We start from the raw sequence: 57,218 nt of genomic DNA on the forward strand, positions 1-57,218 counted from the left end.
ATTGACTGTCAGGCGTCGCAATGAACCTTCAAATGCTCGGGAAGAACGTATGAGACACGGCGAACAACATCGAACACATCGAACCGGCTGGCTTCGTGCCGCCGTTTTAGGGGCAAACGATGGAATTGTTTCTACTGCGAGCCTAGTGTTGGGAGTCGCGGCCTCCGGCGCAAGTACAAGAGCCATTCTCGTTGCGGGTGTTGCCGGCCTTGTAGCGGGTGCTATGTCAATGGCCGCTGGTGAGTATGTCTCCGTCAGCTCGCAATCTGATACTGAGCGCGCGGATCTGACTCGTGAGGTTAAAGAGTTGGCCGCAAATCCCGAACAGGAGCACGAAGAATTGGTATCGATCTACGTGCGGCGTGGACTGGATAGTACATTAGCATCAAGAGTTGCCACCCAACTAATGTCTCATGATGCGCTTGGCGCACACGGCAGAGACGAGCTCGGCATATCCGATACGTTGGCCGCGAAACCAGTCCAAGCTGCGTTCGCCTCCGCTGGAACTTTCGCCGTGGGAGCGACGCTTCCACTGCTGATGGTTCTAATGCTTCCGAATGCTGCACTCATGTGGGGCATCGCAGTAAGCTCGCTCTTCTTTCTTGCGCTGTTGGGCCTGCTAGCTGCGAGCGCAGGCGGCGCCCCGGCGCTCGTGTCGGTATTACGTGTTTCCTTCTGGGGTGCGTTGGCAATGGGCTTGACCGCGGCAGTCGGGGCGCTCTTCGGAGTGTCTGCATGAGACGTGCCAAGTGGATTCGCGCGACGCCTAACAATTCATCTGACATCAATAACACTCAAGATAGCACTCACAAAGGCTATCTAGCCTCGGCACCCGCCATTTGATCGAGATTTGCGATCAGCCGTGTAAGCAGGTCAATAAGTTGTGCCTCTTCCGCTTGTGTAAATCCGGCGAGCGCCTCCCGATTTCCCTGGAACAGGGTCGCGATTGCCACGGGCATGCGTTCTTGCGCGGCCCTCGTAAGCACAATGCGACTGCTGCGACCGTCCACGGGGTCGGGGGTTCGCTCGATCAAACCGTCCCTTTCCATGCGAGCAAGCATTTGCGCCATCGGAGGTTGCTCAACCTTGGCAAACCGGGCGAGGTCGCGCTGCGTGCTTGCGTTTCCGTCCTTCAGCGCAACCAGCACAGGCAATTGACCCACGCCGAAACCGAGCGGTTTAAGACGCGACTCGCTAAGGCGAGCGAAGCCCCGCGCCGCCAGACTTACGAGATGCCCCGGCGTAGAAAGCACATTTTCAGCCATACCGCTCCTTTTCTTCATCAGCGCTTTACACAAATACATATGCACGTATATATTATATATCCGACGGGCGCCAGGCAATGTCGGCTCGATGCCATCGGCAATCCCTTCAACCCTTCCTGAGGAAATGAGTATGCCGAAAAGCGATTTTCAAGTTATCAAGGAAATGTACGAACGCTTCAACGCGAGAGACATCGACGGCGTACTTGCCGCGGTTGCCGATGATGTCGCCTGGGCCAACGGCATGGATGGCGGCCACATTCATGGGCATGAGGCTATGCGCGGCTACTGGACACGCCAATGGGCTGTCGTCAGCCCACACGTTGAGCCAATAGCATTTCAACAAACTTCGGATGGTGCCGTAGCTGTTGAGGTGATCCAGTCAGTATTCGACCTCAATGGTCAGCCGTTAAATGGCCAGACTCATGGGCTGAGGGACAAGACAGTGATGCACATTTTCCGGATGGATAGCAACAAAGTCACGCGCTTCGATATCCAGGATGTCTATTAAGCATTACGTCGACCAACCTAGGCCCAACACGACCCGATGCACAAGCGGGCCGGCTGGCGGGCGGCGCCGTCACCCTCCAGCAGAAACCCCTTCCCTACGCGGGTCCGACCCACCTTCCAATCCCTCCGGCGTCACCACTATCCCCTGCAGTCCACTGGGAAAGTCTATCTCCCTCACCTCGTGCCCCATGGCCCGCAAGCCTCCTGCCAGTCCATGCAAAGACGTCCCCTTCTCCAGTTCCGTGAACGAATTCCGGCTTCCACGATTCGGCAGGGCTATCGCCTGCTGAATATCAAGCTCCCAGTCCAGCACGCCGAGGATCGTCTTCGCCACGTAATTGATGATCGCGCTACCACCCGGCGAGCCGATGGCCATGACAGGCTTGCCCTCCTTCAGCACCAGCATCGGCGCCATTGAGCTGCGCGGCCGCTTCAGCGGTTCAAGCCGGTTGGCCACTGGCTTGCCCTGCGCGTCCACGTCGGAAAGCGAGAAATCGGTCAGTTGGTTATTCAGCAGAAAACCACGTACAAAAATCTTGCTGCCGAACGCCGATTCAATCGTGCTGGTCATCGACACCACGTTGCCTTGCGCGTCCACGGCCGAGATATGCGTGGTGGAAGCCTGCTGCAGCGACGTGTCCTTTCCGCGTATGGCAAGCATGCCTGCCGGATCGCCCGGCGGGGCGCGGCCTATTGTCCGGTCCGGCTTGATGAGACCTGCGCGCAACGCCAGATACTCGGGATCCAGCATGGCCTTTACCGGCACGTCGATGAACGCGGGATCCGCTACGTACACATCCCGGTCGGCATAGGCAAGCTTTCCGGCCTCGGAGAAGTAATGCACCGCCTGCAGTGAATCGGGCGGCAAGGATTCGATATCCGTGTGCGACAGGATGTTGAGCATTTGCATTACCGTCAACGGCCCTGAGCTTGGTGGCGGCATTCCGCAAAGCGTGTAGACCTTGTAGGGCGCACATAAGGCCGCCCGTTCGAGGGCGCGGTATCCTGACAAATCCTGCAGCGTCAGATCGCCCGGAACAGCGTGCCCTGCAATGGCGTTGACGATGTCTTGCGCCAATATGCCTTCGTAGAACGCCTCCGCGCCCTGCTTCGCAACCTGCCGAAATACCTCGGCCAACGGTTTGTTCACCAGCTTGTAGCCCACCGGCCAGGGCTCGCCGTGCGCGTCGTAGAAATAAGCCGCCGCGGCAGGCTGGTCTCGCAGGCCGTTATTATCTTTCAGCAAGGCGTGCAAGCGTTCGGATACGGGGAACCCCTCTTCCGCCAATGCGATGGCCGGCGCAAAAAGGCGAGCCCAGCTCAGGCGTCCATCTTCTTCATGCATAAGGGCCAGGACCCGAAGAAGTCCCGGCGCACCCACCGACCGTCCGCTATTGACGGCCTCCCAGAACGGGATTGCCTTGCCCTCGGCCATAAACTGGTTGCTGCGGGCGGCGGCGGGCGCGGTTTCACGGCCGTCATAGGCGTGAACGGACCGGCTCTTGGCATCATAAGAAACGATGAAGGCGCCGCCTCCAATGCCCGATGACTGTGGTTCGACCAGGTTCAGCACCATCTGGCTGGCTATGGCGGCGTCTACGGCGCTCCCGCCTTCGGCCAGGACGTCCGCGCCGGCCTTCGTCGCAAACGGATTCGCGGTGCTCACCATGTAGTGGGACGCGCGCACCCCTTCCCGTCCTTGGCGAACAGACGTGCTCGCCGCCTCCGGATTGATGTCCTGAACGTTGACCGGAGGCTGCGCATCCAGGACATCGTTGTATGTGCCGGCATCGAAGGCCGATACACCTGCCGCGGCCAGCAGACTTGCGCCGGCCAGCATGCACGCAGCGGTCCGCCGCAAAACTCGGCGCATGGCACGGGTGGTTCGATTGGGTGTCATCAGCACGCTATCCTCGATTTGCTTCAGTAATACCAGCCAACCAGGCCTCCAGCGCCAGCAAGGCCTCGCTGGGTTCGCTCGAGACAGGATAGCTGAAGAAATAAGCCTCGCGCACGCTGAGCACTCCCTGGACCGGAGTTAGAAGTTGTCCCGCATCCAGTTCCGCTTGAACCAGAAAACGTGGCACAAGCGCCACGCCCATTCCTGCTTTGACAGCGGCCAGGGTCATGGTGAAAAGCTCATACCGCGGGCCGGCGCTGATGGACGGTACATACTCCTTCTGCTGCGCCTGATACCAGTGGCGCCAGGCGTCGGGACGCGAAGACATGTGCAGATGGGTCAGGTCCGCCATGGATCCGCCGGCCGCGTCGATCGCCTTCAGCATCCCGGGTGTGCAGACTGGCAGTAGTTCGCCTTCGTCGAACAATTTGATGCCGACAGTCTGCGGCCATATTTGCTCGGCATGATAGATGGCGGCGTCGAAAGGATGATCATTGAATTGGAAAGGCAGGGTACGCACAGACAGGCTTACCGAGATGTCGCCATGCCTGCGTTGAAATTCCGGCAGTCGAGGTACGAGCCAGGTCGTGGCCAAGGTCGGCAGCACCGCCACGTGCAAACTGCGTCCCATGCCGGTACGCGACATCAGCCCCAGCGTATCCTTTTCCAGTTGTTCCAGGTGATGTCGTACGCGTGCGGCGTATTCCGCACCTGCCGCAGTGACCGCAACGCGACGCCGTACGCGTGTCAGCAACTGAACGCCCAGGCGCTCCTCCAGGCCGGTGACCTGTCGATAAACCGCGCTGTGCGTCAGCGAAAGCTCCTCCGCGGCACGCGAAAACGAGGATAGCCTGGCGGTGGCCTCGAAAGCCTGCAGGGCGCCTAAATTGGGAATTCCTTTTCTCATCAACCTTTCCTGTGGCAATTCGAGCGGCAGCGTAGAATTGACCGTTACGACTTCGCTCAACGATGTCTTGCATAATAGGCAAGACATTGTGCAATTTTATCAATTGCGTTGTGCCCTCAACGCACATTATCCTAATCCTCTATGAAAGCAAGCTCACACTCCCAACTTCGTTCCCGCCTGGGCGGCCACATCCTTGTCGACCAGCTTACCGCGCAAGGCGTCAAGCATGTCTTTTGCGTGCCCGGCGAAAGCTATCTGGCCGTCCTCGATGGCCTGCACGACGCCTCCATACAGGTCACCGTATGCCGCCAGGAAGGTGGTGCGGCCATGATGGCGGACGCTCATGGCAAGCTTACCGGCGAGCCCGGCATCTGCATGGTAACGCGCGGCCCAGGTGCGTCCAACGCACTGGCCGGCGTTCATATCGCGTCGCAGGACTCCACCCCCATGATCCTGTTCGTGGGCCAGATCGAACGCGGCATGCGCGAGCGCGAAGCTTTCCAGGAAATGGATTACCGCGCTGTATTCGGTACGCAAGCAAAATGGGTAACGGAAATCGACCAGGTCGAACGCATACCGGAAATCATCTCGCGCGCGTTCCATGTGGCCACCTCGGGGCGGCCCGGCCCTGTCGTTATCGCCCTGCCCGAAGACATGCTGATCGAGTACGCGCAAGTGCACGACGCACCGCACTACGAAGTCATCGACAGTGCGCCGACCGCCAAACAAATGGAAGCCCTTGCGCAGCAATTGGCCAAAGCGCAGCGGCCGGTCGCCATACTGGGCGGCACGCGCTGGGACCAGGTGGCCGTCGACCAGTTCGCCGAGTTTGCCGAACGTTATCAGCTTCCGGTGGCGGTGCAGTTCCGCCGCCAGATGCTCTGCTCGGTCGACCACCCTTGCTTCATTGGCGACGTGGGCTTGGGCAGTAATCCGGACATGATGAACTACATCAAGGAATCCGATCTAGTCTTGTTGGTGGGCGGCCGCATGTCCGAAATCGCCAGCCAAAGCTATACGCTTTTTGATATTCCCGTACCGGCCCAGACACTGGTGCACGTCTATCCCGACGCGAGCGAACTGAACCGCGTTTACCGCGCAAGCCTTGCTATCAATGTATCGCCGGCGTCTTTTGCCCAGGCGGTCACGGCCCTGCGCCCCCAGCAATCGGCTCCATGGTCGGCGGAACTGGAACGCATGCGCGCCAGCTACCTTGCCTGGACAGACCCACAAAAAATCACGCACCCAGGCGCTTTGCAAATGGGCAAGGTGATGTCGTATCTGCGTTCTACGCTGCCCGAGGACGCCATCATGTGCAATGGCGCGGGCAACTACGCCACCTGGCTGCATCGCTTCCATCAGTTCAAGCGCTTCGGCACGCAACTGGCTCCGACATCGGGCTCCATGGGCTATGGGCTGCCCGCCGCCGTGGGCGCCAAACGTATCGATCCTTCCAAGACCGTGGTCTGTTTCGCTGGCGACGGTTGTTTCATGATGCACGGTCAGGAATTCGCAACCGCTGTCCAATATCAGTTGCCCATTATCGTAATTCTTATTGACAACGGCATGTATGGCACCATCCGCATGCACCAGGAGCGACACTATCCTGCGCGCCTGTCGGCCACCTCGTTGCAGAACCCCGATTTCGCCGCCTATGCCGAGGCCTTCGGCGGACACGGCGAACGTGTGGAAACGACCGAACAATTTGCCTCCGCCTTCGAACGCGCGGTCGCCAGCCGGAAGCCGGCCATCCTGCATTGCCTGATCGATCCTGAAACCATCTCGCCTTCCACGACACTGGAAAAAATTCGTCAGCAGGCGCAAGCAGCCCAGGCCTGATCCATTGCCCCGGTTTGCGTGACGGCTGCCGGGGCGCTCTCTTATATTTCAACCTATCTGACCCGGAGCCCACTATGTCGGCAGCCCCCTCTTTTCATTGGCAAGACCCCTTACTACTGGACGCACAGTTAACTGAAGAAGAACGCATGGTGCGCGACGCAGCGCAGGCGTATTCACAAGATAAACTGGCCACCCGCGTGCTCGAAGCCTTTCGTCATGAAAAAACCGATCCCGCGATTTTCGCCGAGATGGGCGAACTCGGGCTATTGGGCGCCACCATACCGGAAGAATACGGCGGTGCCGGCCTGAACTATGTCAGCTATGGACTTATCGCGCGCGAAGTCGAACGCGTCGACTCGGGCTATCGCTCGATGATGAGCGTGCAATCCTCGTTGGTCATGGTGCCCATCAATGAGTTTGGCAGCGAGGAACAGAAGCGCAAGTACCTGCCCAAGCTTGCCCGCGGCGAATGGATAGGCTGCTTCGGCCTGACCGAACCCAACCATGGCTCCGATCCCGGCAGCATGGAGACGCGTGCAGTCAAGACAGCCGATGGCTACAAGCTTAGCGGCAGCAAAATGTGGATCACCAACTCACCGATTGCCGACGTTTTTGTTGTCTGGGCCAAAGTGGTCGGCGGTGACGACGACGGCAAAATCCGCGGTTTCATCCTGGACAAGGGCATGAAGGGCCTGTCGGCTCCGGTCATACATGGCAAGGTCGGTTTGCGCGCTTCGATTACCGGCGAAATCGTCATGGACGAAGTCGAAATCGGCGCCGAGCAGATGATGCCCGGCGTGAGCGGCCTGCGCGGCCCGTTCACTTGCCTGAACTCCGCCCGCTTTGGCATTGCCTGGGGCGCATTGGGTGCTGCTGAAGCCTGCTGGCATACGGCCCGCCAATACACCATGGACCGCAAGCAATTTGGCCGTCCATTGGCTGCCAACCAGCTCATCCAGAAGAAGCTGGCCGATATGCAGACGGATATCACCATGGCCCTGCAAGGCTGCCTGCGTCTGGGCCGCATGAAAGACGAAGGCACTGCCGCCGTGGAAATCACGTCCATGATGAAACGCAATTCCTGCGGCAAGGCGCTAGATATTGCGCGCCTGGCCCGCGACATGCTGGGTGGCAATGGCATTTCAGACGAGTTCGGTGTGGCACGCCACCTGGTGAATCTGGAAGTGGTCAATACCTATGAAGGCACGCACGATGTGCATGCCTTGATATTAGGCCGCGCCCAAACTGGTCTGCAAGCGTTCTTCTAGGACGACTCAAGTTCGAACAAGCTCGTTGCTTCCACATCGAGCACTTGTTCGTCGCGCTGGTTGAATACTCTCCATGACCAGCGCATGATGCCCAGGTCGTCGCGACTCGAAGACTGGCGCACCGAGTCCACTGTTGCCTCAAGGCGCAGGGCATCGCCTGCGCGCACTGGCAGCAGCCAACGCAGCCTTTCCAGCCCCGGCGAACCGAACGATTCTGAGTCGTACAAGGCGGCGTCCACGGCCATACGCATGGCCAGGCTGCACGTGAGCCAGCCACTTGCTATCAGGCCGCCCCACCGACCGTCTTTGGCCCGTTCGAGATCGGTGTGGAACCACTGTGGATCGTATGATTTGGCAAAATCGAGCATTTCCTGCTCGTTGACCACGACGGGCGGGTGCTTGATGACCATTCCGACTTTGAATTCATTAAATTTCATGGCAAATGGAACAACCTCATAGACCGGTAAGGAGCCCGCAATTTTACCTGCATTAGCGTTGCCTGCACCAATTAGTACGCCGCGTCAGTACGTTTCGACATGGAGTCGGCCCTGGGCCTTCAATTTGGCATGTACTTCGGGCCACTCCTGCCCTGCCAGTCCGATGGCCGCGTCCAGGGCATGCAGCACGCCCTCTTCCATCCCCTTGAGTCCGCAGATGAAAACGCAGGTGTTCTCATTATCGAGCAGCCTGGCCACGTCGACCGCGCGCTCGCGGATCAAGTCCTGGACGTAACGCTTCGGCTGCGACGGCTCCCGCGACAAGGCAAGGTTGATGTCGATGAAGTCCGCAGGAAGGTTCATCAGGGGACCAAAATAAGGCAACTCGCGTTGCGTACGGGCCCCGAAAAAAAGCATCAGCCTGCCATTGAACGCCTTTTCCTTGAGCTGCCGCCGGCAGCGCTCAGTCATGGCCCTCATGGGCGCTGAGCCGGTGCCGGTACAGATCATGATGAGGTTGGCTTCGGGGTGATTGGGCATCAGGAACGTGCTTCCAAATGGCCCAATAACCTGGACAGTATCGTTCTTCTTCAAGTCGCAAAGGTAATTGGAGCAAACGCCCGGGACGACGTTGCCCGCGCTGTCGGTCATGACGCGCTTGACGGTCAGGGACAGGTTGTTATAACGCGGGCGTTCGCCATCGCGTGGACTGGCAATTGAATACTGCCGCGCATGAAACGCCCGGCCGCTACTATCGGTACCCGGTGGGAATATGGCGATGGACTGGCCTTCGAGAACCGGAAATGGCGCCGCACCGAAGTCCAGCACGATATGCCGGATGTCGCTTTCAGTGTCTTCATCCGTTACGCGGTAGTTGCCGACGACCGTCGCTGTGACGGGATTCTTGTGGGTATACAAATTGACCTGCGGCTGGGCCGCGGACCAGGGCGGGACACTGGACCCCGCCCCCGTGGACGGCACCCCATCCAGGCCGGAATCTTCGGACAGGATGCCTGCGGCCGCCGCGGCACCGGCCGCCGCAGCACGGGCCGCCGCAGCAGCGGACACGCTTCCATCCGCTTCCAGCTGCGCACCTGACTCTTCCTGCGGAGGTGGGAGTACTTCCCAATTTAGCTGCTCCTCGAGCGTATGAGGGCTGCCGGCCAGTACGCTCAGCCAGTTGTCGATTGCGCCGGTCGGGCATGGCGGAACGCATGCCATGCAGTGATTGCAGATGGCAGCATCGACCACATAATTATTGGAATCATGGGTAATGGCATCGATGGGACAGGTTTCTTCGCAGGTGTTGCAGCGGATGCAGACCTCGGGGTCAATAAGATGCTGTTTCATGACTCTCGTGCGTAACGGTACAAGCCTGGCCGCGCTTCAGTTGAAGCGGACATATTCGAAGTTGATAGGCTGGCGATTGACGCCAATAACAGGCGGCGCGATCCAGTTAGCGAACTTTCCGGGTTCGACCACGCGACCCATCAGCGACGAAACGAATTCGCGGTCGTCGGGTGTTGCCAACCACTTGTGTTCGTGCAGCTTCCATTGCTCCTCGCTCAATACCATGCCCTCCGGTGACACGCGTATCCCTGCAAGCGTTCCGATGCGACGGTTGAAAGCCTTGTGAGGCACCGTCAGGCGGAAGGCAATACCATTCTTTTCAAGCACCTTGTTCCAGCGTCCTACACCCGCCATGGAATCCTTGATGAAGTCGTCACGCAAGACTTCATTCAATGCATTGAGCATTGGCACTTCGGTATCGCGCAGCTCGCCGTTCACCACTTCGAGCACACGATAGGTATCGTTCTTGAGCTGGTGGTCGTCGGCCCGCTTGCCTTCTTCGTAACGGCCTTTCAGGCCCGAACTATAGAAAATGGCAGCGTTCGAGGACTGGTCGGCGCCGAACAGGTCGATAGTGACGCTGTAATGGAAGTTCAGGTAGCGCTGGATCGTAGGCAGATCGACGACCCCGGCGGCGCGAAGGACGGCGGGATCCTCGGTTTTCAACTGGTTCATTACTTCGGCCGTACGTTGCAAGACGCGCGAGACCCCGGATTCGCCCACGAACATGTGGTGTGCTTCCTCGGTCAGCATGAATTTCGTGGTCCTGGCCAGGGGATCGAAACTGGACTCAGCCAAGGCGCACAATTGGAACTTGCCATCGCGGTCGGTAAAGTAGGTGAACATGTAGAAAGCCAGCCAGTCGGGCGTCTTCTCGTTGAATGCGCCAAGAATGCGTGGGCTGTCCTGGTCGCCGGAATTGCGCTGCAGCAAGGCGTCGGCTTCCTCGCGGCCATCGCGGCCAAAATAGCGGTGCAGCAAGTACACCATCGCCCATAGATGGCGGCCTTCTTCGACATTCACCTGAAAGAGGTTGCGCAAGTCGTATTGCGAAGGCGCAGTCAGGCCCAGGTGGCGTTGCTGCTCGACCGATGCGGGTTCAGTATCGCCCTGCGTGACGATGATGCGCCGCAGATTGGCGCGGTGTTCGCCTGGTGCTTCCTGCCACACATCGCGGCCGATGTTCTCGCCGAAATGGACTTTCCTGTTGCCATCCTGCGGGGCAAGGAATATGCCCCATCGGTAATCGGGCATTTTTACATGATCGAAATTCGCCCAGCCGTCGGGCTGGACACTGACCGCTGTACGGAGGTAGACATCGAAATTCTGCGATGCCTCCGGCCCCATTTCGCGCCACCACTGCAGATAATTAGGCTGCCAATGTTCCAGGGCGCGCTGCAACGTGCGATCTCCGGACAGGTTGACGTTATTCGGGATTTTTTCGGAATAATTGATACCTGACATGTCCTTGCTCCTTGGGGATTGTTCTGGCGTTATGAGTATGCGGGACGTTAAACGCGATTCCAGTCGAAACTGGCTTGCTCGCCCTTGCCGTACAGCTTCAATGCGCCCTTGTCTCCGGCGGCATTGGGGCGGTTGAAGATCCAGTTCTGCCACGCGGTCAGTCGGCCGAATATACGGGTCTCCATGGTTTCGATACCGCAAAAGCGCAGGTTGGCCTCCAGGCCTGTCAGCGCATCGGGTGACAACGCCCTGCGCTCCTCCAGCGCGATCCGGATTTCATCGTCCCAGTCCATGCTGTCGAGTGAAAAGGTGACCAGGCCCAGGGACTGGGCCTTCCCTGCGGTAATCAGGCTTTCCAGAGTGGCACGGGCGGCTTCGACAGGTTCCGTTTCTTCGTGGAAGCGCCGGTCGATACGGCTCTGGCCAGTCACCATCGGATAGTGGCCAAAATTCAGGCCGGTCAGTGCAATGTGTACCGGTTTCCCAGCGTCCGGATCGTCCAGCATGTACGAACGATCGCAGGCCAACGCGAGCTCGAACAGAGTACCTACAAAGCAGGAGCCCTCTTCGATCAGCGCGAACAGCGAACGCGATGTGACATCCAAGCGCGCCAGCGTGCGTCGCAACATGCCGATTGTTTCGCGCACCAGCCAGTGGTCCGCCAGGCGCTGCAGAGTATCGTCGACGGCGAGCACCAGGGCCGGATCGCCGCGGGTTTTGAAGATCCAGGTACCGATATCGAGCTCGTTGGCACGCATGTGCAAAATGGCGTCATCAAGCTCGCGGGCCATTTGCAGGGGCCACCAGGCGGCGCCCTGATCCTGGATTGCGTCGATATCCTGGGCAACGACACTTTGCGGCGCGCGGACGGTCCAGGTGGCCAGGCGCTTTTCCCTATCGATTTGGACGTGCACGTATTCGTACTCGACGTCGTTATCGGACACCATCCGCTTCAATGGCGTAAGGCTTACGCCGCGCGCATCGCGGGGACGATCGCTTTTCGCGGCCAGCTGGCCCGCACGGCTCTTCACGTGTTCGGCAAACTGGGCTGGCTTGATGACGTCATCGACAAGTCGCCAGTCCTTGGCCCGCTGACCGCGCACGCCCTCGACTAGCGTGCAGAAAATATCGGCATAGTCGTGACGCACCTTGCGCTTGTCGGTAACGCGGGTAAGTCCGCCGGTGCCCGGCAGCACGCCAAGCAGCGGCACTTCGGGCAGGGCCACCGCAGATGAACGGTCGTCGATAAGCAGTATCTCGTCGCAAGCCAGCGCCAGCTCGTAGCCGCCGCCCGCACAAGCCCCATTCAGGCCAGCCACGAACTTCAGGCCGCTATGCCTGCTGGAATCCTCGATACCGTTGCGGGTCTCGTTGGTGAACTTGCAGAAGTTCACCTTCCAGGCATGCGTCGATAGGCCCAGCATGAAAATATTGGCACCTGAACAAAAGATACGGTCTTTCAGGCTGGTGACGACCACCGTGCGTACTTCGGGATGCTCAAAGCGAATGCGCTGCAGCGCATCGTGCAGTTCAATATCGACCCCAAGGTCGTAGGAATTCAACTTGAGCTTGTAGCCGGGACGAATGCCGCCGTCTTCCGAGACGTCCATGGCAAGCGTCGCGATCTCGCCATCAAACGTCAAGACCCAATGCTTGTACTGGGAAGGGTCGGTACGAAAATCAACAAGAGTGCTGGCTTCGGTCATGAGTTAGGTTCCTGGGCTCTGAAGCTGAAAGATAATGCTTACCATGCAATGATTCATGCATAATATTGCACTGAAAGCACAGTGTCAACGCAACATGCATAACAATGCATACTCGTTTTTCCCTATTTGCTCATCCCTCAGTACGGCATCCCCGCCAGCCGGCGAACATGCTCACGCAACCCTTTAAGGCATTCCTCCAGGGTTACCTGGGTCGTGGAACATACCCAGTCGGCCTTGGAATAGAACGCTTCGCGGCTGGCCAGGATGCGCTTCAGGTCGGCCATCGCTTCATTGTTGCCCGCCATAGGGCGGAAGTCGCCCTGCGCCATGACGCGCTGCATATGTTCTTCGGGCGTTGCCTTGATCCAGATCGTGTAGCAATGCGCCAACATCAGATTCATGGTGGCCGGCTCGGACACCAGGCCACCTGGTGTTGCAAGCACCATTTCCGGATAAAGCTGCAGAGCTTCCTCCAGCGCACGTCTTTCATATCGACGATAGGCCATAGGCCCGTACAGGCTATGGATTTCCAGAATGCCGCAGCCGGCGACGCGTTCGATCTCGGCGCTGAGCTCGACGAAGGGATAACCGATATCGGCTGCCAGCAGACGACCCAGCGTGGATTTACCGGCTCCGCGAAGTCCGATCAGTGCGATCTGCTGAAGCTTGTTCCTGTTTCCAGGCCCATGATTTTCCGCAAAGAGTTCCGCAAGCGTTTCCCGAGCCCGCTGGAGTTCCTGTTCTGATCTCTTTTCCAGCAGTTCGCGTATGAGCAGCCATTCGGGGCTGGCGGTGGTCACGTCGCCAACGAGTTCCGCCATGGTGCAATGAAAGGCATGCGCGATTTGCCGCAACACCAGCACAGAGACGTTGCCAACCCCGAGCTCGAGATTGGCCAAGTGACGTTCAGAGACGCCCGTGGCGTTGGCAAGCTCTTTGCGGGTCAGTCCACGAATGGCACGCATGCGGCGCACTCGTTCGCCGAGCGATGACAAATAAGGGTCGACTCCAGAGGAGGAGTCCAGCAGGGCGACGGCTGCTTTCCGGTCTAATGCTTTCTTTTTCACCCAGAATAACCCTAAGCTGATGGTTAACATGCATTATAGTGCTTGACTTGCCAGAACAAAAGCCCTAATTTTCATCCTGAGACACAGAAGTTGATGCAAATCAAAACAACAGGACCGGCGCGGCATTGGCCACCTAGTAAAGAAAGGATTTTCCATGAGCAGCATCGAAGCATTCCGGCAATTGATCCAGACCGTCACCAGCGAGATCGGCGGCCGGCCGCTCAATGCATCGTTGCAATATTCGCTGGAGCAGACATTTCCCTACGAAGGCGAAGTGTGCCAATCCATAGTCCGTGCCTGCAAGCAGGGCATAGAAGACGGTTGGATGTGCAAGCATGAGCACGGGGGCATACGTTACGGAAGGATCATCAAGCCGGCGGAGGATTTGAGCGGTTATTCAGTGGACGTCGTGGAGATGAATGACATCGCCGGGCCCGAACATTGCCATCCGGAAGGCGAAATAGACCTCATCATGCCGCTGGATGCCGAAGCACGTTTCGACGGCCGGCCGGCGGGCTGGCTTGTCTATGGGCCGCAGACCGTGCACAGTCCTTCTGTCAGTGCCGGACGCGCGCTGGTGCTTTATCTGCTTCCTCAAGGGAAGATCACGTTCACTCAATCCTGAACGCCAGGACGGCTACCGCACACACAATAATTACGCTGGAGACAACTCATGCATGCCTGTCCCGTCGAGATGAATTATGCAGGCCATCTCATCCAAAGCAACGCACACCTGGCCGATAAAACAGCCTACATCGACGACAGACGAACGCTGAGCTATGGAGAGCTGGCGAACAGGATCCAGCAATTCGCCGGGCTGTTGCGCAATCTGGGCATACGCCGCGAAGAGCGCATCCTGGTGTTGATGCATGACACGATAGACTGGCCCGTTGCCTTTCTTGGTGCTCTGTACGCCGGCGTCGTGCCCGTTGCCGTCAACACCTTGCTTACGGCGGACGACTACGCCTATATGCTCCAGCACAGTCGCAGCCAGGCCGTCTTCGTCTCGAATGCGCTGTTGCCTGTCATACAACAGGGAATGAGCCAGGGCACACACGACGTCAAGCATATCGTCGTGTCGCAGGCCGAGCAGACGCTGCCCAGCCCATGCCTGGACCTGCATGCCCTGATGACGGCGGCACAACCGGTGGAGCCGGCCTGTCCTACGCTTTCCGACGAGATCGCATTCTGGCTCTACTCGTCGGGCTCCACAGGCCAGCCCAAAGGCGTGGTGCACACTCACGCCAATTTGTGGCATACCGCCGAGCTCTATGGCAAGCCCATACTCGGCATACAGGAAAATGACGTCGTATTTTCAGCCGCCAAACTGTTTTTCGCCTACGGCCTGGGCAACGCACTGACCTTCCCACTGTCGGTCGGCGCAACGACCATCCTGATGGCGGAACGCCCCACGCCGGATGCCGTCTTTCAGCGTTTGACGAGGCATAGCCCCACGATCTTCTGCGGCGTACCGACGCTATACGCCAGCATGCTGGCTTCCGCCTCATTGCCCACGCGGGAGCAGGTGGCGCTACGCATCTGCGCCTCGGCGGGCGAGGCATTGCCCCGCGATCTGGGCCTGCGTTTCCAACAGCATTTTGCTTGCGATATCCTGGACGGCATAGGCTCGACGGAGATGCTGCATATTTTTCTGTCCAATCAGCCCGGACAAATCCACTATGGCACAACCGGCAAGCCGGTGCCCGGCTATGAAGTCGATCTGCGCGACGAGCACGGCCAGTCGGTCCCCGCAGGCGCCATAGGAGACCTGTATATCAAAGGCCCCAGTTCGGCACTCATGTACTGGAACAATCGTCCCAAGTCGCTGGAGACCTTCCAGGGCGCCTGGATCAAGAGCGGTGATAAATATGTGTACGATGCCGAAGGGTATTACACCTACGCGGGGCGCAGCGATGACATGATCAAGGTCAGTGGCCAGTATGTATCGCCGATTGAAGTCGAAAACATGCTTATCCAGCATGAATGCGTCCTGGAAGCCGCCGTCATCGGCGTACTCGACAACGATGGCCTGACCAAGACGCTTGCATATGTCGTATTGCGCGAAGGCCGCACAGGCGACCCGGACACCGCACACGCGCTGCAGGCTTATATAAAACAACACCTGGCGCCTTTCAAGTATCCTCGCACCATACATTTCATCGACGATCTGCCCAAAACCGCGACCGGGAAGATCCAGCGCTTCCGCTTAAGGCAACTGAATAAATAGCACCATGAAACAAGAATCTTCCAGCCTTCAGCCCAACCTTGTCCCTGTACACGCCCTTGGACGCGACCTGCTCATCGAATGCCAATGGTTGGGTTTGGACAGGGCCGGCAAGGACTTGGTGGTTTTCCTGCATGAAGGTCTGGGCTCGGCGTCGATGTGGAAAGACTGGCCTGAACAAGTGTGCGATGCCCTGGACTGCCGCGGCCTGGTTTTCTCGCGCTATGGATATGGGCTGAGCACACCACGCCCTCATGATGAAAAGTGGCCGGTCAGCTTCATGCACACGCAGGCGCAGGACGTCTTACCGGCCTTGTTCGAAGCACTGGCACTGGAGCACGAACGCCCCATTCTGTTCGGGCACAGCGACGGAGGCTCTATCGCCTTATTGTATGCCGCGATGTATCCCGGGCGGGTCAAGGCGATAGCCGTGGCTGCCCCGCACATTTTCGTTGAAGACGTCACCATATCCAATATCGAGAACGCACGCGAGGCCTACCTGAACACCGACCTGCCGCGCAAACTGGGGCGATATCACCAGGATCCGGATTCTGCATTCTGGGGCTGGAACGATATCTGGCTGAATCCCGATTTCCGAGCCTGGTCGATCCGGGAATACCTGGGCAAGGTCCGGTGTCCCGTGCTTGCCATTCAGGGTGAGGACGACGAGTACGGATCGCTGGAACAGATCTTCGGCATACAGGCCGTCGCAACCCAGACCGAATTGTGTATTCTTCCTCGCTGCGGCCATTCTCCGCATCGCGATCAACCAACCGCCGTGATTCAGACCTTGACGACGTTTGTCGCACACCTGGACTCCTGCATCAACTGAATCACCGTTCACTCGCGCAACGCGCACCATGCTGTAATTTATATAAAAACCAAGGAGCAGACATATGAAACAAGTATTGACCGGCACCGCCCTGGCTGCAGTGCTCGCTCTCGGATCCGGCAATGCGCTGGCCAGTGTCAAGGTGGGCTTCATGCTTCCTTATAGCGGCACCTACGCCGCCCTGGGCCAGGCCATCGAAAACGGTTTCAAGCTTTACGTGCAGGAACAAGGCGGCAAGCTTGCTGGCCAGGACCTCGAATACTTCCAGGTCGATGACGAATCGAATCCGTCCAAGGCGCCCGATAATGCCAACCGCCTGATCAAGCGCGACCAGGTCGATATTCTGGTCGGCACCGTGCACTCCGGCGTCGCCATGGCCCTGGCAAAGGCCGCCAAAGACTCCGATACCACGCTCATCATTCCGAATGCCGGCGCCGATACGATTACCGGCCCCCTCTGCAGCAAGAATATTTTCCGGACCTCGTTCTCCAACTGGCAACCGTCCTACGCCATGGGTCCGGTAGCTGTCGAAAAAGGCTACAAGACCGCGGTGACCGTCACATGGAATTACGCGGCCGGTAAGGAAGCCATTGCGGGATTCAAGGAATCGTTCGAGAAACAAGGTGGCAAGGTAATCAAGGAATTGACCTTGCCCTTCCCCAACGTAGAGTTCCAGCCTTTGCTCACTGAAGTCGCTTCGCTCAAGCCGGACGCGGTCTTCACGTTTTTTGCCGGCGGCGGAGCAGTGAAATTCGTCCAGGACTATGCCGCCTCGGGCCTGGGCAAGTCGGTGGCCCTGCTCAGCAGCGGGTTCATGACCGACGGCACATTGAAGGCGCAGGGCGAAGCTGCCCAGGGCCTGTTCACCACCCTGCATTATGCAGACGGCCTGAACACGCCGCGTGACAATGCCTTCCGGGCCAACTACTCCAAGTCCTATCCCGCCATGCAACCCGATGTCTATGCGGTGCAGGGCTATGATGCCGCCCAGTTGCTGGGTGCCGGACTGAAAGCCGTCAATGGCGATGTATCGAAAAAAGAAGATATGCGCAGCGCCATGAGCGCCGCCACCATCGATAGCCCGCGCGGGCCGTTCACCCTATCCAAGGCAGGCAATCCTATCCAGGACATCTACCTGCGCCAGGTCAAGGGTGAACAAAACCTGAGCCAGGGCGTGGCCATCAAGGCGCTGGCCGACCCGGCTCGGGGCTGTCGCCTGTAATCGCAGTACCAAGGAGCTTTTGTGGACCCCGCCATCTTTCTGATCCAGTGCCTGAATGCGGTGCAATATGGGCTTTTGTTGTTTCTTGTTGCCAGCGGCCTGACACTGATCTTTGGCATCATGGGCATCATCAATCTTGCCCATGGCAGCTTTTATATGGTCGGGGCCTACATGGCCTTTGCCCTGGAACCGCTCATAGCCCAGCATCTGGGTGGCGGCTTCCTTGTTACTGTCCTGTTCTGCGTGATCGCCGCGGCCATTCTGGGCTACTTTCTCGAGTGGGCGTTCTTCAGCTTCCTGTATTACCGGGATCACTTGCAACAGGTCCTGATGACCTATGGCCTGATCCTGGTTTTCGAAGAGCTGCGCAGCATAGCCGTGGGCAATGACGTCCATGGCGTGCCCGTGCCTTCCTGGCTGTCAGGCTCCATCGCCCTTGGCGATGTCATGACCTACCCGCTATACCGGCTCTTCATATCGGCCGTCTGTTTACTGGTGGCCGGCCTGCTCTACTGGGTCCTGACGCATACGCGCCTGGGCATGATGATACGGGCAGGGGCCAGCAACCGGGAAATGATCAGCTCGCTGGGCATAGACATCAACGGTCTGTACCGTATCGTATTCGCCATCGGCGTCGCCTTGGCGGCACTTGCGGGCGCCATCGCCGCGCCTGTTTCATCTGTATACCCCGGGATGGGAAACAGCGTTCTTATCATCTGCTTCGTGGTCGTGGTGATCGGCGGAATCGGCTCCATCAAAGGCGCTTTTCTTGCCGCCATGCTGGTAGGTTTTGTCGACACGTTCGGACAGGTATTCTTCCCGGGCATCGCCGGAGTCCTGGTTTATGTCCTGATGGCCGCCATTCTTCTGTTCAAGCCCGAAGGGCTCTTCCGACAAGGCTGATTCATGTTTACTTTACGCGCCTTGTTCATCGTCGCCCTGCTGGTGGTGGTTGGTGTATTGCCGCTGGTGCTTGGCGACTACTACATCAGCCTCGCCATCAAGATCATGATCTTCGCGATCTTCGCACTGAGCCTGCAATTGCTGGTGGGCGGCGTCGGCTTGGTCAGCCTGGGCCATGCGGCCTTCTTTGGCATTGCGGCCTATGCGACGACACTGTTTTCACCTGAGTCGGGGCCGGGCAATTTGTTCATCCTGTTGCCGGCCGCCATGCTGTGCGCACTGGTCTACGCCCTGGTAACCGGAGCGCTCGCCCTGCGAACCAAGGGTGTGTATTTCATCATGGTGACACTGGCCTTCTCGCAAATGGCTTACTACGTCTTTCATGACACCGACATCGGCGGAGGCAGCGACGGTATCTATCTGTACTTCCGTCCTGAGCTGCGCCTGGGGGACATGCTGCTCCTGAATATCGACAGTCCTTACAGCTTCTATTTGTTCACCCTTGGCTGCCTGTTGGTCAGCTGGATTTTCCTCGCCGTATTGATGCGCTCGCGATTCGGCGCGGCACTGGCAGGTATCCGTGTCAATGAGCAGCGCATGCGCAGCGCGGGTTACTCAACCTTCAACTACAAACTGGTTGCGTACGCGCTGGCCGGCGCCATGGCCGGAATCAGCGGACTGCTCTATGCGGCCAAAGACGGTTTCGTGAATCCGGAACTGCTGGCGTGGGAACAGTCGGGCCTGGTATTGCTCATGGTCATCCTGGGAGGCAGCACCCGATTGTGGGGAGCCGTGCTAGGCGCCACCGGACTGACACTGCTTCAAGAGGCCTTTCAGTCGCAGGCGCTATTCGGCGATTGGTCCAGCCATTGGCATCTTACTTTCGGCCTGAGCATTATTGCCTTGGTTGCGCTGATGCCCAACGGTCTCATCGGTATCTCGGCCCAGTGGCGCGGCAAGCGCGCCGCCGCCCGACCGGCCCCATCGCAAGGATAGTCCATGCCAGAAATTTTATTGTCCGCGAAAAACATCACCCGCCGCTTCCAGGGCCTGGTCGCCATCGATGACGTGTCACTAAACCTGGCGCGAGGCACCGTACACGCCGTGATCGGTACGAACGGCGCCGGCAAGTCGACCCTGGTCAGCGTGCTGGCCGGCGAACTTGCACCCAATGAGGGCGCCATATTCCTGCATCACCAAGAGGTGACTTCATGGTCGCAGCCACGCCGGGCCAGGGCCGGGCTGGGCCGCAGTTATCAGCGCACGACCATTTTCCCTTCCCTGACCGTGCACGAGAACTGTCGCATTGCCGCGCAAGCCAATCGCCAACAGTTCTGGAACTGGACGACTCCTGCCCGCAACTGCCGCTACAGCAACGACGCGGCAGACCAGGCCATACAAATGGCAGGACTGGAGTCCGACCGCGCTCATACGGCGGGCATGCTGTCGCACGGACGCAAGCGACAGCTTGAGATTGCAATGAGTCTTGCCACGCACCCCCAGGTGTTGCTGCTCGATGAGCCTCTGGCAGGCATGGGACCTGAAGAGACCGAAAGGATGCTTGCGCTACTGGCATCGCTCAAGTACGAGCACGCCATCTTGCTGGTCGAGCATGACATGGACGCGGTATTCAAGGTCGCCGACGAAATCACCGTAATGGTCAATGGCCGTGTCATCGCGCAAGGCGAACCGCAGGCGATACGACGCAATCCGGACGTGCAGACTGCCTATCTGGGGGAGGAGGAATGAAGCCCTTCATTCAGGCGCGCTCGCTGCATGCGCATTATGGCGAGAGCCATGTCCTACAGGGCGTCAGCCTGGATATCGGATCGGGTGAATCCATAGGGCTGCTGGGCAGGAACGGTATGGGAAAAAGTACGCTCATACGAACCATCATGGGCCATGTTCCTGCAAGCAGCGGCGCTGTTACCATACGCGGCAAAGACTGCACGCGCGCCGCGCCGCACCAGGTTGCGAGGCTGGGTGTTGCCTACGTGCCCGAAGGACGTGGAATCTTTCCCAACCTCAATGTGCGGGAAAACCTGCAAGTGGCGGCGCGCCCGAGCTTCGAAGGCCGTAGCGATTGGACCTACCACCGTGTACTGCAGACTTTTCCCCGTCTTGCCGAGCGCCTGGAACATGGCGGACAGCAACTGTCCGGAGGCGAGCAGCAAATGCTCGCCATAGGACGAGCGCTGATGACCAATCCCGACGTCCTCATCCTGGACGAGGCCACCGAAGGCCTTGCACCGCTCATCATTGCGGAGATCTGGCGCATCATCGCTTCCGTACGCACAACGGGCATGTCCACGCTGATCGTGGACCGCAATTATCGAAAGGTGCTGGCACACACCGACCGATGCGTTGTCATGGAGAAAGGTTGCCTGGTCGAAAATCAGCCCAGTGTGGAACTGGCTGGCCAACCCGACCTGCTCATGCGCTATCTCGGCGTATAGGAAATAAGCAAAGCCGTGTATCGTCAGGAAAAAGCCGCCGCCGCGCGTCCGATACGATCGTTGACGGCCTGCCATTGCGCATTGCGTGGCGGCTGCTCGAACAGGATGCGCGCATACCCCTGGTCATCCAGGCGTCGTAGCAAGGCGTATAGTTCCCGCGCATAAGCATCCGGCTTATTGGCGCATACCAGCCAATCCACGTTTCCGCCGTTTGCCGCCGCGACCGGGACGTTGAAGACGACGGCCGCCACGCGGTGTATCGGATCTGCGGTGGCATCGACGGCCCGCAGCAAGTCGTCCATGGCCAGAACCGACAAGGGCGTGCGCGGCGCGTAATGCGCCTTCAAAGAACCCGATACCTGCGGCGCCCCGACATCTGGGCGCGCCGGCGCAATGCCGAGAACGTCGGCAATCTGGGCTGCCGTCACATGGCCGGGCCGCAACAACACCGGACCTATGCCCTGGTCTATTCGCGATAGATCGACAATCGTGGATTCGATGCCAACCTGCGAGGGCCCTCCTTCCAGTATCATCAACGCCGCGGTGGACAACTCTGGAAACTCGGCCCGCACATGCGCGGCATGTGTGGGTGAAACCTGCCCGAACTTGTTGGCCGAGGGTGCGGCCACGCCCCCCTGACCGTTGGGCTTGAGGCTGGCGAACTGCCGCAACAAGGCCTGGGCCACGGGATGCGAGGGACAGCGCAACCCCACGCTCCCATGGCCGCCGCTGACCTCGGCGGGAATGTGTTGCGCTCGTGGCAGGATAAGCGTAAGCGGACCTGGCCAGAAAGCCTGCATCAAGGCGCGCGCCTCGGGCGGGATGGACGCGGCCCAATACGTGATATCGGCCTCGGGCGCCACGTGCACAATGACCGGATGATTGGAGGGACGTCCTTTGGCCGCATAAATCCGCGCGATCGCCAATGGATTCTCGGCATCCGCGCCAAGGCCATAGACAGTTTCGGTGGGAAAGGCGACCAGGCGTCCTTCCATCAATCGCTGGGCCGCTTCTGCCAGCAAGGCGCTCATATCGGGCGACGAAACGTTCGCGGTCATGGCTGGAAAGGGATGTCCAGCGCCAGCGCAACCCGCGACGCAGCGCTTTCCGCTTCCGCGAGCGTGGCGCCCAGTACATTGACATGACCCATTTTCCGGCCGCGTCTCGCTTCGGATTTACCGTAAAGATGCAGCTTGGCGCCGGGCACGGCCAGCACGGCGGTCCAGTCCGGTTCGCGCTTCAGGCCGGAGGCCCGATCAAACCAGACATCCCCGAGTATGTTGAGCATGACGACGGAACACAGGCTCGCGGTGTCGCCCAGCGGCATGCCGGCGGTGACACGCACCTGCTGCTCAAACTGGCTGCAGACGCTTGCGTTCATTGTGTAATGACCACTGTTATGGGGCCTTGGCGCAATTTCGTTGGCGATGAGGCGACCATCCTGCAACACGAAAAATTCCACACACATGACCCCGACATACCGCAGCCCCTCTGCGATTGCCAGCGCCGCATTGGCGGCCTGGATTGCGATGGCTTGATCCGCCAGTTGGGCGTCGACGATGGAAACCGCCAATATGCCATCGCGATGCTCGTTACGGGCCGAAGGGTAGAAAACCGCCTGGCCGTCGGCAGCACGTGCCATCACGACGGAGAGTTCGCTGGCCAATGGCAGCAGCGCTTCGAGTACACAGGCGACGCCGCCGAATGCCTGCAGCGCCTGACGCGCTTCTTCGCGCGTGTTGACCCGGGCCTGGCCCTTGCCATCGTAGCCCAGCCGGGCTGCTTTCAGTATGCCCGGGAACAAGTCTTCCGGCACGGCATCGATATCTTGCTGTGCATGAATGGCGGCATAAGGAGCGACCGGCACCCCGGTGCTTTCAATGAAGGCCTTTTCCCGGATACGATCCTGGACAATGGCGACAGAATGCGCACCGGGGCGCACCAGGGAGACCGATGCGAGGGTTTCGAGACTTTGCGCGGGTACATTCTCGAATTCGGTCGTGATCGCCTTGCAGCGTTCAGCCAATTGCCTGAGCCCGACCGGATCGTCATACGCGGCGCGAATGTGAAGGTCGGCGACGGCCCCAGCGGGGCTTTGCGCATCCGGATCCAGCACAGCGACTTTGTAGCCCAGGCTTTGCGCGGCATGGCAGTACATGCGCCCCAATTGCCCTCCTCCGATCATGCCCAGCCAGTCGCCCGGTGGAATCGGGAGGGGAATAGAGGCTTCATTCATGGAAACAACCTGTCAGCGGTAAAAAGTAGTGTCAACGTACGTCGGGAAAAAACAAGCGCTACATCACTACATGAGGGGGAACCACCATGTCGCGTGCCGCCTCGGTTTGGCGATTGCGATAGGCAATGAGCTTCTGCAGCAATTCGGAATTGGTCGTCGCCATGCACGCAACGACATGCAGGGCGGCATTGGCGGCGCCAGCTTCGCCTATGGCAAACGTGGCGACCGGCACGCCTTTGGGCATCTGGACAATGGACAACAACGAGTCTTCGCCACGCAAGTATTTGGAAGGTATCGGCACGCCGAATACGGGAACGGGTGTCAGGGCAGCCATCATGCCCGGCAAATGAGCCGCGCCCCCTGCACCGGCAATAATGGCGCGCAGCCCGCGATCGACGGCCTGCGTCCCATATTCCGCCATGTCATGGGGCATACGGTGTGCTGAAACGACTTTCATTTCGTGGGGAATGCCGAATTCTTCAAGCACCGCAACAGCATTCTTCATGACATCCCAGTCGCTGGCGGAACCCATGATGATGCCGACAAGAGGGGTGCCGGCAGTACTGGTTTCAGTAAATAGAGTCATAGCGGCTCACCTATAAGAAAGGTCGCAAATTGGGCGGAGCAAGAAGATATTCTACCGTGCCCGTCATGACACGCCCTTCAAGCCGTGAGACGCGTGAGGGCTTCGCGGTATTTGTCAGCCGTCTTCTCAAGGACCTCGGCGGGCAGACGTGGTGCCGGAGGCGTCTTGTCCCAAACCTGCGTTTCCAGCCAATCGCGCACGAACTGCTTATCGAACGACGGCGGACTGATTCCCTCGGCGTAACCCGAAGCGGGCCAGAAACGCGAAGAGTCGGGTGTCAGCACCTCGTCCATCAGGTGCAGGCGACCGTCGTCATCGAGGCCGAATTCGAACTTGGTGTCCGCAATGATAATTCCCTTGCTCAGGGCAAAAGCGGCAGCCTCGGAATACAAGCGCAGCGTGACCGCACGGATTTCCTCGGCCAGGTCTTTGCCCAGCAGATTCACCACGTAATCGAAATCCACGTTTTCGTCATGAGAACCAAACTCGGCCTTGGCCGCCGGTGTAAAAATGGGCTCGGGCAGCTTGGCTGCCTGCCGCAGGCCGGCGGGCAGGCTTATGCCGCATACTTTGCCGGTGGCCCGATAGTCGTTCCATCCCGAACCGATAAGGTAGCCGCGGGCTACCGCCTCTACCATGATGGGCTGCAAACGCTTGACCACCATGGCGCGGCCGGCGACCTGGTCTCGCTCGTCTGCCGCCACAACATCTTCAGGCGCGATACCTGTGGAATGATTGGGTAGAACGTGAGCCAGCTTCTTCAGCCAGAACTCGGTGAGTTCGGTAAGCACTTGGCCTTTGCCCGGTATCGGATCATCAAGGATGACATCGAAGGCCGATATGCGATCGGATGCCACGATGAGTAGCTTGTCGTTCCCCACCGCATACATATCGCGCACTTTACCGCGCGCCAGCAGAGGGAGCGACTTGATAGTTGATTGATGTAGAGCCTGTACCACGAAGTATCCTTGAAATAGAACGTCCTGCCGGATCAGTCCGGACAGGACGGAAATCAAAACAAAGCCAGGAGCATTTACTTGACGACTTGGGCGAGTTCTCCGGCCGCGTAGCGCTTGGCCATCTCAGTCAACGGTATAGGCTTGATCTTGCTTGCATTGCCCGCTGTGCCGAACTGTTCGTAGCGCTGCTTGCACACGTCCTTGGCGGCCTGCCGTGCGGGCTTGAGGTATTCACGCGGATCGAACTTGGATGGATTTTCACCCAGGAAACGACGGATGGCGCCCGTCATGGCCAGGCGAATATCGGTGTCGATATTGATCTTGCGGACACCGAACTTGATGGCTTCCTGGATTTCTTCGACCGGGACGCCGTAGGTTTCCTTCATGTCGCCGCCGAATTCGCGGATTTCGGCCAGGAGATCCTGCGGCACGCTGGAGCTGCCGTGCATCACCAGGTGGGTGTTCGGCAGGCGATGATGGATTTCCTTGATGCGCGAGATCGACAGGATGTCGCCTGTGGGCTTGCGGGTGAACTTGTAGGCGCCATGACTCGTTCCGATGGCGATGGCAAGCGCGTCGAGTTGCGTCTGGCGTACGAAATCGGCGGCCTGCTCCGGATCGGTAAGCAGTTGCTCCATGGTGAGCTTGCCGTCGGCGCCGTGACCGTCTTCCTTGTCACCCTGCATGGTTTCCAGCGAACCGAGGCAACCGAGCTCGCCTTCGACGGTAACCCCAACCTTGTGCGCCATTTCGACCACGCGACGCGTGACATCGAGATTGTGCTCATACTCGGCGATGGTCTTGCCGTCTTCCTTGAGCGAGCCGTCCATCATCACGCTGGAGAATCCCAGGTCGATGGCGCCCTGACAAACAGCGGGCGACTGACCGTGATCCTGATGCATGACGACCGGGATATTGGGGTAGCTTTCGACCGCCGCCTGGATGAGATACTTGAGAAAGCCTTCGCCGGCGTACTTGCGCGCACCTGCCGACGCTTGCATGATGACCGGGCTGTTGGTCTCGGACGCCGCTTCCATGATGGCCTGAACTTGCTCCAGGTTGTTGACATTGAAAGCTGGGATACCGTAGCCGTTTTCGGCAGCATGATCGAGCAACTGACGCATGGAAACTAGAGCCATGGCAAGACCTCCTGATAGCAGATTGAATAGGAATAGACTCGATTTTACGAGGGAATGAGATTAATTGCTGATGAGCATTACCGTATTGCCGACTTAGGACGAAAGGCGGCAACGCGATCCCGGTGCGTTTCGACATAAGGTCCACCGATAAGGTCGATACAGTAGGGAACTGCCGCGAAAACGCCGGAAACCACCACTTTGCCTTCCGCGTCCTTCAAGCCTTCCAGCGTTTCCCGGATGGCCTTGGGCTGCCCGGGAAGGTTTATGATCAGCGCGGCATGGTCGGACGTCTCGCGAATGACGGCAACCTGGCGGGAAAGTATCGCCGTCGGCACAAATTTCAGGCTGACCTGACGCATCTGTTCGCCAAAGCCGGGCATTTCGCGCGTTGCCACGGCGAGCGTCGCTTCCGGTGTTACGTCTCGACGGGCCGGACCCGTGCCGCCCGTGGTCAGCACCAGATCGCAGCCCAGCACATCTACCAGTTCGATGAGCGTGGCCGATATTTGCTGGCGGTCGTCGGGAATTAGGCGTGCGACAAACTGCGGGGGCCGCGTCAAGGTATGCTCAAGCCAACCCTGAAGCGCAGGGATACCCTGGTCTTCGTAGGTGCCGCTGGAAGCCCGGTCGGAAATCGAGACCAGTCCTACCAACAACTCGTCGGGGTGGGTGCGGACCAGCCGCGAGGATGCCGTCATGAACATCTCCTGGTGGCTACTGCGGAATCAGTTCTGGGCACGTTCTTCCAGGATGGCAACCGCCGGCAGCGTCTTGCCTTCCAGGAATTCCAGGAAAGCCCCACCACCCGTCGAGATATAGCCGATTTCTTCGCCTATGTGATATTTGGCAATCGCAGCCAGCGTATCGCCACCTCCGGCAATGGAAAACCCTTCCGTATCGGCAATGGCCTGCGCAATTACCTTGGTGCCATTCGCAAATGCGTCGAACTCAAACACGCCTACAGGGCCGTTCCAGACGATGGTGCCGGCTTGGGCCAGGATGCCTGCCAATTGCTCCGCCGTCTGCGGACCGATATCCAGGATCAGGTCATCGTCGGCGACGTCGTGCGCCGCCTTGACCGTTGCCTGTGCGTCGGCCCCAAACGTCTTGGCGCACACCACATCCACAGGGATAGGCACGGCAGCACCCCGCTCTTTCATTGTCTCGATCACCGCACGGGCCTGGTCCACCTGGTCCGGCTCGGCCAGCGACTTGCCGATGGCGTAGCCCGCCGCAAGCATGAAGGTATTGGCAATACCGCCGCCCACGACCAGTTGATCGACCTTGTTGGCCAAAGCCAGCAATATGGAGAGCTTGGTCGACACTTTTGAACCGCCCACGATGGCCACGAGCGGCCGCTTGGGGTCTTTCAATGCACGGCCCAGGGCCAGCAGCTCGGCTTCCAGCAAAGGGCCAGCACAAGCGATGGGGGCATACTTTGCAATCCCGTGCGTCGTGGCCTCGGCACGATGGGCGGTGCCGAAAGCATCGTTTACATACACATCGCACAGGGCCGCCATCTTGCGGGAGAGTTGTTCGTCATTTTTCTTTTCGCCCACATTGCAGCGGCAGTTCTCCAGCATGACGACCTGCCCCGGGCTGACCGTAACGCCATCGACCCAGTCAGAGACAAGCGTGACCGGCGCGCCCAGCATTGCGGAAAGCCGAATTGCCACCGGCGCCAGCGTATCGGCATCGGTGACCGTGCCTTCGGTAGGCCGCCCCAGGTGAGACGTGACCATGACCGCAGCACCCGAATCGAGCGCCAGCCGTATGGCGGGCACTGAGGCCCGGATACGGGTGTCTTCAGTAATTTCGCCATCGGCGATCGGGACGTTCAAGTCAGAGCGTATAAACACGCGCTTGCCGGCAAGCGCGTTGGCTTTCGCCAAAGCAGTCAGTGTGGTAATGGTCATGTTGTTATCTCCGGCCAATAGGCGGACGTGTCAAGGGCGGGTCGCCCCGCCCTTGTTCTGACAAAGAATGAATTACTTGGCCGACATCAGCGCGACCGTGGTATCGAGCATGCGATTGGAGAAACCCCATTCGTTGTCGTACCAGGAAGACACCTTGACCAGGGAACCGGACACCTTGGTCAGGCCCGCGTCCACCGTGCTGGAGGCCGGATTATGGTTGTAGTCGACCGAGACGAGCGGTTCGTCGTTGTATTCGAGAATACCCTTCAGCGGACCTTCATCGGCAGCCGCCTTCAGGATGGCGTTGACTTCGTCGACCGTCGTCGGGCGCGCCGAAACAAAAGACAGGTCGACGATCGATACGTTGATGGTTGGTACGCGTATGGCGTAGCCGTCGAGCTTGCCATTGAGTTCTGGCAGAACCAGGCCAACGGCGGATGCCGCGCCGGTCTTGGTCGGGATCATGCTTTGCGTGGCCGAACGTGCGCGGCGCAGGTCTTCGTGATAAACGTCAGTAAGAACCTGGTCGTTCGTGTACGAGTGGATGGTCGTCATCAGGCCATTGACCAGCCCAAGCTTGTCGTGCAGCGGCTTGACTAGCGGTGCCAGGCAGTTGGTCGTGCATGAAGCGTTTGAGATAACGGTATCACTGGCTTTCAGGACATTGTGATTAACGCCATACACGATGGTGGCATCGACGTCTTTGCCGCCCGGCGCGGAAATAATCACTTTTTTGGCGCCGCCCCTGATGTGGGCGCTGGCCTTTTCCTTGCTGGTGAAGAAACCGGTGCATTCGAGCACGACGTCGACCTTGAGATCGCCCCACGGCAAAGCTGATGGATCGCGATTGGCCAGTACGCGGATCTTGTCGCCATTGACCACCATGTAATCGCCGTCGACCGCCACCGTACCGGGAAATTTCCCGTGAGCAGTATCGAAGCGCGTAAGGTGCACGTTGGTCTTCGGGTCGCCCAGATCGTTGATCGCCACGATTTCTATATCGTGTTTCTTGCCATCTTCGTAGTGCGCACGCAAGATATTGCGTCCGATGCGGCCATAACCGTTAATTGCAACACGAATCGTCATTGTTACTCTCCTGTTTTATAAAACTTGCTCGACGGCCTCGGCCACCCGGTCGACGGTCAGTCCGAAGTGCTTGAACAGCACGCCTGCGGGAGCCGATTCGCCGTAAGTGTCGATGCCGACAACCCCGCCGCTCAGGCCCACATATTTGTACCAGCCAGATGTGACGCCGGCTTCGACCGCCACGCGCGGCCAGCCGGAGGGCAGCACCGAATCGCGCCATTCTGCGTCCTGTGTGTCGAAGACATTGGAACACGGCATGGACACCACCCGCACGGCAATGCCCTTGGCGGCAAGCTTCTGTTGTGCGCCCAATGCGAGCTCGACTTCGGAGCCCGTGGCGATGATGATGGCCTGGGGGTTTTCGGCATCACGCAATACGTAGCCGCCGCGGCTGATACCTGCGATGGCCGCAGCGTCGCGAGGCACGAAAGGAAGGTTTTGGCGCGACAACAACAAGGCACTGGGGCCGCCGTCACGGACTGTCATGCCTACGCTGGCCGGGCGCTGGATGGCGCAAGCCCAGGCAACAGCGGTTTCCGTCGTGTCGCAGGGCCGCCATACGTGCAGATTGGGGATCAGGCGCAGACTGGCGGCATGTTCGACAGATTGGTGGGTAGGGCCGTCTTCGCCCAGACCGATGGAGTCGTGTGTAAAGACGTGCACCACGCGCTGCTTCATCAGTGCGGCCATGCGCAAGGCATTGCGGGAATAATCCGAAAACGTGAGGAACGTGCCTCCGAATGGCAGGTACCCACCATGCAGGGCAATGCCGTTCATGATTGCCGCCATGCCGAATTCGCGCACGCCGTAGTTGATATGACGTCCGAAACGCAAGTGCCCCTGCCCGGCACGCACCGGCGAGACGCCCTTCCAGTCGGTGAAGTTGGATCCGGTCAGGTCGGCCGAGCCGCCCAGGAATTCGGGCAGCAGTTCGGCAAGCGCCGCAATGGCAGACTGTGACGCCTTGCGGCTGGCCACGGTTTCGGCCTTTTGGTTGGTGGCTTCGACGAATTGCTGCGCGCGTTGGGGAAAGTCGGCCGGTAATTCGCTGGCCAGGCGGCGCAGGAGTTCAGCGGCCTCGGTGGGAAATGCCTGCGCATAAGCGTCGAACCGGGTCTGCCATTCCGACTGCAACTGCCGCCCTCTTTTCTTCCCGTCCCACAGCGCGTAGATTTCGGCCGGAACATGGAATGGCGGGTGCGGCCAGTCCAACGCCGCGCGGGTGGCCTGGATTTCCTCCGCGCCCAGTGGGGCGCCATGCACTTTCTCGGTGCCGGCGGCATTGGGAGCGCCCTTGCCAATGATCGTGCGACAGCAAATCAGCGTGGGGCCGCTGCCTTGCGCGGCAAATTGCTTGGCCTGGACGATCGCCGCATCGACGGCGCTGGCACTATGCCCATCAACACCCCGTATGACGTTCCAGCCGTAGCTTTCGAAACGCCCGGGTGTATCGTCGCCAAACCAGTTCTCCACCGGCCCGTCGATGGATATGCCATTGTCGTCGTAGAACACGATGAGCTTGGACAGTTTGAGCGTTCCGGCCAAGGAAGACGCTTCGTGCGATATGCCTTCCATGAGGCAACCGTCACCGACGAACGCGTACGTGTAGTGATCGACAATCGAATGATGCTCACGATTGAATTCCTGGGCCAGCAACGCTTCGGCCAGCGCCATGCCTACGGCGTTCGTCAAGCCCTGCCCCAGAGGTCCGGTGGTGGTTTCTATGCCTGCGGTAATACCGACTTCCGGATGCCCGGGTGTGCGAGAGTGCAACTGCCGGAAGTTCCGAAGTTCGTCGATCGGCAAATCGTAGCCGGTGAGATGCAATAACGAATAGAGGAGCATGGAACCATGTCCGTTGGACAATACGAACCGGTCCCGATCGACCCAAGCCGGATCAGCGGGATTGTGCCGCAAGTGGCGTGTCCACAAGGTTTCGGCAATATCGGCCATTCCCATGGGGGCTCCAGGATGACCTGAATTGGCTTGTTGTACCGCATCCATCGACAATGCACGAATAGCATTTGCCATGGAGGAAACTTGGGCTGGCGTATGGCTCATTCAAAACTCGCTAAAGACGACAAACCCGCAAAAGGCCTGGCGCCATCGATAAGGTTTACGAAGCGACCGATTTTAACACCCGGGAAATATACTGCCCGAACGCTGCTCAGGCGCACAATGGCGTTACCTTGCAATCGGACAGTATCATTCCACTCCTCACCACAGTCCGGTATTCGTCTTATGGCCATTCCCCGATTTTTCTGCCCTGTCGTACTGACTCCCAATACGACCATCAAGCTTGCGCCAGACTTGGCCCATCATGCCATAAGAGTGCTGCGCTTGAAATCCGACTCGAACATCGTGCTGTTCAACGGGCTCGGGGGCCAGTACCCGGCAAGGCTGCGTATCGAAGGAAAAAACGGCTTTGCCGTCCTGGGCGAACATGATCCGATTGAGACCGAACTCGGCGGCGACATCACGCTGGTGCAAGGCATACCGGCCGGCGACAAAATGGACTGGATCATCGAGAAGTCAGTGGAACTCGGAGCCCGGCGTCTCGTCCCGGTTACCGCCCAGCGCAGCGTGCTGCAACTCACAGGTGAACGATTGCACAAGCGCATGCAACATTGGACGCGGGTGGCACAGGCGGCCAGCGAACAATGCGGGCGCAATCGCCTGATGGAAATTACAGATCCCATGGCATTGGGCGATTTCCTTGAGCGGGGCCGCGATGATGATGGCGATATGCTGTTCTGCCATCCTGCAAGTCCGCATACGCTGGCCCAAGCCTTGGCGCCAGGACAGGACCGCCTGGCGCTGCTAGTGGGACCTGAAGGTGGCTGGTCCAGTGACGAGCAGGCCTTGGTCGAACGTCACGGCCTGATCCCTATCAGTTTCGGCACGCGCGTGCTGCGTACCGAAACCGCCGGATTGGCGCTGATCGCCGCCGTCAGCGCCCTGCGCGGGTGGAATTGACGGGCCTGTTATTCCGGTGCCCGCGAACCCGAATAAGGTTCCGGCGCAATCCCCGGCTCGGGGTCTTTGTGCTTGCCGGCATGCTCGATGAAATACGCAAAACACCGATCGTTATTTGATGCGAAACTCGCGACGTCGGCGCAGACACCTTGTATTGCCTTCGAATCGTCGGCAAGTGCGGGGTCGCCCGAGTGCAGATTGTGAAACCACAAGAAAAGGCCTGTCTTCTGGTCTAGAACCGTGTCACACAGGCAGTCGTAAAGCGCATCGAGATTACCACCGAAGAATTCCGGAAAATCCACCGCTTTAACCACCGCGCGCAAGACCGCCGAACGACTTCTTGCGCGGTCACAGTTGACCACAAACGCTGTCAGGCCCACCCCATTGGCCGCAGCAATGACTTCGTCGCTGGAGACGGCGGAAACGTCAATCAGCCCGCCTTTTTGCAATTTTTTTTGCAATGATTGCGCTGGATTCATTCTGGCGCCTCCTTGAAAAACGCTTTTACTTCTTCAACACGGCTCATGCTATCGGCTCGTCCCAATTGGATGAGCGCCTTGGTATAGCTGGCCTCGAACAACAAATACGAGATTAATGCGCCGTCAGTCGCTTTCCGGGAGTTAGACGATACACCGATAACTCGAAACAGGGCGCGGGCGGCTTTCGGCATATGGCCTAAATGAGCAAGAGCCATCTGATCCAGCGAGCGGCTCGGTGTAATCGAAAACGTACTGACCCGGCGCAGTGACTGGCTTTTTAATGCATTTGGCGGTAAGTGTGCAAGCAAGTCATTGATCCGCTCCATACGCTCGACATCCATCGAAATACTGTCTAGAAAAATATTGGACAAAGCGTGCCCGCCAATTTGCGCCAGTGTAGGGTATTTAGTGTCCACCGTTTGCGTTTCGGGGTGGACTTCGTCTTTGTAACCCGTGCCTATCACGAAAATTTTCCGGGCGCCCAGGTGTATGGCAGGGCTCATCGGCGCCAGTTGTCGCATGGAACCATCGCCACACCACGCCGTCAGACCACGCACGAGCATGGCGCGTGCTGGGAAAACGAAGGGTATGGAACTGGATGCCAGCAAATGATCCACGCCTATGGTGCTGGGCACGGCACGACGCAACGAACGCTTCCAGGGCCTTATGGTGTTGTTCGCCTGATAGAACGTTAGGTGCTCGCCGCTTGTGTAGGCGGTAGCGGTTATCGCCAATGCATCCAGGCAGTCGTTCGACAGATTGTTCTTCAGTCGCTCAAAATCCAGCGTCGCCGACAACAAATCGCCGAGGGGCCGATTATCGAGCAGCGATTGGGGCTGGCGATTTCGCAGGCTGGGCACAAGCCACCCGAGGGCCAGGACGACCAACCACAGGGCACCCGTGCGCAGCAGGCCCGGCGCATCGGCACGATAAACCATGCCGGTATGCAGGCCGCTCCATAAATTGCGCAGCCGTTCCATGCCGGTATGAGGCTCGTCGGCAAAGCAGGCCATCGCGGCAGCGTTGATGGCACCCGCCGAGGAACCGCAGATGATCGCAAACGGATTGGCGAAATCAGGCGCACGCCCGGGGTCGAGTATGTCCATGATTCCCGACAACACCCCGACCTGATAGGCCGCCCGGGCCCCGCCGCCTGTCAGGATCAACCCGACAGGCGCAGTACCGCCGGTCCGCAACGGCTCAGGTGAGTCTTGCGGTATTTGCATCGACCACAGTGAGTGCCGCCATATTCACAATACGACGCACCGTGGAACTGGACGTCAGGATGTGAACGGGTGCATTGGCGCCCAGCAGGAATGGGCCCACCGCCACATTGCCTCCGGCGGCCGTTTTGAGCAGGTTGTAGGCGATATTGCCGGAATCCACATTCGGGAATATCAGGAGATTGGCCTCGCCCTGCAGCGTGGTCAACGGCATGATGCGCTTGCGCAGGGCTTCGTCGAGCGCGCAGTCGCCATGCATTTCGCCATCAATTTCGAGACCGGGTTCGCGTTCGCGGACCATGGCTAATGCGGCCTGCATTTTCGCCCCGGATGAGGAACTGCCCGTTCCGAAGTTTGAACGGGAGAGCAGCGCAACCTTGGGCTCGATGTTCAGGCGGCGCATCTCGGCGGCAGCGGCAATGGTGATCTCGGCGATCTGTTCGGCATCGGGATTATCGTTGACGTGGGTATCCGCCATGGCCAGGGTATGTTCGGCCAGCAGCACAATATTCATTGCCGCGTAGGTTTTGGCGCCAGGAGCTTTGCCGATGACTTCATCGATGAAGCGCAGATGGTCGGCATAAGCGCCCACCGTCCCGCAGACCATCCCATCCGCATCGCCCAGATGAACCATCATGACACCGATGAGCGTCAGTCGGCGGCGCATTTCCACGCGCGCCATTTCCTTGCTGATACCGCGGCGGCACATGAGTTCCCAGTAAGTCGTCCAATAGCGATGGAAGCGCTCGTCGTAGTCTGGATTGGTGACTTCGACATCGTGGCCCAGACGCAGGCGCAGTCCGAATTTCTTGATGCGGTCGGCCAGCACGGAAGGCCGGCCCACCAGAATGGGCTTGGCCACTTTTTCATCGACGATGATCTGCACCGCCCGCAACACGCGCTCGTCTTCGCCTTCGGTGAACACAATCCGTGACTTGCCGCCGTCGCGAACCAGCTTCTTGGCGTTCGAGAACAGCGGCTTCATGAAGGAGCCGGAACGGTAGACGAATTGCTGCAATTGTTCGGCATAACCTTCGAGATCGACGATGGGTCGCGTGGCAACGCCATCTTCCATGGCCGCCGCCGCCACCGCCACCGCGATGCGCACGATCAACCGGGGATCGAAGGGCTTGGGAATGAAATACTCGGGCCCAAAGGCAACGCCATAAGTACCATAGGCGGCGGCCACCACATCGTTCTGTTCTTCTTGCGCCAGCTTGCAGATGGCAATGACGGCGGCCTTTTCCATTCCCCTGGTGATTGTCGTGGCGCCGACATCAAGCGCACCCCGGAAAATATAGGGGAAACACAGGACGTTATTGACCTGGTTGGGGTAATCGGATCGACCGGTCGCCATGACCACGTCATCGCGCACGGCATGGGCATCTTCGGGAAGGATTTCAGGATTGGGATTGGCCAGCGCCAGAATCAGCGGCTTGGCCGCCATCTTCGCGACCATTTCGGACTTCAGCACGCCGCCCGCGGACAAGCCCAGGAACACATCGGCCCCTTCGATGATGTCGGCCAGTTTGCGGGCCGGCGTGTCCTGTGCAAAGCGTTCTTTATCAGGGTCCATGAGTGTGGTGCGCCCCTTGTACACCACCCCTTCTATGTCGGAAACCCAGATATTTTCGATAGGCAAGCCAAGGTCGACCAGCAGGTCCAGACAGGCCAGCGCCGCAGCACCTGCGCCGGACACCGCAACCTTGATTTGCTTGATGTCTTTGCCCACCACTTCGAGGCCATTGATGAAGGCAGCCGATACACAGATGGCCGTCCCATGCTGGTCGTCGTGAAAGACAGGAATATTCATGCGTTCGCGCAGCTTGCGCTCGACGATGAAGCACTCCGGCGCCTTGATGTCTTCAAGGTTGATGCCGCCGAAAGTCGGCTCGAGCCCTGCGATAATATCGACAAGCTTGTGTGGATCCGTTTCGTTGATCTCGATGTCGAACACATCGATGCCGGCGAATTTCTTGAAGAGGACAGCCTTGCCCTCCATGACGGGCTTGGACGCCAGGGCGCCGATATTGCCCAGGCCCAGCACGGCGGTGCCATTCGTGATGACGCCGACGAGGTTGCCACGCGCCGTGTAGCGGAAGGCATTACTGGGGTCGGACACGATTTCTTCGCAAGCGGCTGCGACGCCGGGTGAGTATGCCAACGCGAGGTCCCGCTGATTCGATAACTGCTTGGTTGGCGTTACCGATATTTTGCCGGGACGCCCGTGCTCATGGTATTCCAGAGCCGCTTTGCGAAAATTTTCTTCCATGATGCTGTCGATAGCCTAGAGTGAAACAGACAGTCATTCTAGCCCCAAGGTTACGTTTGCGACATGGCCTACACAATAAAATAGCGTTACAGCGATCGCCTACAGATCCTGGCCGGGGTACGGGTAAAGATCGGCGGGGTCGAAAAGTGCCTTGATCCGGGTATCGAGGTCGGTGGCGCCCCGGTTGACATCCTCTTGTTCACGCGTCCTCAGTGCATAGCGCTGTGCGTATGGAGCGTCCACCTGCGGCCGTGCCAATCGCTCGTCCAGCACCACCCATTCCACCCACCCCAGGTCTCCACCATGACCCAGCAGCAGATGCGCCAGATTGACAGAATGACCAGCCGCCGGCAAAAGGGCATCAAGCCGGTAACGCCCGGGCCAGCGAGCGGCCTGGCGACACGCCTGGGCGTCGGCGTGACCGGCAAGCTGAAACAGGCTGGACACCAATTGTTGGAGCCGCAATCCCGACAAGGGTTTCTGGTTGCGTTCGCCGAACGGCCCCAGACCGACGCTGCTTCCATCCGCCAGCAGCACGCTGGCATGCTCGACGCCGGACCGGCTGGTCTGACCCGAATCCCAATCACATAAATTACGGTCTGCGATCCAGGCCGCCACCGTAATGTGGCACGGCAAGTCGGCGAACTGGCTCATGCCTGCAGCCTCGAGCTCGCCCAACAGACACCCGGGCTGCACAAACCACTTTGTGCTGCCCGGTTCCAACCTTTGACAGCCGGCCATGTCACGGCCCGGCTCGACCCACAGCACCGGCCGTTCGTCCAGTCTGGCCGCTTCCTGCAGGCCGTCCAGCGCCAGCACCACGCCATATTCCGCACACAGGGCCCTGGCATGGTGGACGTCGCTGCCGTGCTTTGGTACCAAGCGTGCGCTGCCCATGCCCTCGTGCTTGTCGAATTCGAAAACAGTGCCAGCCACCGCGTCGCGCAGCCGTCGGCAGAATGCCACCCATGGATCCTGGGAAACACGTCGGCCCGTAAGAAACGCGCGCCGGGAACGAGACTCCATCTTTTACTTCCTTCGAACAGTCAAGAAATGATCACGCCATGTTGCGGGCGCTACAATCCAGCTATTTGCCAGAGATCCGCCCCATGCCCCGCCTTGCCAAGCGTACCGAACAAGTGATGCCATTCTACGCCGTGGAATTGTTCAAACAGGCCAGCGCGCTGAACGCGCAGGGCCACGATATCATCAGCCTTGGAATAGGCGAGCCCGATTTCACCGCGCCGCCACAAGTTATCGAAACTCTGAATCGTGCATCGCAAGCCGGGCTAAGCGGCTACACATCCCCGGCGGGCATAGCACCCCTGCGCGTCGCCATCGCAGACTATTACAAACAGCATTTTGGCGCGGAAGTCGATGCGGAGCGAGTCATCGTGACCGCAGGTGCCTCGGGCGCCCTGCTGCTGGCGGCAATGGCCCTGATCAATCCGGGCGATGAGATCCTGATGCCAGATCCCTCGTACCCGGCCAATCAGAATTTCATCACAGGTGCAGGCGGCATCCCGCGATTGATCCCGTGCTCGGCGGAGCAACGGTTCCAGCTCGATGCGGCGGCTATCCGTGAACATTGGAGTCCCGCTACGCGCGGCGTCCTTATTGCGTCTCCCAGCAACCCCACCGGAACCACGATTGCAAGCGAAGACCTGAAAGCATTGATCGCCGAAGTCAGGGAACGCGGCGGCTTCATCATCATGGATGAGATTTATCTGGGCCTGTATTACGATGCCGTACCACAAAGCGCGCTTGCGCTTGACGACAATATTGTCATCATCAACAGCTTCTCCAAGTATTTTCACATGACAGGCTGGCGCCTGGGCTGGCTGATCGCTCCGCCACATATCGTACCGACCATTGAAAGGCTGGCTGCCAGCCTCGCAATATGCGCACCATCCCTGGCCCAGCACGCGGCAATCACCTGCTTCGAACCCGAAGTCATGCGCATCTATGAGAACCGGCGCTTATCTTTCAAGCAGCGGCGCGACTACCTGCTACCCGAACTGGAGCGGCTGGGCCTCCATGTGCCCGCCAAGCCCGACGGCGCATTCTATATTTATGCGGACATTCGCCAGCACAGTCATGACAGCGATGAGTTTTCGCGGCGCCTGTTGCATGAGGCCGGTGTAGCAGCCGTACCGGGACGCGATTTCGGTCCGGCCCACTCGTCCTACAGTATGCGGTTTTCGTACGCGACCGGGCTGGACCGTCTGCAAGAAGCCGTGCAGCGCATGGAACACTTCCTGGGCAGGTAGGGACCTAGTGCCCGACGGGTATGCCGGAGGCCAGTGCGATGCGGCGCCTTTCGGCCAGCACCTTGGCGCCATAACCACCATCGCTGGGACCCGTGGCGCCAACATAGCAGGCAAGCCCAGCCGTCACGGAGCCACGCCGCTTGATGCAGTCGCCCAGTATCTGGGCGCCCACCCGGATATTGGCGATGGGATTGAGTGCGGCAATGGTGCCCTCGTTGAACGCGTCGAATTTTTCCTTATGGACACTCGTCATTACCTGCATGAGACCCTGGGCACCAACGTGGCTTTCGGCGTAAGGGTTGTAGCGTGATTCGATCGCTATGACCGCCAGCAATAACTGGGGGTCCAGGCCGCTCTCGCGTCCCACCATGAATGCGGTATTGACCAAAGCGCCCGCGACACTGTGGGCGATTTTGTATTTCCTGGCAATATAGCTGCGCAAGGCCTGTGCCTGGGCCGATGTGACTCCGCTGATCGCCTGTCCAGCCACCGAGGCGCTCAGCGCCCTGCTGAAATTGGTCGGACTGCCCGATGCTGGATCGGCAGGCCTGGCCCTTGGCGGCTGGCCCGGCAACGGTACGGCGGACAGCGCAGGTTCCGGCACGACCGGTATGACAGCAGGTAATCCGGATGTTTCCTTATCGGTAAGCAAACCCTGCGCATCAAAGAAAAATGGATTGCGCGCGGAATCGAGCCTGGCAAAGAGATCGCCCTTGATGCCGTCCGGCCGCAATACAAACACCAAGGCCGCATGGATCTGGCGCGCTTGTTCGCGCATCGAGGGTACCGTTACCGTCAATGCCAGAGTCACCAACGCCGCAATGCCCAGGTAGACAGCACAGACGTGAGCGAGCTCGCCGAACTGATACAAGAGCCCACGGGCCGATCGGCTTACCAAATTGTCGGAACCCATGGCCGCCATTACGCCCCTTTCTATCGATTTACCAAAGTGGATGTTAACCTTAGCCTCGCGTATCAATGTAACCGGATTGGCAAACTCTGTGAAATATCGTGATCTAAGAGACTTCATCGCGCAGCTTGAACGCGCAGGCGAACTCAAGCGCCTGGCGGCTCCCGTTTCCACCGACCTTGAAATGACCGAGATCAGCGACCGCGTGCTGCGCGCAGGAGGACCGGCGCTGCTTTTCGAGCGTCCCATGCATAATGGCTCCCAAGCTGCCATCCCCGTATTGACGAACCTGTTCGGGACAACCAGGCGCGTGGCCTGGGGCATGGGCGCGGAAGATATAGCGGCACTGCGCCAAACCGGTGAATTGCTGGCGGCACTTCGCGAGCCGGAAGCGCCGCGCGGTCTGCGCGATGCCTTCGCCAAAGTGTCGATGCTTAAAGCCGCACTGTGGGATATGAGCCCCAAATCGGTCAAGGGGGCAGCATGCCAGGAAATCGTACTGGAAGGCAAAGACGTTGACCTGGGCAAGATCCCACTGCAGCGATGCTGGCCAGGCGACGTCGCCCCTCTGCTGACGTGGGGGCTGGTCGTTACGCGCGGCCCAAACGCCAAACGCCAGAATCTGGGCATCTATCGCCAGCAGCTCTTGGGCCGCAACAAACTGATCATGCGGTGGTTGTCACATCGCGGCGGCGCCCTGGACTTCAGGGACCACGCATTAAGCAATCCCGGTACGCCCTTCCCGATAGTCGTTGCCCTGGGTGCCGATCCCGCCACGATACTGGGTGCGGTGACCCCTGTTCCGGACAGTCTGTCGGAATATCAGTTTGCCGGGCTTCTACGCGGCTCGCGGACTGAGGTAACCAAGGCGATCGGAAGCAATTTGTCCGTACCCGCCTATGCGGAGATAGTCCTGGAAGGACACATATTGCCTTCCTCTGACCCGCGCGCGGTAAAACCCACGGTGGAATCCGGCAATGCCGGCCCGCAAGACGCCAGCTATGAGATGGCGCTCGAAGGGCCCTATGGCGACCATACCGGATACTACAACGAGAAAGACTGGTTTCCGGTGTTCACGGTCGACCGCATCACCATGCGCCGCAATCCGATCTATCACAGCACTTACACCGGCAAGCCGCCCGACGAACCGGCCATACTTGGCGTGGCGCTGAATGAGGTGTTCATTCCCATATTGAAGCGCACTTTCCCGGAAATCGTTGATTTCTATCTTCCCCCGGAGGGCTGCAGCTATCGTCTCGCCGTGGTATCGATACGCAAGCAATACGCCGGCCACGCCAAGCGAGTCATGTTCGGGATCTGGAGCGTTCTACGGCAGTTCATGTATACGAAATTCATTGTCGTGGTTGATCACGACATCGATACCCGGGACTGGAAGGAAGTTATCTGGGCCATGACCACCCGCATGGACCCGGTACGCGACACCTTGCTGGTCGAGAACACGCCCATCGACTACCTGGACTTTGCCTCGCCGGTTTCGGGCCTGGGCGGAAAAATGGGTATGGATGCAACCAACAAGTGGCCGGGCGAAACGCAGCGTGAATGGGGCACACCCATACAAATGGATGTCGACGTCAAAGCACGTGTCGACGCCATGTGGCAGGGACTGGGATTGTAGAAACCGGGCTCGCCGCAGAGGCGGGCCGCACTATTTTTTCATGGCGCGGGCGACTTGCCAGGAAAGCAGCAAACCGGCGGCGATGCGCCATAAGCGGCGTCGTTTGCCGACGCGGCTGAAAGCCGCCGAAGCGACTGATGCAAGCAAAGGGTATTGCCGACCGAGCGTCAAAGCCTTGAAAAGCCAGTCAGAAGGCTTTCTGGAGGTAAGTCGTGGAAAGAAACTGTTCATGAGCGCCGAGGGTGTGAGCGAATGGCTCAGTTCACTGACGCCGCGACCCAGACTTTGTCGCTCAAGCGCTGCACGCGCCCGGACTAGTTCAATTTGCATGGCCCTGTCGGCCGGCGACATCGACTTTTTCATGGAAAATCCTTGCGCGCTGGAATATCGGGAGACCGAACCGATGTCGATGGCTCGCGAAGGCGCTCGAGCAGGCTGAGGTCGCGGCGAAGTTCGTCGACGGTAGCAGCGAAAGGCATGGGCGCGAACAACAGTTTGCTGCGAACGGCCAGAAAAAGGCCGATACCGAGCAATCCATAGAAAAGCGCAAGAAGCCCTAAAGCCACATATCGTTGCTCTGTCGGCCAGAAATACAGGGCCACGGCAATCGAAAAAACGAGAACCGCCAAGGTAAGAAAGAGCAGCGCTCCAAACGCCATACCGAGAATTGCTATGAGATGCACCTTCTGCCCTGCGGCTTCCAGCGATAGCAATTCAAGGCGTGTACGCACAATTGACAATAGAGTACATGCCAGTTCGCCAACGGATTGTCGGAGCGCCATAATTTGCCCTTTATTAGTGTGTTAGCGACGGCAGATCAGGGCGCCAATCAATACACCGGCCAAACCGGCCATGCCGATGGCCTGCCACGGGTTATCGTGAACGTAGTCATCGGTGACCCGCGCCGCGCGACGGCCACGTTCCATCAGGACGTCTTGTGTGTCGTACAGAGCTTCGCGTGTACGGCGCAGGGACTGCATGGCGCTTTCACGCATTTCGGTTGCCTTGTCGCCCGTTGCTGAAGCAGCTTCCCTAAGGAGCTTCTCGGCATCGTCAAGGCTTTCCTTTACGCTGTCGATGAATTGCTCTTCTTTGTTGGATAGATCTTGCTTTGTCACCATGGTAAGGCTCCTAATCGAGAGTGGATGAATGAAACTAATACTGCAATCAATCAGTTCTTGTACATACTAGCGGAGTTTGGTGACTTCCACCACAGACGCCACTCCACCTTGCTGGCTTTCCTGCTTCATGACCATGTGCGAATCTGGGCAGAACCAGTCCGTCACAGCAGATGTCATGCCCGGAATGGGAAGTACCAACCCGCTGAACGAAGCCTGGGTGGGATCCGTAATCCGCGTATATCGGATAGGCCAGCAAGATTGATGCCCGGAGGCGGTTTGTATGGTCTGGCGTTCGCCTACCGTCTTGACACCGGTATTGACCACCACCGGCTGTGCCTGCACGGCCTTCTGGTCGACATTGATCTGAAAACGCATCGCTGGAAAGGTTTGACCAGCTTTGGAGATCGGTTCGCCATAAGAAAACAGACCCAACATGCGAAGATCGAATTTCCCGCTTACCGGTTCGCGTTTTCCCTGGGCGTCCTGGCGTTCGAAAGTCGCCTTGCCGTTGCTGATCGACATCCAGTAGTCCAGCGCCGACTTGCCGGGCGGAAGTCCTGCAAGCCCGTACGTGGCCGTGCCCTGAACGCGCGCCTGGCAAGCGTTGCCATCTTGGTTGCGCACTTCGGAAAAAGTCAGGTCGGCGCCCAATTGCATGCCTCCCGATCCGCTAAGTTGCACTTCTCCGCCATCGTGCATGAAGGGCGCTTCGCACAGACCGGCGTATGCGCCGGCGGGCGCCAGCGCCATCATCAGCGCGGCAAAGCTCGTATACCGTATAAAACGCATGGACATCGCCTGTGGTGATTGAGTCGATACCATACTACCGTATTTGCCATGGCCGTCCTCAACAAAACACAAGCGCTGGTAAGCAAACATTAGAAATGTTTGCGTCAAGCGCTGCGCCGATCAGGCGTCTTTCTGTCGTGTACCGAAAATACGATCGCCCGCATCCCCGAGCCCGGGAATGATGTAGCCCTTATCGTCCAAATGGCTATCGATGGATGCCGTATATATGTGTACATCGGGATGACGTTGCTCGACCGCCCGAATGCCCTCCGGTGCAGCCACCAGCACCAGCGCACGGACATTGACACACCCGGCCTTCTTGAGGAGGTCGATCGTGGCTACCATCGATCCGCCGGTCGCCAGCATGGGATCCACGATCAGGGCAAGGCGCTGGTCTAGCTGGCCCACCAGCCGTTCCAAGTAAGCTTGCGCCTGCAGCGTTTCTTCGTTGCGTGCGATACCCACCGCGCTGACCTTGGCGCCGGGTATCAGGCTGAGTACGCCATCGAGCATGCCTATTCCGGCGCGCAAAATGGGTACCACAGTCACTTTCTTGCCTGCCAGCTTCTCGACTTCGACGGCGCCGCACCAGCCTTCGATGGTCGCGGGTTCGAGAGGCAGATCCTTGGAGGCTTCGTAGGTCAGCAAGGCGGCAATTTCTTGCGCCATTTCACGGAAGTTTTTTGTGCTGAGGTCGGCACGGCGCATCAGGCCAAGCTTGTGGCGGATGAGGGGGTGACGGATTTCATGTATGGGCATGGCACTTCCTGCAAAAATTACGTGTAATGAGGCACTACCGCGCGGCCAGCCAACTGACCAGCGTATCGTCGAAGGCGCGCACCGCGGTAGAACGCTCATCATTGACAATACTCACGAGGATATACCGTTTGCCGCTGGCTCCCAGAACGTAGCCTGCCAGGGCGCGCACATTGCGCAAGGTGCCCGTCTTAAGGTGCGCCATGCCTTTGACCTCATCGGCGCGCAGGCGGCGACGCACGGTGCCGTCGATGCCGGAGATGGCCAGCGATGAAACGAATTCCGGCATGAGCGGAGAACGCCAGGCGGCGTTGAGCATGTCGGACAATCCTTCAGCGGTCAGACGCCCTTCGCGTGAGAGTCCGGCTCCATTGTCCAGGACCCATCCCCGCGTATTGACATTCTGCTCGTTCAAAACAGCAAGCGCGGCGGCCGCACCCGTCGCAGGCGTGGCGCCCGCGCCTGTGCGCTCGGCACCCAAAGTCAGAAGCAGCGTCCGCGCCATGACGTTATTGCTTTGCTTATTGATCCGCCGAATGGTGTCGGCCAGGCTTTCCGAATCGTGCCATACGACGGGTTCGGCGTTTGACGGCACCTTGCCCTCGATTATTCCCTTTGCGAGGGTGCCGCCGAGCTCCTTCCAGAGCATCTGAAACAAAGCGGCGAAGTATTCCGGTTGCGACAATGCCAGACGATAGACGCTGAATTCCCCGCAAGAACCCGCTGCCGTCCCGCTGACATTGACGACCATATTTCCACCAGCGGGTACCACTTGTGTGGCAATCGATGGCGACCCAGGACACGCTACATTGCTCCACTTGATATCGCCATTGATGCGTATGCCTTGCAACGGTGGATCGATGATAGGCACCCATTTGCGTGCTTGCCGGTCGGGCTGGAACAAGAGGCGTACGGCACCGAGCCCCACCATCATGGCATCCGGGCTTGCGTTGTAAGGTCGATCGGGCGCTGCGTCGAACTCACCCGGGTCCGTGGTGACACGGCCGAACCGCGAGCGATCGACGACGACCTGGCCAAGGTTTTTTATGCCTCGCAGCCGCAATTCGCGCAGCAAGCCCCAAAGTTCTTCGATGGTAAGCAAGGGGTCTCCCCCCGCCTTCAGGTATAGTGGTCCGATCAGGCTGCCCTGCGCATCCACCTGGCCGCCTCCTTTTGCATGGAACGCGGTGCGCCAGGTATAGTCTGGTCCGAGGCCCGAAAGGGCGGCCCACGTGGTCACCATCTTCATTACGGAAGCCGGGTTGCGCGGCTCGGACGCATTCAGGGAAATCAGGCGCGGCCCATTGATCTCTTGCACGACCAACGAGATCGCGCTGTCAGGCAATCGAGTGGCGCGCCAGGATTTCTCGAGGTCGGCGGGCAAGCTGCTTTGGGCCGATGCCTGCACGGTGAACAGGCCGGCGATAATCCCGATCATTGCCCTCGTGTATTGCGACCGGCCGATCTTCAGGCAGGATAGCCACTGCCGCGACGCCAACATGGACATGATGCTTCGTTCCCCGAAAAAGCACCAGCATAACCAAAGAAGCCGTACTCGACATGACCTTCGGGCATAAATCTGGCGCAACAGCTTAAAATATTGCAAGAAACTCACCCGGGTGCCAAACATCGCACCCTATTCAAAGACCCCACGCGTGAATCCTAGCCTTGACCTTTCCCAGTTCGATTACGAACTGCCACAGGAACTTATTGCCCAATCCCCCACATCCAGACGGGTCGAAAGTCGACTGCTGCATCTGGATCGGGCCAGCGCCCTGCATGATCGCCACTTCATCGACCTGCCGCAGCTATTGCGCCCCAACGACCTGCTCGTGTTCAACAACACGCGCGTCATCAAGGCCCGCTTGCTTGGACAGAAGGCAAGCGGCGGCAAGGTGGAGGTCCTGGTCGAACGCATTACCGGCGAAAATACTGCCTTGGTCCATATCAGGGCGAGCAAATCGCCCAAGCCCGCCAGCAAGCTGATTCTGGCCGACGCGTTCACCGCGACAGTCCGTGGCCGTGAAGGAGAGCTCTTCGACGTCGAATTTCCCGATCGCGTACTGGATCTGCTGGACAGGCATGGCGCTACGCCGCTACCACCGTATATCGAGCACGCGGCCCTTCAGCAGGACGATGAGCGCTATCAAACCGTATATGCGCGCGAGCCTGGCGCCGTTGCGGCTCCCACGGCGGGCCTCCACTTCGACGAAGCCATGCTGGCACAACTGACCGCGCAGGGTATCGCTCAGGCGTTTGTCACGCTGCATGTGGGCGCGGGCACCTTCCAACCCGTCCGCAGCAAAAACCTGAACGACCATGTCATGCACGCCGAACGCTATAGTGTTCCACCCGAGACCGTCGCACTGATCAAGGCGACCCGTGACGCGGGAGGCCGCGTGGTGGCCGTCGGCACGACCAGCGTGCGCGCGCTGGAGTCCGCCGCATTGCAGGCCGACGCCACGACGCCGGCAGCTCCGGTCGAAGGAGATACCCGCCTCTTTATCACACCGGGCTATCGCTTCCTGTGGGTAGACGCCCTGCTCACCAATTTCCACTTGCCTCAATCGACATTACTTATGCTGGTGTCGGCCCTTGCCGGCATGGAACCCATCCAGCGCGCCTATGCGCACGCTGTTCAATCCCGGTATCGCTTTTTCAGTTACGGCGATGCCATGTTCATAGAAACCCCTTAAAGCAATGACCGGTTTACAGTTCAAGCTGCTGGCCACCGATGGCGCGGCGCGCCGCGGCCAAATCACGCTAAACCATGGCGTGGTACAGACTCCGATATTCATGCCGGTAGGCACGTACGGCAGCGTCAAGGCGATGCTGCCCCACGAACTTGAGGAGGTCGGCGCGCAAATCGTGCTGGGTAATACCTTCCATTTATGGCTACGTCCGGGCACCGACGTCATGGAAAAGCACGGCGGCCTGCACGGCTTCATGCAATGGAACAAGCCCATTCTGACCGATTCGGGCGGTTTCCAGGTGTTCAGCCTGCACGGCATGCGCAAGATCACCGAAGAAGGCGTCAAGTTCGCCTCGCCCATCGACGGAGCCCGACTGTTTCTGACCCCTGAAGAGTCCATGCGCATCCAGCGCGCGCTGAATTCGGATATCGCCATGGTCTTTGACGAATGCACGCCCTACACCATAGAAGGGCGTCCCGCGACCAGTGCAGAGGCAGCGACGTCCATGCGCATGTCGCTGCGCTGGGCCAAGCGCTCGCGCGTGGCCTTCCACGAGCAGGAGAATCCGAACGCGCTATTTGGCATCGTGCAGGGCGGCATGTTCGAAGACCTGCGCGACGAATCACTGGCAGGCCTTGTTGACATAGGTTTCGAAGGCTACGCCATCGGTGGATTATCGGTGGGCGAACCCAAGGAAGACATGATGCGGGTGCTGGCCCACGTCGCACCGCGCCTGCCCGCCGATGCTCCCCGCTACCTGATGGGTGTCGGCACGCCCGAAGATCTGGTGGAAGGCGTCAGCCGCGGCGTGGACATGTTCGACTGCGTCATGCCGACCCGCAATGCGCGCAATGGCTGGCTGTTTACGCGCTTCGGCGACATCAAGATGCGCAACGCACGCTACCGCGACGACACGCGCCCGCTTGATCCATCCTGCTCTTGCCACACCTGTCGTCATTTTTCGCGCTCTTATTTGCATCATCTGCAGCGCGCCAATGAAATCACTGGTTCACGCCTGAACACGCTCCATAACCTGCATTTTTACCTGACCATCATGCAAGAGATGCGCGATGCCATTGCCGGGGGCAACTTCGAATCATGGCGCGAGCAATTTGCCCGAGACCGGGCACATGGTATCGAATAGACAAGATATCGCTACAATGCGAAGTTACCCAAACACCTCAGGAGCACCCGATGTCCGTAATTGACACCTTGAATCTCGTCACTGCCCAAGCTGCTGCAGGCGGTAGTGAGAACGCCCTGATGGGCATGTTGCCCATCATCCTTATGTTCGTCATTCTTTACTTCCTGATGATACGTCCGCAGATGAAGCGTCAGAAAGAACACCGCAATATGGTGGCGGCGCTTGCCAAGGGCGACGAAGTCATCACCACGGGCGGTCTGCTGGGCAAGGTCACCAAAGTCAGCGACAGCTATGTCACCATCGAAATCAGCACCGTGGCCGATAAGCCTATCGAAACCGTCTTGCAACGCACAGCGGTAACGTCGATTTTGCCCAAGGGCACAATCAAGGCGCTCTGATTCAATCTGCGTACCCCGGACGATAGTCCGGGGCTCCATTCCCGCTTTAGTTGTTGACCGACGATGAACCGTTATCCTCTCTGGAAATACCTCACCGTAGCAGTCGCCTTGGTAATTGGCATTCTGTATACGCTACCCAACTTTTTCGGGGAATCCCCCGCAGTGCAGGTGGCCGGAGCCAAGTCAACTGTCAAGATCGACACAACAGTGCTGCAGCGGGTTGAAGACATACTGAAATCCAGCAATATCACGCCTACCAGCGCCTATTTCGAACAGAACGGTCCGGTAGGTACGGTGCGCGCCCGTTTCGAATCCACCGATGTCCAGCTCAAAGCCAAAGACCTGATCGAAAAGACGCTCAATCCCGACCCTTCCAATCCCGACTATACGGTGGCGTTGAACCTGCTGCCCGCGTCACCCAATTGGTTGACGGCATTGGGTGCGCATCCCATGTACCTCGGCCTCGATCTTCGCGGCGGCGTCCATTTCCTGCTCCAGGTCGATATGCACGGCGCCCTCACCGGTCGTTACGACTCGATCGCCAACGATGCTCGCAGTACCTTGCGCGAAGCGAAATCCCCCGTCAGCAGCATCGATCGCAATGATCTGTCCATCGTGTCGACCTTCGAAAGTGCCGACGCCCGCAGCGCTGCTGCCAGTGAGCTGCGTCGCGCCATGCCCGACATGGTCTTTACCAACAGCGGCGACAGCGGCGGTAAATTCTTCCTGACCGGTAAATTGACCGATACTGCTATGGCGCAGGTGCAAACCAATGCCTTGAAACAGAACATCACGACCCTGCATAATCGGATCAACGAACTGGGCGTGGCCGAGCCCATCATCCAGCAACAGGGCGTAGACCGTATTGTGGTGCAATTGCCCGGCGTGCAGGATGTGGCCAAGGCCAAGGAAATCCTGGGCCGCACCGCAACGCTCGAAATCCGCATGGTGGATGATTCACCCACTGCCATGGCCGCACTCAACGCCGGAACGGTACCCTTCGGACTCGAACGCTATACCGACCGCGATGGGCGTCCCTTGCTATTGCGGCGCCAGGTCATATTGACCGGCGAGAACCTTCAAGATGCGCAGCCTGGACGCGACCAGCAAACCCAGCAGCCATCGGTAAACCTGACACTGGACTCCAAAGGCTCGCGAATTTTCCGCGACGTCACGCGCAACAACATCAACAAGCGCATGGCCATCGTCCTGTTTGAGCAAGGCAAAGGCCAGGTCGTTACCGCCCCAGTGATACGCAGCGAAATCCCGGGTGGTCAGGTCCAGATTACAGGCAGCATGAGCGCACAGGAAGCCGCCGATACATCGCTGCTTTTGCGTGCCGGTGCGCTGGCAGCGCCGATGGAAATCATCGAAGAACGCACCATAGGCCCAAGCCTGGGCGCCGACAACATTGCCAAGGGTTTCTACTCGACCCTTTACGGCTTTATCGCCATCGCCGTGTTCATCATTGTCTACTACCGCCTCTTCGGCGTTTTCTCGACGCTAGGACTGGCATTCAATGTGCTACTGCTGCTGGCCGTGCTCTCCATGCTGCAGGCCACCCTGACTCTGCCCGGCATTGCCGCCATCGCATTGACCCTCGGCATGGCTATTGACTCCAACGTACTGATCAACGAGCGAATACGTGAGGAACTTCGGGCAGGCTTGCCCCCACAACAGGCAATCCACCTTGGTTTCGAGCGCGCCTGGGGCACGATTCTGGACTCGAACCTGACCACATTGATCGTCGGCCTCTCGCTCCTGGCTTTCGGTACGGGACCTGTGCGAGGTTTCGCGGTCGTGCATTGCATCGGCATACTGACTTCGATGTTCTCTTCCATCGTGGGCGTACGCGCCCTGGTGAATCTATGGTACGGGCGCAAACGTAAACTGCAAACGGTCTCCATTGGCCAGATATGGAAACCCGAGCAAGATTAAGCCTCAACGCGGCGCCCTGAGCGCCGCCCATTTACCCCCATTCAGGCAAGAAAGAACATGGAATTTTTCCGCATCCACCGCACCATTCCGTTTATGCGCCACGCGCTGGTGCTTAACCTGATCAGCCTTCTTACATTTGTTGCAGCGGTCTTTTTTATCGCCACGCGTGGATTCCACCTATCCATCGAGTTCACTGGCGGAACGGTAATGGAGGCCCACTACGCGCAAACTGCGCAAGTGGAGGAAATCCGCAGCGCCGTCGACTCACTCGGCTATTCCGACTTCCAGGTACAGAACTTCGGCACCTCACAAGATGTCTTGATCCGACTGCCTTTGCGCGCCGGAGAAACATCAAGCACCCAAAGTGAAGCTGTCCTTGGCGCGTTGAAGGCCCAGCATCCCGATGTGGAGCTGCGCCGGGTAGAGTTCGTGGGTCCGCAAGTGGGGCAGGAACTGGTGCACAATGGCCTGATGGCGTTGCTCAGTGTCGTCATCGGGATCATGCTTTACTTGGGCTTTCGTTTCGAATGGAAGTTCGCTGTGGCCGGCGTGTTGGCCAACTTGCACGACGTGGTGATTATCCTTGGCTTTTTCGCGTTCTTCCAGTGGGAGTTCTCGCTGCCTGTGCTGGCGGGTGTCCTTGCCGTGCTGGGCTACTCGGTGAACGAGTCGGTGGTCATCATGGACCGGATTCGCGAAAACTTCCGCAAGCAGCGCAAGGCAAGCGTGAAGGAGGTGATCAACAGCGCGATCACGCAAACGATTTCGCGTACGGTGATCACTCACGGTTCAACGCAGATGATGGTGCTGGCCATGCTGTTCTTCGGCGGCCCGTCGCTGCACTATTTCGCACTGGCGCTGACCATCGGTATCTGGTTCGGAATTTATTCCTCGGTGTTCGTTGCCGCAGCAATCGCGATGTGGCTGGGCGTGACACGCGAAGACATGATCAAGACGCCTAAGAAGGATGACCCGAGCGCTGAGTTAGGTTAATTTGGTGTTGGCCTGCGGCCAACGGGGGTATGCTGCCGATGGGTCGATCTTCGATCCTTCGGCAGTTTTCGTTTGGGTTGGGGAGTTCGCGCCTACGCGGGCGTCCTTCGCATCCGGCTCGCCCGAGTGCCCCGAACGTCCCTGCCTCACCCGCGGCGTCAACGGAATATACAGCGATGCCCAAGAGAACCGCCACGTTCCTGATGCCTTGCAGAAAACCAGCAGATAGCAAAATCAAAGCCAAAACGCCCAGTAAAGGTACAATCTAGGGTTTAAATTTCAGCCCCCGGGATCTACACCCGTCACGGCACTATCATGCAAGAAACCACCATCAAACGCGTTACCTCCGTAAGCGCAGAAACCCCTGTCGCCTCGATCCAGTTCCTGACTCCCACCGAGCCCACCTTCGTATCCGGCCAGTTCCTGATTCCCACGGAACCCGAATCGGAGCCTGAAGCCGCCGAAGACATCAGCCGGGCGACGGCTCCCGCCGCCGAAACCCGCAAGCTCTTCATCCGTACCTTCGGCTGCCAGATGAACGAGTACGACTCGGACAAAATGGTGGACGTGCTGCACGAAGACCAGGGAATCGAGGTGACCCAGAACGTCGAAGAAGCCGACATTATTCTGTTCAACACGTGCTCGGTGCGCGAAAAAGCCCAGGAAAAAGTTTTTTCCGACCTTGGTCGGGTGCAACATCTGAAGCAGCTGAATCCCAATCTGATCATAGGCGTAGGAGGATGCGTGGCCAGCCAGGAAGGTGAAGCCATTGTCAAGCGGGCCCCCTACGTGGACATCGTTTTTGGGCCGCAAACCCTGCACCGCCTGCCCGCCCTTATCGCCCAGCGGCGCAAATCCGGCCGTTCGCAGGTGGATATCAGCTTTCCAGAAATCGAAAAATTCGATGCCATGCCTCCAGCCCGTGTGGACGGACCGACGGCGTTCGTCTCCATCATGGAGGGCTGTAGCAAATACTGCAGCTTCTGCGTTGTGCCCTACACTCGCGGCGCCGAGGTCTCACGTCCATTCGATGACGTATTGGTGGAAGTCGCCGACCTTGCCGACCAAGGCGTAAAGGAAGTGACCTTGCTCGGCCAGAATGTGAACGCCTACCGCGGTCCCATGAACGAAGGCGCAAGCATTGCCGACTTTGCCATGCTGCTGGAGTATGTACACGAAATTCCGGGCATCGAGCGCATACGCTATACGACATCACATCCCAAAGAAATGACAACCCGCCTGATCGAGGCGCATGGCAGATTGCCCAAGCTGGTTCCTTTCCTGCACCTGCCGGTCCAGGCGGGAAGCGACCAGATTCTATCGGCAATGAAGCGCGGCTATACCACCCTGGAATTCAAGTCCATCGTGCGCCGGCTGCGCGCCGCGCGGCCGGGCTTGACCTTATCCTCGGACTTTATCGTCGGCTTTCCCGGCGAGACCGAAGCAGATTTTGAAAAAACCATGACGCTGATTCGCGATGTCGGGTTCGACCAGTCATTTTCTTTCGTGTATTCACGTCGGCCGGGGACGCCCGCCGCCGATCTGCAGGATGACACCTCCAAGGAAACCAAGCTTGAACGTCTCTACCGTTTGCAGGCGCTGATCAATGACCAGGCGGCACAAATCAGCGCTTCCATGGTGGGATCGATCCAGCGCATACTAGTCGAAAAACCATCCAAACGTGACCCCAACGAATTGTCCGGGCGCACCGAGAACAACCGCATCGTCAACTTCGCCGGGCAGCCGCGTCTTATTGGACAAATGGTGGACGTGCGCATCGTACAGACCATGGCCAATACACTCAAGGGCGAAATCGTCACGATCGCGCCGCAGGAGCAATGATAAGCATGACTCGAGCCGCACGCAGCAAAGGGCCGATGACCGTATGGCTGGATGGTGATAACACGCATTTGGCGAATCTGTGCGGTCCACTGGACGAAAATCTGCGCCAGATCGCCGAGGGCTGGAATGTCGTTCTGAATCGCCGCGGCGACCGCGTCTCCATAACCGGCGAACAAGCCAAGGCGGCGGCAAAGGCACTGGAGTGGTTCCATCAGCGCGCCGTTCATAAAGCCTTGTCAATCGATGACATCCAGCTGGGCATGGTTGAATTGGGCGCCGGGCTTCCCCAGAGAGTCGCCGAGAACCTCGCTCCCTCGCCAGCAGTGGCTGAACCCGCAACGCCGGAAGATCGCAGCCTGAGCCTGCGCACCCGCAAAACGGACCTGCGCCCGCGTACGCCGCGCCAGCGCGAATACCTCAATCAGATCCTACAGCACGACATCACGTTCGGCATAGGACCGGCCGGGACGGGCAAGACGTGGCTCGCCGTGGCCTGCGCCATCGATGCGCTTGAACGCGAAACCGTGCAACGCTTGGTCCTGACGCGTCCGGCCGTGGAAGCCGGTGAACGATTGGGCTTCCTGCCTGGTGATCTGGTGCAGAAGGTCGACCCGTACTTGCGTCCCCTGTATGACGCCTTGTACGATCTAATGGGCTATGAACGCGTCCAGCGTCTTTTTGAAAAACAGACTATCGAAATTGCTCCCCTGGCCTATATGCGCGGCCGCACACTGAACCATGCCTTCATTATTCTGGATGAAGCCCAGAACACGACCCCCGAACAAATGAAAATGTTCCTGACCCGCATCGGTTTCGGCAGCAAGGCGGTTATCAATGGGGATCCATCGCAGGTCGACCTGCCGCGCGGGCAACTCAGCGGTCTGGCCAATGCCGTTGAGGTACTGGAATCGGTACAAGGCATAGCCACCACCCGATTCACCAGCCGCGATGTCGTGCGACACCCACTGGTCGCGCGTATCGTCGACGCCTATGAAAAGGCCGGCGACCATGTCGCCTGATCCACTGCTGTCCCTCGCAATCCAGTATGGCACCCAAGCTCCAGAGCTGCCACGCTGGCGGCTGCGTCGGTGGGTCCGGCAGGCCGTCAATGGCGTGGCGCGAACAATTGCCGGCACGGGCAATTCCGGCAACCAGGGGTACCTGCCGCCCACCTTTACAGCGGCAGTGCTCACCTTGCGTCTGGTCGATCTGGAAGAGGGCCAGACATTGAATCGTGACTACCGTGACCGCGACTATGCCACAAACGTCCTTACTTTCGAATATGGCGTCGACCCATCCGGAACCGCCAGCGGCGACATCGTGCTGTGCGTGCCCGTACTGCACCGTGAGGCCGTTGAACAAAACAAGGAATTGCTGAGCCATGCCGCGCACCTGACCGTGCACGGTGTACTGCATGCCCTGGGCTACGACCACATTGACGCCATTGATGCCGAGAAAATGGAGGCGCTGGAAATCGATATCCTCGGCAGGATAGGCATATCCGACCCCTACCGGCCATAAGGCCTTGCGCCTCAAACTACAATTTCGGTTATGCTAAACCTCCGTATAACCAGTCCCTTGGACAATGTCAGAACCTAGCTCACCCGACGCCGAGCCTCGACCGGCTAAAACCTCATCAAAATCCCTGTTTGGACGTCTCACTGCGTTCATGAGGCCATCCGAGCCCGAAGACCGCGACGATATCAAGACTCTGCTTGAAGCGGCACACGACCGTCACGTACTCGATGGCGAATCCTATGCCATGATTTCGGGTGCCCTTGAAGTCGCCAACCAGACCGTTGCCGACATCATGGTTCCCCGCTCGAAAATGGATATGCTGGATGTCAGCAAGCCACTGGCTGAAGTCCTTCCGGATATCATCGAAACCGGGCATTCACGCTTTCCCGTCTACGAAGATGACCGCGACAATATTGTCGGCATATTGCTAGCCAAAGACCTGCTGCTGTCCATCACCAACCCAGCGATCGACTTGCGTCCTCTGGTGCGGCCCGCCGTGTTCGTTCCAGAAACCAAACGCCTCAATGTACTGCTGCACGACTTTCGCAGCAGCCGCAACCATTTGGCGATTGTGGTCGATGAGCACGGCGGCACCTCGGGTCTTGTCACCATGGAAGACGTGCTGGAACAGATCGTCGGCGAAATCGAAGACGAGTACGATGAGGACGCGGAGAAAACCATTTTTCAGACCGGCACCAATAGCTGGCGCGCCATGGGGATAACGGAAATATCGGTATTCAATCGCAGCTTCAATACCGACTTGCCGCACGACGACTATGACACTCTGGGCGGCTGGCTGGCAGCCGAACTTGGTCGCATACCGCGGCGCGGCGACAGCATCAATCACCAGGGGCTCAATATCACTGTCGTGGGTGCCGATGCCAAGCGCGCCTTGTGGCTGCATATCCAGCTCGATAACCCTGACCCCATCGCGCCCTCCAACGCCAACGAGTAAGCACTTGAATTCACTACGTTTTTTCGGCCGGCAATATGCCTGGCTGCTGCTTCTTGGCGCCATTCATGCGCTGTCATTCGCGCCTGTGCCACTGCCGGCGTGGTCCCTGCCTTTTGTTCAGATATTCAGCCTTGCCTTCCTGGCGTACCGTGTATTCAAATCCGGGTCGCCGGGACAGGCGGCCCTCAGTGGATTCCTATTCGGACTGGCGAACTTTGCGCTGGGCTTCTACTGGCTGTATATCAGCATGCATGAATACGGCGGCATGGCCGCCTGGCTGGCGGGTACGGCCGTAGTACTGCTGGCCGCGGTGGAGGCGCTGTTTATCGCGGGCGCGGCAGCGTTCTCGCGATGGCTCTCCGGCCGGCATTTGCATGCAACATCCAGCTACGCATGGCAATTGTTAATCGCCGCCGTCTGGGCATCCAGTTGGGCTTTCGCCGAATGGCTGCGCGGTACGCTGTTTACCGGCTTTCCCTGGCTCAACGTGGGTTATGCGCACGTGGAAGGCGTGCTGGCTGGGTGGGCACCGCTGTTGGGCGTCTATGGGCTGGCATGGTTTGCGTCATTCGCCTCGGCCGCCATTGCCTTGCTGGCCTGCGCCAAAGATACCGGCAATGACGCCCGGGCCGCCGTAGGCGTGGGCTGCGCAATCATCATTGGGCTGCTGGGAATCGCACTGGGCCACATCGCCTGGGCAAGGCCACACGGAGCGCCAATCATCGTGCGCTTGGTGCAAGGCGGCGTTCCACAATCGGAAAAATTTGATCCGCAGCTGATCCAACGCGGCCTTGATACCTATATGGAGCTGGCCAGGCTTCCCCCCAAGGAAGCCGACAGCGCCCCCCACTTGATCGTGCTTCCGGAAACCGTCGTGCCGCTGTTCCAGGATAGGGTAGCGCCACGCCTGTGGCAGCAATGGCTCGATATTTCCCGCGAACAAAATGCCCGGATCCTCATGGGTGTGCCATTGCATGATCAGCGCCAGGGTCTGGACCGTTATACGAACAGCGCCATTGGTTTTGACGCTCAAACGCCCATTGAGACCCTGCTGGCGGGCAACCCAGACATGCGCTATGACAAACACCACCTGGTTCCATTCGGCGAATTCGTACCGCCAGGTTTTCGCTGGTTTGTCGATACGATGCAGATTCCCCTGGGAGACTTCAATCGCGGTGCTGTTCGACAGGCCTTGTTCCCCATTGAAGGTCAAATGATCTCGCCGGACATCTGCTATGAGGATGTCTTCGGAGAAGAAATCCTCCAGACGGTACGTGACAGCGACACCCACGGTCCCGGTGCCACGATACTGGTCAATATAAGCAATCTGGGGTGGTTCGGGAACTCATGGGCCCTACGCCAGCACCTGCAAATATCGCGCATGCGAGCCATGGAAACGGCACGCCCAATGCTACGGGCCACCAACACCGGCATGACAGCGGCGATCGACCCCAAGGGCGTAGTGCGCGCCGCCCTCCTGCCCATGACTCCGGGCGTCCTTGACGTGGAAGTCCAGGGCATGTCGGGCTATACGCCCTATGTGCGCTGGGGCAATGTGCCAGTCCTGACCTGGATTGGTCTGATACTGTTGCTGGGTTTCGTATTGCGACAGCGAGCAACCGCGTCGAAGTCTCTGCACGTATAATGATGCACGCTATACTTCGATCGGTCTTTTTTTTCGCCCAATTGAACCTGCAAGTAGTAAAGCCAGGGCCTGACTTGCACACATTAAAAATATAGTGCATAATCTCGCTTCTTCGCTAGACAAGCCAGTACGGGGGTATAGCTCAGCTGGGAGAGCGCTTGCATGGCATGCAAGAGGTCAGCGGTTCGATCCCGCTTACCTCCACCAGTCTTAACGAAGAAAGTAGTGAAAACAGCGGTACATGCGCTTTTATATGCTATACTGCGCAGCTTGTTTTGTCCGGTCCCCATCGTCTAGAGGCCTAGGACACCACCCTTTCACGGTGGGTACAGGGGTTCGAATCCCCTTGGGGACGCCAGATTTCTAATTTGGCATCAGTAGTACACCGTTG

53 protein-coding genes and 2 tRNA genes are annotated in these 57,218 nt (G+C 58.8%); 27 read left to right on the top strand and 28 right to left on the bottom strand.

The window, feature by feature from the left end:
• The first annotated feature begins 49 nt into the window (after positions 1-49).
• Entirely contained in the window at positions 50-739 is a 690-nt protein-coding gene (locus CR155_RS15085) for a VIT1/CCC1 transporter family protein (RefSeq protein WP_102070860.1), read from the top strand.
• A 76-nt stretch (positions 740-815) separates the two neighbouring features.
• Here the strand turns inward: CR155_RS15085 and CR155_RS15090 are convergent, their stop codons facing one another.
• Positions 816-1,265: a MarR family winged helix-turn-helix transcriptional regulator gene (locus tag CR155_RS15090; RefSeq protein WP_102070861.1), complete on the bottom strand. Its 450-nt coding sequence runs from the start codon at positions 1,263-1,265 to the stop codon at positions 816-818.
• A gap of 130 nt (positions 1,266-1,395) precedes the next feature.
• Between CR155_RS15090 and CR155_RS15095 the strand changes: the two genes are divergently transcribed.
• Positions 1,396-1,773, top strand: coding sequence for a nuclear transport factor 2 family protein (locus CR155_RS15095; protein ID WP_102070862.1), 378 nt, complete (start codon positions 1,396-1,398; stop codon positions 1,771-1,773).
• A gap of 69 nt (positions 1,774-1,842) precedes the next feature.
• Here CR155_RS15095 and ggt read toward each other — a convergent pair whose 3' ends face one another.
• Positions 1,843-3,672, bottom strand: a complete 1,830-nt coding sequence (gene ggt, locus CR155_RS15100) for a gamma-glutamyltransferase (protein ID WP_233214333.1) — start codon at positions 3,670-3,672, stop codon at positions 1,843-1,845.
• A gap of 7 nt (positions 3,673-3,679) precedes the next feature.
• On the bottom strand, positions 3,680-4,579 hold the full coding sequence (locus CR155_RS15105; protein ID WP_102070863.1) for a LysR substrate-binding domain-containing protein: 900 nt from the start codon (positions 4,577-4,579) through the stop codon (positions 3,680-3,682).
• Positions 4,580-4,720: 141 nt separating this feature from the next.
• On the opposite strand from CR155_RS15105, the gene CR155_RS15110 reads away from it, so the two are divergent.
• Positions 4,721-6,418 carry a thiamine pyrophosphate-binding protein gene (locus CR155_RS15110; RefSeq protein WP_102070864.1) on the top strand — a complete coding sequence of 566 codons (1,698 nt, stop codon included), beginning with the start codon at positions 4,721-4,723 and terminating at the stop codon, positions 6,416-6,418.
• Positions 6,419-6,492: 74 nt separating this feature from the next.
• Positions 6,493-7,686 carry an acyl-CoA dehydrogenase gene (locus CR155_RS15115; protein ID WP_102070865.1) on the top strand — a complete coding sequence of 398 codons (1,194 nt, stop codon included), beginning with the start codon at positions 6,493-6,495 and terminating at the stop codon, positions 7,684-7,686.
• On the opposite strand, the gene CR155_RS15120 is transcribed toward CR155_RS15115, so the two are convergent.
• The 5 genes from CR155_RS15120 to CR155_RS15140 all read right to left on the bottom strand — a co-directional run bounded on the left by CR155_RS15120 (position 7,683) and on the right by CR155_RS15140 (position 13,671).
• Positions 7,683-8,123, bottom strand: coding sequence for a MaoC family dehydratase (locus tag CR155_RS15120; RefSeq protein WP_102070866.1), 441 nt, complete (start codon positions 8,121-8,123; stop codon positions 7,683-7,685). The two genes, CR155_RS15115 and CR155_RS15120, sit on opposite strands and share 4 nt — an antisense overlap.
• Positions 8,124-8,207: 84 nt before the next feature.
• Positions 8,208-9,473, bottom strand: a complete 1,266-nt coding sequence (gene boxA / locus CR155_RS15125; protein ID WP_102070867.1) for a benzoyl-CoA 2,3-epoxidase subunit BoxA — start codon at positions 9,471-9,473, stop codon at positions 8,208-8,210.
• A 36-nt stretch (positions 9,474-9,509) separates the two neighbouring features.
• A complete protein-coding gene (gene boxB / locus CR155_RS15130) occupies positions 9,510-10,937 on the bottom strand; it encodes a benzoyl-CoA 2,3-epoxidase subunit BoxB (protein WP_102070868.1) in 1,428 nt (475 codons plus the stop codon).
• 47 nt (positions 10,938-10,984) lie between these two features.
• Positions 10,985-12,643, bottom strand: a complete 1,659-nt coding sequence (boxC, locus tag CR155_RS15135; protein WP_102070869.1) for a 2,3-epoxybenzoyl-CoA dihydrolase — start codon at positions 12,641-12,643, stop codon at positions 10,985-10,987.
• 137 nt (positions 12,644-12,780) lie between these two features.
• Complete coding sequence (locus CR155_RS15140; protein ID WP_233214353.1) at positions 12,781-13,671, bottom strand: helix-turn-helix transcriptional regulator; 891 nt, start codon at positions 13,669-13,671, stop codon at positions 12,781-12,783.
• A 193-nt stretch (positions 13,672-13,864) separates the two neighbouring features.
• On the opposite strand from CR155_RS15140, the gene CR155_RS15145 reads away from it, so the two are divergent.
• The 8 genes from CR155_RS15145 to CR155_RS15180 all read left to right on the top strand — a co-directional run bounded on the left by CR155_RS15145 (position 13,865) and on the right by CR155_RS15180 (position 21,347).
• On the top strand, positions 13,865-14,335 hold the full coding sequence (locus CR155_RS15145) for a 4-hydroxylaminobenzoate lyase (protein WP_102070871.1): 471 nt from the start codon (positions 13,865-13,867) through the stop codon (positions 14,333-14,335).
• A gap of 48 nt (positions 14,336-14,383) precedes the next feature.
• Complete coding sequence (locus CR155_RS15150; protein ID WP_102070872.1) at positions 14,384-15,937, top strand: benzoate-CoA ligase family protein; 1,554 nt, start codon at positions 14,384-14,386, stop codon at positions 15,935-15,937.
• Positions 15,938-15,941: 4 nt separating this feature from the next.
• Positions 15,942-16,766, top strand: a complete 825-nt coding sequence (locus CR155_RS15155; RefSeq protein WP_102070873.1) for an alpha/beta fold hydrolase — start codon at positions 15,942-15,944, stop codon at positions 16,764-16,766.
• A 64-nt stretch (positions 16,767-16,830) separates the two neighbouring features.
• A complete protein-coding gene (locus tag CR155_RS15160; protein ID WP_102070874.1) occupies positions 16,831-17,988 on the top strand; it encodes an ABC transporter substrate-binding protein in 1,158 nt (385 codons plus the stop codon).
• Between the two features lie 21 nt (positions 17,989-18,009).
• Positions 18,010-18,891, top strand: a complete 882-nt coding sequence (locus CR155_RS15165) for a branched-chain amino acid ABC transporter permease (RefSeq protein ID WP_102070875.1) — start codon at positions 18,010-18,012, stop codon at positions 18,889-18,891.
• 3 nt (positions 18,892-18,894) lie between these two features.
• Complete coding sequence (locus CR155_RS15170; RefSeq protein ID WP_199171779.1) at positions 18,895-19,887, top strand: branched-chain amino acid ABC transporter permease; 993 nt, start codon at positions 18,895-18,897, stop codon at positions 19,885-19,887.
• A gap of 3 nt (positions 19,888-19,890) precedes the next feature.
• Positions 19,891-20,640, top strand: a complete 750-nt coding sequence (locus CR155_RS15175; RefSeq protein WP_102070876.1) for an ABC transporter ATP-binding protein — start codon at positions 19,891-19,893, stop codon at positions 20,638-20,640.
• Positions 20,637-21,347, top strand: coding sequence for an ABC transporter ATP-binding protein (locus CR155_RS15180; protein WP_102070877.1), 711 nt, complete (start codon positions 20,637-20,639; stop codon positions 21,345-21,347). Before CR155_RS15175 ends, CR155_RS15180 begins: the two co-directional genes overlap by 4 nt.
• A gap of 23 nt (positions 21,348-21,370) precedes the next feature.
• Here CR155_RS15180 and CR155_RS15185 read toward each other — a convergent pair whose 3' ends face one another.
• From CR155_RS15185 to tkt, 9 genes are all read right to left on the bottom strand, one after another.
• Positions 21,371-22,405 (bottom strand): L-threonylcarbamoyladenylate synthase, encoded by a 1,035-nt coding sequence (locus CR155_RS15185; protein WP_102070878.1) that lies wholly within the window; start codon positions 22,403-22,405, stop codon positions 21,371-21,373.
• Complete coding sequence (locus CR155_RS15190; protein ID WP_102070879.1) at positions 22,402-23,583, bottom strand: 5-(carboxyamino)imidazole ribonucleotide synthase; 1,182 nt, start codon at positions 23,581-23,583, stop codon at positions 22,402-22,404. The genes CR155_RS15185 and CR155_RS15190 overlap by 4 nt, the downstream gene beginning before the upstream one ends.
• Positions 23,584-23,641: 58 nt before the next feature.
• Positions 23,642-24,169: a 5-(carboxyamino)imidazole ribonucleotide mutase gene (purE, locus tag CR155_RS15195; protein WP_102070880.1), complete on the bottom strand. Its 528-nt coding sequence runs from the start codon at positions 24,167-24,169 to the stop codon at positions 23,642-23,644.
• Positions 24,170-24,246: 77 nt separating this feature from the next.
• Positions 24,247-25,128, bottom strand: coding sequence for a phosphoribosylaminoimidazolesuccinocarboxamide synthase (locus tag CR155_RS15200; protein ID WP_102070928.1), 882 nt, complete (start codon positions 25,126-25,128; stop codon positions 24,247-24,249).
• A 74-nt stretch (positions 25,129-25,202) separates the two neighbouring features.
• Complete coding sequence (fba, locus tag CR155_RS15205) at positions 25,203-26,267, bottom strand: class II fructose-bisphosphate aldolase (protein ID WP_102070881.1); 1,065 nt, start codon at positions 26,265-26,267, stop codon at positions 25,203-25,205.
• A gap of 77 nt (positions 26,268-26,344) precedes the next feature.
• The gene (gene mog, locus CR155_RS15210; RefSeq protein ID WP_102070882.1) at positions 26,345-26,965 is read right to left on the bottom strand and encodes a molybdopterin adenylyltransferase; all 621 of its coding nucleotides are present in this window, start codon (positions 26,963-26,965) and stop codon (positions 26,345-26,347) included.
• A gap of 27 nt (positions 26,966-26,992) precedes the next feature.
• A complete protein-coding gene (locus CR155_RS15215) occupies positions 26,993-28,183 on the bottom strand; it encodes a phosphoglycerate kinase (RefSeq protein ID WP_102070883.1) in 1,191 nt (396 codons plus the stop codon).
• A 72-nt stretch (positions 28,184-28,255) separates the two neighbouring features.
• Positions 28,256-29,269 (bottom strand): type I glyceraldehyde-3-phosphate dehydrogenase, encoded by a 1,014-nt coding sequence (gene gap, locus CR155_RS15220; protein ID WP_102070884.1) that lies wholly within the window; start codon positions 29,267-29,269, stop codon positions 28,256-28,258.
• Between the two features lie 15 nt (positions 29,270-29,284).
• A complete protein-coding gene (tkt, locus tag CR155_RS15225) occupies positions 29,285-31,330 on the bottom strand; it encodes a transketolase (protein WP_102070885.1) in 2,046 nt (681 codons plus the stop codon).
• Positions 31,331-31,510: 180 nt separating this feature from the next.
• Between tkt and CR155_RS15230 the strand changes: the two genes are divergently transcribed.
• On the top strand, positions 31,511-32,245 hold the full coding sequence (locus tag CR155_RS15230; protein ID WP_102070886.1) for a 16S rRNA (uracil(1498)-N(3))-methyltransferase: 735 nt from the start codon (positions 31,511-31,513) through the stop codon (positions 32,243-32,245).
• Positions 32,246-32,253: 8 nt separating this feature from the next.
• Here CR155_RS15230 and CR155_RS15235 read toward each other — a convergent pair whose 3' ends face one another.
• The 4 genes from CR155_RS15235 to CR155_RS15250 form a co-directional block, all read right to left on the bottom strand.
• Positions 32,254-32,724 carry a barstar family protein gene (locus CR155_RS15235; RefSeq protein ID WP_102070887.1) on the bottom strand — a complete coding sequence of 157 codons (471 nt, stop codon included), beginning with the start codon at positions 32,722-32,724 and terminating at the stop codon, positions 32,254-32,256.
• Positions 32,721-33,950: a patatin-like phospholipase family protein gene (locus CR155_RS15240; RefSeq protein WP_102070888.1), complete on the bottom strand. Its 1,230-nt coding sequence runs from the start codon at positions 33,948-33,950 to the stop codon at positions 32,721-32,723. Before CR155_RS15240 ends, CR155_RS15235 begins: the two co-directional genes overlap by 4 nt.
• Positions 33,925-36,219, bottom strand: coding sequence for an NADP-dependent malic enzyme (locus CR155_RS15245; RefSeq protein ID WP_102070889.1), 2,295 nt, complete (start codon positions 36,217-36,219; stop codon positions 33,925-33,927). Before CR155_RS15245 ends, CR155_RS15240 begins: the two co-directional genes overlap by 26 nt.
• Positions 36,220-36,318: 99 nt before the next feature.
• Positions 36,319-37,245, bottom strand: coding sequence for a hypothetical protein (locus tag CR155_RS15250; RefSeq protein ID WP_102070890.1), 927 nt, complete (start codon positions 37,243-37,245; stop codon positions 36,319-36,321).
• A gap of 83 nt (positions 37,246-37,328) precedes the next feature.
• Between CR155_RS15250 and CR155_RS15255 the strand changes: the two genes are divergently transcribed.
• Positions 37,329-38,489, top strand: coding sequence for a pyridoxal phosphate-dependent aminotransferase (locus CR155_RS15255; RefSeq protein ID WP_102070929.1), 1,161 nt, complete (start codon positions 37,329-37,331; stop codon positions 38,487-38,489).
• 4 nt (positions 38,490-38,493) lie between these two features.
• On the opposite strand, the gene CR155_RS15260 is transcribed toward CR155_RS15255, so the two are convergent.
• On the bottom strand, positions 38,494-39,411 hold the full coding sequence (locus CR155_RS15260) for a transglycosylase SLT domain-containing protein (RefSeq protein ID WP_102070891.1): 918 nt from the start codon (positions 39,409-39,411) through the stop codon (positions 38,494-38,496).
• A 79-nt stretch (positions 39,412-39,490) separates the two neighbouring features.
• On the opposite strand from CR155_RS15260, the gene ubiD reads away from it, so the two are divergent.
• Positions 39,491-41,035, top strand: coding sequence for a 4-hydroxy-3-polyprenylbenzoate decarboxylase (ubiD, locus tag CR155_RS15265; protein ID WP_102070892.1), 1,545 nt, complete (start codon positions 39,491-39,493; stop codon positions 41,033-41,035).
• Positions 41,036-41,065: 30 nt separating this feature from the next.
• Here ubiD and CR155_RS15270 read toward each other — a convergent pair whose 3' ends face one another.
• The 6 genes from CR155_RS15270 to dacB all read right to left on the bottom strand — a co-directional run bounded on the left by CR155_RS15270 (position 41,066) and on the right by dacB (position 45,202).
• Complete coding sequence (locus CR155_RS15270; RefSeq protein ID WP_102070893.1) at positions 41,066-41,398, bottom strand: hypothetical protein; 333 nt, start codon at positions 41,396-41,398, stop codon at positions 41,066-41,068.
• On the bottom strand, positions 41,395-41,817 hold the full coding sequence (locus CR155_RS15275) for a phage holin family protein (protein ID WP_102070894.1): 423 nt from the start codon (positions 41,815-41,817) through the stop codon (positions 41,395-41,397). Before CR155_RS15275 ends, CR155_RS15270 begins: the two co-directional genes overlap by 4 nt.
• Before the next feature lie 21 nt (positions 41,818-41,838).
• Positions 41,839-42,156, bottom strand: coding sequence for an ElaB/YgaM/YqjD family protein (locus tag CR155_RS15280; RefSeq protein ID WP_102070895.1), 318 nt, complete (start codon positions 42,154-42,156; stop codon positions 41,839-41,841).
• Positions 42,157-42,222: 66 nt separating this feature from the next.
• Positions 42,223-42,945, bottom strand: coding sequence for a hypothetical protein (locus CR155_RS15285; protein ID WP_102070896.1), 723 nt, complete (start codon positions 42,943-42,945; stop codon positions 42,223-42,225).
• 120 nt (positions 42,946-43,065) lie between these two features.
• Positions 43,066-43,704, bottom strand: a complete 639-nt coding sequence (gene upp / locus CR155_RS15290; RefSeq protein ID WP_102070897.1) for a uracil phosphoribosyltransferase — start codon at positions 43,702-43,704, stop codon at positions 43,066-43,068.
• Positions 43,705-43,738: 34 nt separating this feature from the next.
• Positions 43,739-45,202, bottom strand: a complete 1,464-nt coding sequence (dacB, locus tag CR155_RS15295) for a D-alanyl-D-alanine carboxypeptidase/D-alanyl-D-alanine endopeptidase (protein ID WP_439650451.1) — start codon at positions 45,200-45,202, stop codon at positions 43,739-43,741.
• A gap of 154 nt (positions 45,203-45,356) precedes the next feature.
• On the opposite strand from dacB, the gene queA reads away from it, so the two are divergent.
• The 12 genes from queA (at position 45,357) to CR155_RS15360 (ending at position 57,185) form a co-directional block, all read left to right on the top strand.
• Positions 45,357-46,397 carry a tRNA preQ1(34) S-adenosylmethionine ribosyltransferase-isomerase QueA gene (gene queA / locus CR155_RS15300; RefSeq protein ID WP_102070899.1) on the top strand — a complete coding sequence of 347 codons (1,041 nt, stop codon included), beginning with the start codon at positions 45,357-45,359 and terminating at the stop codon, positions 46,395-46,397.
• Positions 46,398-46,401: 4 nt separating this feature from the next.
• A complete protein-coding gene (gene tgt, locus CR155_RS15305) occupies positions 46,402-47,538 on the top strand; it encodes a tRNA guanosine(34) transglycosylase Tgt (RefSeq protein ID WP_102070900.1) in 1,137 nt (378 codons plus the stop codon).
• Between the two features lie 50 nt (positions 47,539-47,588).
• Complete coding sequence (gene yajC, locus CR155_RS15310) at positions 47,589-47,936, top strand: preprotein translocase subunit YajC (RefSeq protein WP_102070901.1); 348 nt, start codon at positions 47,589-47,591, stop codon at positions 47,934-47,936.
• Positions 47,937-47,999: 63 nt separating this feature from the next.
• The gene (gene secD, locus CR155_RS15315) at positions 48,000-49,874 is read left to right on the top strand and encodes a protein translocase subunit SecD (RefSeq protein ID WP_102070902.1); all 1,875 of its coding nucleotides are present in this window, start codon (positions 48,000-48,002) and stop codon (positions 49,872-49,874) included.
• A gap of 57 nt (positions 49,875-49,931) precedes the next feature.
• Positions 49,932-50,867, top strand: a complete 936-nt coding sequence (gene secF, locus CR155_RS15320) for a protein translocase subunit SecF (protein ID WP_102070903.1) — start codon at positions 49,932-49,934, stop codon at positions 50,865-50,867.
• Positions 50,868-51,182: 315 nt separating this feature from the next.
• Positions 51,183-52,709, top strand: a complete 1,527-nt coding sequence (miaB, locus tag CR155_RS15330; protein WP_233214338.1) for a tRNA (N6-isopentenyl adenosine(37)-C2)-methylthiotransferase MiaB — start codon at positions 51,183-51,185, stop codon at positions 52,707-52,709.
• A 5-nt stretch (positions 52,710-52,714) separates the two neighbouring features.
• Positions 52,715-53,728: a PhoH family protein gene (locus tag CR155_RS15335; protein WP_199171780.1), complete on the top strand. Its 1,014-nt coding sequence runs from the start codon at positions 52,715-52,717 to the stop codon at positions 53,726-53,728.
• Entirely contained in the window at positions 53,718-54,230 is a 513-nt protein-coding gene (gene ybeY / locus CR155_RS15340) for an rRNA maturation RNase YbeY (protein WP_102070906.1), read from the top strand. Before CR155_RS15335 ends, ybeY begins: the two co-directional genes overlap by 11 nt.
• A gap of 64 nt (positions 54,231-54,294) precedes the next feature.
• Positions 54,295-55,182, top strand: a complete 888-nt coding sequence (locus tag CR155_RS15345; RefSeq protein ID WP_102070907.1) for a CorC family transporter — start codon at positions 54,295-54,297, stop codon at positions 55,180-55,182.
• Positions 55,183-55,186: 4 nt separating this feature from the next.
• On the top strand, positions 55,187-56,827 hold the full coding sequence (gene lnt, locus CR155_RS15350; RefSeq protein WP_233214341.1) for an apolipoprotein N-acyltransferase: 1,641 nt from the start codon (positions 55,187-55,189) through the stop codon (positions 56,825-56,827).
• Between the two features lie 131 nt (positions 56,828-56,958).
• Positions 56,959-57,034 (top strand) — tRNA-Ala (locus CR155_RS15355).
• A 75-nt stretch (positions 57,035-57,109) separates the two neighbouring features.
• Positions 57,110-57,185: transfer RNA gene (locus CR155_RS15360), tRNA-Glu, on the top strand.
• Positions 57,186-57,218 lie beyond the last annotated feature (33 nt).

Source organism: Pollutimonas nitritireducens (genome assembly GCF_002849615.1).
Lineage (GTDB): Bacteria > Pseudomonadota > Gammaproteobacteria > Burkholderiales > Burkholderiaceae_B > Pollutimonas > Pollutimonas nitritireducens.

Excerpts from the sequence above, each read along its gene's own strand:
- CR155_RS15085 (WP_102070860.1), top strand. The coding sequence starts at position 50 with ATGAGACACGGCGAACAACATCGAACACATCGAACCGGCTGGCTTCGT.
- CR155_RS15090 (WP_102070861.1), bottom strand. The coding sequence starts at position 1,265 with ATGGCTGAAAATGTGCTTTCTACGCCGGGGCATCTCGTAAGTCTGGCG.
- CR155_RS15095 (WP_102070862.1), top strand. The coding sequence starts at position 1,396 with ATGCCGAAAAGCGATTTTCAAGTTATCAAGGAAATGTACGAACGCTTC.
- ggt (WP_233214333.1), bottom strand. The coding sequence starts at position 3,672 with ATGACACCCAATCGAACCACCCGTGCCATGCGCCGAGTTTTGCGGCGG.
- CR155_RS15105 (WP_102070863.1), bottom strand. The coding sequence starts at position 4,579 with ATGAGAAAAGGAATTCCCAATTTAGGCGCCCTGCAGGCTTTCGAGGCC.
- CR155_RS15110 (WP_102070864.1), top strand. The coding sequence starts at position 4,721 with ATGAAAGCAAGCTCACACTCCCAACTTCGTTCCCGCCTGGGCGGCCAC.
- CR155_RS15115 (WP_102070865.1), top strand. The coding sequence starts at position 6,493 with ATGTCGGCAGCCCCCTCTTTTCATTGGCAAGACCCCTTACTACTGGAC.
- CR155_RS15120 (WP_102070866.1), bottom strand. The coding sequence starts at position 8,123 with ATGAAATTTAATGAATTCAAAGTCGGAATGGTCATCAAGCACCCGCCC.
- boxA (WP_102070867.1), bottom strand. The coding sequence starts at position 9,473 with ATGAAACAGCATCTTATTGACCCCGAGGTCTGCATCCGCTGCAACACC.
- boxB (WP_102070868.1), bottom strand. The coding sequence starts at position 10,937 with ATGTCAGGTATCAATTATTCCGAAAAAATCCCGAATAACGTCAACCTG.
- boxC (WP_102070869.1), bottom strand. The coding sequence starts at position 12,643 with ATGACCGAAGCCAGCACTCTTGTTGATTTTCGTACCGACCCTTCCCAG.
- CR155_RS15145 (WP_102070871.1), top strand. The coding sequence starts at position 13,865 with ATGAGCAGCATCGAAGCATTCCGGCAATTGATCCAGACCGTCACCAGC.
- CR155_RS15150 (WP_102070872.1), top strand. The coding sequence starts at position 14,384 with ATGCATGCCTGTCCCGTCGAGATGAATTATGCAGGCCATCTCATCCAA.
- CR155_RS15155 (WP_102070873.1), top strand. The coding sequence starts at position 15,942 with ATGAAACAAGAATCTTCCAGCCTTCAGCCCAACCTTGTCCCTGTACAC.
- CR155_RS15160 (WP_102070874.1), top strand. The coding sequence starts at position 16,831 with ATGAAACAAGTATTGACCGGCACCGCCCTGGCTGCAGTGCTCGCTCTC.
- CR155_RS15170 (WP_199171779.1), top strand. The coding sequence starts at position 18,895 with ATGTTTACTTTACGCGCCTTGTTCATCGTCGCCCTGCTGGTGGTGGTT.
- CR155_RS15175 (WP_102070876.1), top strand. The coding sequence starts at position 19,891 with ATGCCAGAAATTTTATTGTCCGCGAAAAACATCACCCGCCGCTTCCAG.
- CR155_RS15180 (WP_102070877.1), top strand. The coding sequence starts at position 20,637 with ATGAAGCCCTTCATTCAGGCGCGCTCGCTGCATGCGCATTATGGCGAG.
- CR155_RS15185 (WP_102070878.1), bottom strand. The coding sequence starts at position 22,405 with ATGACCGCGAACGTTTCGTCGCCCGATATGAGCGCCTTGCTGGCAGAA.
- CR155_RS15190 (WP_102070879.1), bottom strand. The coding sequence starts at position 23,583 with ATGAATGAAGCCTCTATTCCCCTCCCGATTCCACCGGGCGACTGGCTG.
- purE (WP_102070880.1), bottom strand. The coding sequence starts at position 24,169 with ATGACTCTATTTACTGAAACCAGTACTGCCGGCACCCCTCTTGTCGGC.
- fba (WP_102070881.1), bottom strand. The coding sequence starts at position 26,267 with ATGGCTCTAGTTTCCATGCGTCAGTTGCTCGATCATGCTGCCGAAAAC.
- mog (WP_102070882.1), bottom strand. The coding sequence starts at position 26,965 with ATGACGGCATCCTCGCGGCTGGTCCGCACCCACCCCGACGAGTTGTTG.
- CR155_RS15215 (WP_102070883.1), bottom strand. The coding sequence starts at position 28,183 with ATGACCATTACCACACTGACTGCTTTGGCGAAAGCCAACGCGCTTGCC.
- gap (WP_102070884.1), bottom strand. The coding sequence starts at position 29,269 with ATGACGATTCGTGTTGCAATTAACGGTTATGGCCGCATCGGACGCAAT.
- tkt (WP_102070885.1), bottom strand. The coding sequence starts at position 31,330 with ATGAGCCATACGCCAGCCCAAGTTTCCTCCATGGCAAATGCTATTCGT.
- CR155_RS15230 (WP_102070886.1), top strand. The coding sequence starts at position 31,511 with ATGGCCATTCCCCGATTTTTCTGCCCTGTCGTACTGACTCCCAATACG.
- CR155_RS15235 (WP_102070887.1), bottom strand. The coding sequence starts at position 32,724 with ATGAATCCAGCGCAATCATTGCAAAAAAAATTGCAAAAAGGCGGGCTG.
- CR155_RS15240 (WP_102070888.1), bottom strand. The coding sequence starts at position 33,950 with ATGCAAATACCGCAAGACTCACCTGAGCCGTTGCGGACCGGCGGTACT.
- CR155_RS15245 (WP_102070889.1), bottom strand. The coding sequence starts at position 36,219 with ATGGAAGAAAATTTTCGCAAAGCGGCTCTGGAATACCATGAGCACGGG.
- CR155_RS15250 (WP_102070890.1), bottom strand. The coding sequence starts at position 37,245 with ATGGAGTCTCGTTCCCGGCGCGCGTTTCTTACGGGCCGACGTGTTTCC.
- CR155_RS15255 (WP_102070929.1), top strand. The coding sequence starts at position 37,329 with ATGCCCCGCCTTGCCAAGCGTACCGAACAAGTGATGCCATTCTACGCC.
- CR155_RS15260 (WP_102070891.1), bottom strand. The coding sequence starts at position 39,411 with ATGGCGGCCATGGGTTCCGACAATTTGGTAAGCCGATCGGCCCGTGGG.
- CR155_RS15270 (WP_102070893.1), bottom strand. The coding sequence starts at position 41,398 with ATGAAAAAGTCGATGTCGCCGGCCGACAGGGCCATGCAAATTGAACTA.
- CR155_RS15275 (WP_102070894.1), bottom strand. The coding sequence starts at position 41,817 with ATGGCGCTCCGACAATCCGTTGGCGAACTGGCATGTACTCTATTGTCA.
- CR155_RS15280 (WP_102070895.1), bottom strand. The coding sequence starts at position 42,156 with ATGGTGACAAAGCAAGATCTATCCAACAAAGAAGAGCAATTCATCGAC.
- CR155_RS15285 (WP_102070896.1), bottom strand. The coding sequence starts at position 42,945 with ATGCGTTTTATACGGTATACGAGCTTTGCCGCGCTGATGATGGCGCTG.
- upp (WP_102070897.1), bottom strand. The coding sequence starts at position 43,704 with ATGCCCATACATGAAATCCGTCACCCCCTCATCCGCCACAAGCTTGGC.
- dacB (WP_439650451.1), bottom strand. The coding sequence starts at position 45,202 with ATGTTGGCGTCGCGGCAGTGGCTATCCTGCCTGAAGATCGGCCGGTCG.
- tgt (WP_102070900.1), top strand. The coding sequence starts at position 46,402 with ATGACCGGTTTACAGTTCAAGCTGCTGGCCACCGATGGCGCGGCGCGC.
- yajC (WP_102070901.1), top strand. The coding sequence starts at position 47,589 with ATGTCCGTAATTGACACCTTGAATCTCGTCACTGCCCAAGCTGCTGCA.
- secD (WP_102070902.1), top strand. The coding sequence starts at position 48,000 with ATGAACCGTTATCCTCTCTGGAAATACCTCACCGTAGCAGTCGCCTTG.
- secF (WP_102070903.1), top strand. The coding sequence starts at position 49,932 with ATGGAATTTTTCCGCATCCACCGCACCATTCCGTTTATGCGCCACGCG.
- miaB (WP_233214338.1), top strand. The coding sequence starts at position 51,183 with ATGCAAGAAACCACCATCAAACGCGTTACCTCCGTAAGCGCAGAAACC.
- CR155_RS15335 (WP_199171780.1), top strand. The coding sequence starts at position 52,715 with ATGACTCGAGCCGCACGCAGCAAAGGGCCGATGACCGTATGGCTGGAT.
- ybeY (WP_102070906.1), top strand. The coding sequence starts at position 53,718 with ATGTCGCCTGATCCACTGCTGTCCCTCGCAATCCAGTATGGCACCCAA.
- CR155_RS15345 (WP_102070907.1), top strand. The coding sequence starts at position 54,295 with ATGTCAGAACCTAGCTCACCCGACGCCGAGCCTCGACCGGCTAAAACC.